Below are 56,764 nucleotides of genomic sequence, written 5' to 3'. Positions count from 1 at the left end.
TGGGACATCTCGGGGGCCGCTTCGCTGAGCCGGTCGATCAACCGCTCGCGATCGCTGAGCTGCACGTAGGAACGCACGAACCCGACCACGACCCCCGCGAGCCACAGCACCCGGGCGAGCTGCACCGGACGCGGCGCAGCGGGCCGTTCCTCCTGCTTCTGCGAGGAGTTTCCGAACGGGTCCCTTCGCTGATCGTTCACAGCGCCTCACCCGAACGGATCCAGCGCGCGGCATCGGCGGCCCAATAGGTCAGCACGATGTCCGCACCGGCACGCCGGATGGAGGTCAACGATTCGAGCACCGTCCGCTCGCGGTCCAGCCACCCGTTGGCGACCGCCGCCTCGACCATCGAATACTCGCCGGAAACCTGGTAGGCAGCGACCGGGACATCGGCCACCCCGGCCACCTCGTGCAGCACGTCGAGGTAGGACATGGCCGGTTTGACCATCACCATGTCCGCGCTCTCGGCCAGATCGAGATCCACTTCCCGCAGGGCTTCACGACCGTTGGCCGGATCCTGCTGGTAGGTCTTGCGGTCACCCTTCAACTGCGAGTCCACGGCCTCGCGGAAGGGGCCGTAGAACGCCGAGGAGTACTTCGCCGAGTAGGCAAGAATCGCGGTGTCGCCGTATCCCGTGGCATCCAGCGAGTCCCGGATGGTGCCGACCTGGCCGTCCATCATCCCGCTCGGAGCCACCACGTGGGCGCCCGCCTCGGCTTGCACGACGGCCATCTCGCCGTAGACCTGCAGGGTGCGGTCATTGTCCACCGCACCGTTCTCGTCGAGGACGCCGCAGTGCCCGTGGTCGGTGAACTCGTCGAGGCACGTGTCGGCCATGATCACCGTTGCGTCACCGACCTCGGCGGCCACGTCCCGAAGCCCCGCGTTGAGGATTCCCTCCGGATCGGTGCCGCCGGACCCGACCGCGTCGTGCTTCTCCGGCACGCCGAACAACATCAGTCCGCCGACACCGGCCTCGACCGCCTCGGTCGCGGCCCGGCGCAACGAATCCCGCGTGTGGTGCAGCACGCCCGGCATCGACGGAATCTCGACCGGTTCCGCCAACCCCTCCCGGACGAACATCGGCAGCACCAGGTGCCGGGGCTCCACGCTCGTCTCGGACACCAAGCGGCGAACGGCCGCGTTGCGCCGCAACCGGCGAGGACGATGGGACGGAAACATTCAGCGAACTCCTAGCGATGCCAACCAATTCTCCGCGCGGCGCGCCGCCACGCACCGAGCCGAGCCGGGTCCCGCCACCACGGGCGGGACCCGACTCGACACGTTCGATCAGCTGCGGCGCGCGCGCTTGGCCTTCTTCGGCGGCGGCAACGCACCTTCGGCACGCAGCCGGGCCGCGTGCTCGGCGAGCGCGTCCACCAGTGCGGGAACCTGCGCGACCTCGGGCTGCACGTCCACGCGGAGGCCGAACTCCTTGGCCGTCTCCGCCGTGTGCGGGCCGATGCACGCCACCAGGGTGCGGGCATGCGGCTTACCGGCGATGCCGACCAGGTTCCGAACAGTCGACGACGAGGTGAAGCACACCGCGTCGAAGCCACCGGTTTTGATCATCTCGCGGGTCTCGGCAGGCGGCGGTGCGGCCCGGACGGTGCGGTAGGCCGTGACGTCGTCGATCTCCCAGCCACGTTCCTGCAGCCCGGCGGACAACGTCTCGGTCGCGATGTCCGCGCGCGGCAGCAGGACCCGGTCCACCGGGTCGAGCACGTCGTCGTACGGCTGGAAGTCCTCCAGCAGGCCCTCGCTGGTCTGGTCCCCGGAAGGCAGCAGCTCGGGCGTGATGCCGAACGACCGCACCTTGTCCGCCGTCGCCTCGCCGACGCAGGCGATCTTCACACCGGAGAAGGCGCGCGCGTCCAGACCGAACTCGCGGAACTTCTCCCACACCGCACGCACGGCGTTGGTCGAGGTGAACACCACCCACTGGTAGCGACCGTCCACCAGGCCCTTGACCGCCCGCTCCATCTGGGCGGGGCTGCGCGGTGGTTCCACCGAGATGGTCGGAACCTCGTGGGCGACCGCACCGTGCGACCACAGGCGCTCGCTCATCGATCCGGCCTGCTCCTTGGTCCGCGGCACCAGGATCTTCCAGCCGTACAGAGCGCGCGATTCCCACCAGGACAGCTTGCTGCGCTCGGAGACGACCGATCCGATCGTCACCGACAGCGTGCCCTGCAGCTCGCCCGCGTCGGCCGCGAGCGAAGCCAGCGTCGTGTCGATCGTGCGCTGCTGGACCGTGGTACCGGACGCGGTCACGGCAACCGGTGTCTGCGGCGCCACGCCGTGCTCCGAGAGCGCGGATGCGGCCTCGGCCAAGTGGCTTCCGGCGGTGTGCAGCACCAGCGGTCCCGGTGCCGCGGCCAACGCGGCCCAGTCGACCTCGCCGCGAACATCGACCTCGGTGTGCACGGAACCGAGTGCCACACCCGCGTAGGCGGGCACGGAGGTGCCGGCGTCCACACCGGGCACCACGTCGAACGCGGCGCCCGACTTGGCCACCGCCTGCACCTCACGGACCACCGCGTCGGCCGTCAGCGGATCACCCGCCACCAGCCGGACCACCGGTCGGCCGGTCTTGGCCTCGTTCGTCAGGTCCTTGGCCACATCCGACGGCTCGCCCACGGCGGGCCGAACCTCGGCGCCCTCAGAGGCCATTCCGACGACATCGGCGGGAACATCCGGATCGGTCACCACGAGCGAAGCGTTGGTGAGCAAATACTGGGCCCGGACGGTGAGCAGTCCCGCGTCTCCGGGACCGGAGCCCACGAAAGCAACCCGTCCGGGGGTCTTACGTGCTCGGGTCATCAGGGCACTCCCCATCAACTACTGCCCGGACCGCTGAGCAAAGCGGCCCTGGCATCGAGCAACTGGGCGGCCAGATCACGGCCCAGTTGATCGGCGGCGGTCGTCTCACCAGTAATGGAGGCGCGCAACATCACGTTGTCGTCAGTTGCCACCACCCCGCGAACGGACAGCCGCTGCGTAGCGCTGCCGTCCTCGTCGAGGTCCTCCACCACTTCGGCCAGCGCGCCGACCGGCGCACTACAACCGGCCTCCAGCGCGGCCAGAATGGCGCGCTCGGCGGTTACCGCGGCGCGGCTGACCTCATCGTCCAATACGGACTGCAGCAAGTGCTCGGTGTCCACGTCGTCGACGCGGCATTCCACTGCCAGCGCCCCCTGCGCGGGCGCGGGCAACATCTGGAGCGGATCGAGCGATTCCGTGATCACCTCAAGCCGGCCCACTCGGGCCAGCCCGGCGCGAGCGAGTACGACGGCATCCATCTCACCGTCGCTCACCTTCCGCATCCGGGTGTCCACATTGCCGCGAATGCCGCGCACGACCAGGCCCAGGCCGAGGGCCTCGAGCTGGCTGGCGCGTCGCGGCGAACCGGTGCCCACAACGGAGCCCGGGGGAAGTTCGCCGAGAGTCAGGCCATCCCGTGCCACCAGCGCGTCCCGGGGGTCTTCCCGACCCGGGACAGCCGCGAGCGACAACCGGCGGTCCGGCTCTGTCGGCAAGTCTTTGAAGGAGTGCACCGCGACGTCGACCTCGCCGTTGGCGAGCGCCTCCCGCAGTGCGGAGGTAAACACCCCCACACCGATCTCGCTGATCGGCGCCATGGAGCGATCACCAGGTGTCGAGACGGTGACCAGCTCGGTGGCGTACCCGGCCTGTTCGAGTGCTTCGGCCACCATCGAGCTCTGCGCCATGGCCAGTGCGCTCGACCGGGTGCCCACTCGAAGCGTCTTGTTCAACGGTCCTCACCGTCCTGTTCAGGTCGATCCCGCGAACCTCCGCGGCCGGTCGCGGTCGGCCGCTGCGCCTCCGAAACCGACGCGCTCGCGCCGTCCGGATCGGTCTTCTGCGGCGCCGCGACGGCGGCGGCGGTCTGGGGATCGAGTTCGAAGAGCTCACGAAGCGCTTCGGCGTACCCGGAACCTCCCGGTACCGAAGCGAGCTGCTTGACCCGCACCGTGGGGGAATGCAGCAACTTGTCCACCACTCGACGAACAGTGCGCGAGAACTCGTCGCGCACCTGCCCGTCGAGTTCGGGCAACCGGGAGTCCAGCCGCAGCAGCTCGGAATCGACCACCTCGGCGGCGCGCTTGCGCAGCGCCGTCACGGTCGGGGTGACCTCGGCCGTGCGCTGCGAGGCCAAGTAGCCGCGCAGCTCCTCGGCCACGATGCGCCCGGCCCGCTCGGACTCGCTACCGCCCTGCTGGTCGGCCAGCCTGCGCTGCAGGGTCTCCAGGTCGACGACGCTCACGCCGGGCAGCTCGGCCACGTCCGGTGCGGTGTCCCGGGGCAGCCCCAGGTCGCAGAGCAGCAGCGGAGCGTCGCCGGAGCGCAGCTCCAACGCCTGCTCGACCGCACCGGCGGTGACCACGGCCCCGACCGCACCGGTGCAGGTGACCACCACGTCCGCGCCCGCCAGGGCGGAGCGCAGATCGGTGAGAGCGGTGGTGCGCGCGGCCACGTCCTCGGAGCGCAACGAAGCTGCCAACCGCTCACCGTTGGCGGCGGTCCGGTTGGCGACCACGATCTCGCCGATTCCGGCCCGCTTGAGCTGTGCGGCGGCCAGCGCACCCATCGATCCGGCACCGATCAGCAGCGCGCTTCGCCCGGCCAGCCCGTCGAGCGCGACTTCCGCATCCGACAGCGCCTCGGAAACCACCGAGGCCCCTGCGGCATCGATCTCGGTCTCGGCGTGCACCCGCTTGCCGACGCGCAACGCTTGCTGGGCCAGTTCGTGCAGCGTCTTGCCGACCGTTCCGGCCTCGTCGGCGACGCCGTAGGACTGCCGCAGCTGTCCGAGGATCTGCGCCTCGCCGACGACCATCGAGTCCAGGCCGGCGCTCACGGAGAACAGGTGCTCGACGGCGGCACCGGCGTAGTAGACGTACAGGTGGTCGGCCAGGTCCGCGACCTCGGTCCCGGACTGCCGGGCGAGCACGGAGGTCACGTCGTCGAGGCCGCCGTGGAACGTCTCGGCGACCACGTAGACCTCGACGCGGTTGCAGGTGGAGACCAGGAACGCCTCGCTGATGTGGTCACAGCGCAGCAGCTCGTCGAGGATCTTGGGGACCTCGTCGGCGCCGATGGCGACCTGTTCGAGAACTCGAACGGGAGCACTGTGGTGGGAGAGTCCGACGGTCAGCAGGTTCACGGCCGCACCACCATCCCGTCGACCGGGTCGGCCGGTTGAGAAGTATCGGGTCGGGTTTCGTCCGCACCGCTGCCGGGAGCGCCGTCCTCGCCGAGGGCGACCGCGTCCTGATTGCGACGCGCCACGTGAAACGACAAAATCTGCATCTCCACCGCCAAGTCGACCTTGCGCACCTCGACCTCTTCGGGAACCTGCAGGACGACGGGCGCGAAGTTCAGGATGCACGTGACGCCGCCCGCGACCAAACGATCACAGACGTCCTGAGCACCCTGCGTCGGCGTCGCGATGACGCCGATGGTGATCTCCCGCTCGGTGCACACCTCGACGATGTCGTCCACGTGGCTGACCGGGATGCCTCCGACCGGCACGTCCACGAGATCCGGATCCAGGTCGAACAACGCGCCGACCGGAAACCCGCGGCCGGGGAAGCCACCGTAGTTGGCCAGCGCGTGACCGAGATTACCGATTCCGACCACCGCGACGCTGTGCTTGCGGGTCAGTCCGAGCGTGCGCTCGATCTGGCCGATCAGCACCGCGACCTCGTAACCGACACCGCGCGTGCCGTAGGAGCCGATGTAGGACAGGTCCTTGCGCAGCTTCGCCGAGTTGACTCCGGCGAACGCTGCGAGTTCTTCGCTGGAAACCGTGCTCACGTCCTGGTCGGCCAAACCCGACAGGACACGCAGATAAACCGCCAGCCGCGCCACGGCTGCTTCGGGGATGGCTCGGGCTCGTTCTCTTGCCGCGGGGACCTCGATCGCCTCCGGCGACCGTTCGGACGCTGACGAGGCGTCGGCCGGAGCCTGCCCGTCACCGTCTCGTACGCCCTCTCCGTGGGCCGTCACGCTGGCTCTCCCTTGCCCTGCTACTTCGCTGGTCCGTCGTGGTCGCTTTCCCTGCGCGGGCACGGCTACGGTTCCACCCAGACCGTCCCAGATGACCTGGTGATTCGGTCCGGTTGTTCGGTTCGGCGTTCGATACCGGTGCGCCAGCGGCACGACCACTACACCGTAGCCACTTGTGAATACATGCACAAAGTCGCCCCAGGCAGGCCGTAACCAGACGCACAACGTCCTGCCGCCATCATTGCCGATAGCCCCCGTCAGAACCAAAACGAGTGGTCGTGGCCATATTCACGTCGGAGGCCGAGCAACCATCAAGATCGCTCGAATCCGCTCGGCGGGTTGCTCCGACACCGACGGCCGCGAGCGAACCATGCTCACCCGCCGAGAGCGGTCCGCAACCGGTCCGGCTCGACCTTCCAGTACCCGTGCTCGGCTCCGTCGACCAGGAACACCGGAACCCGGTCGCCGTACTCCGCCCGCAGTTCCGGATCGGTGTCCACGTCCTCGGCCACCCAGCTCGACCCGGTCTCCGCGCAGATTCGGCGGACCTCGTCGAGGGCGTCGTCGCAGGCGTGACAGTCTTCCCGAACCATCACAGTCACCGTGTGCATGCCGGCCTCCACATCATCCAACTCGTCGCGGACGGCGGTTGTTCCGAATTTCCCTGTGCGTTGCCACACCGGTCGCCCGTGCGTTGCCGCCCCCGTCGCTTCAGGACCTGCCGTCGCTTCAGGACCTGCCGTCGTTTCAGGACCGGAGCACGCGCCGGACCAGTTTGCCGGTGGGCGAGTAGGCCAGCTCCGAGGTGAACTCGACCGTCATGGGCACCTTGAACTCGGCCAACCGGGCACGACAATGCTCGCGTACTTCCGACCGGGTGAGCTCGGCGCCCACCACGAGCACGATCAGCACCTTGACCGCTCCGCCACCGACCTCGTCCCGCGACGCGATCGCCGCGGCGTCGGCGACGCCGGGAAGCTCCCGGAGCACGTCCTCCACCTCGTGCGGATACACCTCAACGGCGCCGATCCGGATCACGTCCGCGGTGCGGTCCACCACGTGCAGATCGCCGTCGCCGTCGAAGAAGCCGAGGTCACCGGTGTGCATCCAGCCTTCCGCGTCCGGACCGTCCCGCCCGTCCGGCCAGTACCCGCTGAAGAGGTTCGCACCCCTCACCTGGATCCGGCCGGCGGTTCCGCGCCACCCCGGGGCTTCCGAGCGCCCCGGCAGGGGGTTGCCGCTGTCGTCGACCAAGCGGAGCTCCACCCCGGGCAGCGCTCGGCCCACCGAGCCCGGTTTCGCCTCCCCGCTGGCCAGCGATGTCGCCAGCACCGGACCCGTCTCGATCAGGCCGTAGCCCTCGAAGACGTCCAGGCCCGTGGCCGCGCGGACCGACTGCGCGACCTCGGCGCCCAGGGGTGCCGCTCCCGAATGCAGCAGCCGCACCGTGGCCATGCCCTCCCGCAGCTGCTCGTCGCTCAACCGCAGCCACGCCTCGTACATCGGCGGCACGCCGATCACGGTGGTCACGCGGTACCGGTCGATCGCTTCGAGCGCCTGCTCCGGGGCGAATCGGGGTAGTAGCACGGCGGTCGCACCGACCATGGCGACCTGCAGCAATCCCGGTCCGAGCCCGTAGAGGTGGAACATCGGCAGCGCCAGCAGCGCCCGATCCGCGGCGTTGACCGGCATCGGCCGCAACCGACCGGACTGACGGGCATTGGCCAGCAGGGCCCGGTGCGAGAGCATCGCGCCGCGCGGCGGGCCGGAGGTCCCGGAGGTGAAGGAGATGAGCGCGGTGTCCTCGCCTCCGGTCGGGGCTTCGAAACGCTGACCGGGCTCGGACAGGCACGCGGCATCGGGCGACCGGAGCAGGTCCACGCCCGCCGGGAGCGGATCACCGACCAGCTCGTCGTCGGCGATGAGCGCTCGTGCGCCGCAGTCGGCCAGGATTCGGTACGACTCGCCCGCAGGCACCTTCGGCGAGAACGGCACCGCGATACCGCCCGCCCGCAGCACGCCGAAGAGGCCGATGCAGAAGGCCGCCGAGTTGCCCATCCGCAACGCCACCCGGTCACCGGCGCGGATCCCCATGGCGCGCAGGCGGGCCACTTCGCGGTTCACCGCGGAATCCAGTTGCCGCCACGTCAGCGCCAAACCGGATGCCGCTTCGATCAGGGCGGGGTGGCCAGGGCCGCGGCTGGTGGCCGAGGTGACCAGGTCGGCGAGGTTGTTCGCGTTGCGATTGGTGGTGGGCATGCTCCGCTCACCTCCCAATCGCCCGCTCTTCGACCATGTACCCCGGTCAACGGTGTACCCCGATCGACGTGGTCGCCGCGCATCATCCCGAGAGCGAGGGGCTCGAGCCTCGATGGCGAGCCACCGCGCCGCCCGAGCGAGGCCGGACCGCAGTGTCGCACGTGTCGGAAATCACTCGGCGAATCCGTGCCCGAACCCGGCCACGGGCGCCGTCCGCGACAAATCCGCAACCTCCGCACACTACCTACTTATGAGTAACAACACGTATGCTGCTGCCTCAACGACCAGCAGTCCCCCGAAACCCGACGTGCCAGACCCATTTCGCCCGCACCTTGGCGACCGGCCACCGCCCCGCACGGGACCGGACGTCACGACGGCAGGAGGTCGGTCGAGACATGAGCAGTACCAACACGCTCGGAACCCCGGTTCCGCACGCTCCCGTACAACCCGACGCCGGCTCGGTGCGGGAAACCGACACCGCGGCGGCCCCCGACCCGACCTCGGCCGTCACCAGACACCACACCGAGCCGCCCCCGGCGAGCTGGTCCCACGTGCGCGCAGCCCAGAACGGCGACAGCGACGCGTTCGGACGCCTCTACGACCAGAACGCCCAGATCGTCTACCGCTACGTGTTGTTCCGCGTCAGCGACCACAGCCTGGCCGAGGACATCACCAGCGAGACGTTCCTGCGCGCCCTCCGCCGGATCACCTCCATCAGCTACCAGGGCCGCGACGTGGCCGCCTGGTTCATCACCATCGCCAAGAACCTCATCCTCGACCACATCAAGTCCAGCCGGAACAGGCTGGAGATCCCCACCGCCGAACTGATCGACTCCACTCAGGCAGCCCGTCCGCAGCAGGCAGGACCGGAGCAGCAGGTCCTGACCGACGTCACGCACCGCGAACTGCTGCAGTGCGTCCGGCAGCTCAACCCGGACCAGCGCGAATGCATCCGACTCCGCTTCCTCCAAGGCATGTCCGTCACCGAAACGGCAGCGCACATGCAACGCAACGAGGGCGCGATCAAGGCACTGCAGCATCGTGCGATCCGCAGGCTCGCCCAGCTGATGCCCGACGAACTGAGATGAGCGACCATCGCACCCGGTCCGCTGTGGCGGATCTCCGGAAACCGACGCCGACCGTCCCGGCGCGGAAGCGCGGGAAGCCGGACACGGGGTGCTCGCGGGACTCGCAAGACCCCGTGAACCGGACCGAACCAAGATCGTAATCGGCTCGCCGCACGGACCGGGACAATCCGGTCACGTGCAGCCTCTAAGCTAGGAGTCTGCTGATCCGGGGGTCGGTGGGCGCATCGTCCAGCGACGACCATCCCCAGCCACCGGCAGGGACGAACAGAGACACCGGAGGAAAACCGGGAGGCGCGGCGGTGCCGACACGTCAAGGCTCAGCCGAAGAGGCGAACCACGACGGCGAGGGGCACGAACGCGTGCACACGCCGGAAGACAACGACGAGACCCTCGACAGCGCGAAGCTGGCGGGCCGAGCTTCGGCCGAGGCCGCGGTGGCCTCCGCCGTCGGCCTCGACGGCTCGCTGAGCGCACCTCCCGACCTGACGGCGGCAGCGTTCTTCGACGTGGACAACACGATGATGATGGGCGCCTCGCTGTTCCACTTCGCCCGCGGGATGGCCGCGCGCAAGTTCCTCACCGCCTCCGACCTGGCCGGTTTCGCCTGGCAGCAGCTGAAGTTCCGAGTGGGCGGCCGGGAGAACCCCCAGGACGTCCAGGCCAGCCGCGAACAAGCGCTCTCGTTCGTCGCCGGGCGCCACGTGCACGAGATCGTCGAACTCAGCGAGGAGATCTACGACGAACTCATGGCCGACCGCATCTGGGCGGGAACCCGGGACCTGGCCCAGATGCACCTGGACGCCGGGCAACGCGTGTGGCTGGTCACGGCGACACCGGTCGAGCTGGCACAGATCATCGCCCGCCGACTCGGTCTGACCGGGGCGCTCGGCACGGTCGCCGAGAACTCCCGCGGCGTCTACACCGGCCGACTGGTCGGCGAGATGCTGCACGGGCGGGCCAAGGCGCACGCCGTGCGCGCGCTGGCCGCCAGCGAAGGCTTGGACCTACGCCGCTGCACCGCCTACTCGGATTCGTCGAACGACGTGCCCATGCTCTCCTCCGTGGGCACGGCGGTGGCGGTCAACCCGGACACACGGCTGCGCGACGTGGCCCGTTCCCGCGGCTGGGAGATCCGCGACTTCCGGACCGCCCGCAAGGCGGCCCGCCTGGGATTGCAGTCGATGCTCGGGGCGGGCGCGGTGGCCGGAACCGTCGCGGCGGGCCTGGCCTACCGCCGCCGCGACCGGTCCTGAAGCACCGGCGGCGAGCACGCCCGGAATCCGCCCGCCCGACCGGCCGCGACCGAGGAACCGACCGAACTCAGCCGAAGAACACGCTGCGGCGCTGCCCCAGCCGCCGGTACAGGGTCTGCTGGATGTTCTCGCGAACCTGGTCGCTCAGGCTGAACACCACCATGGGGTCGTCCGCGGCGCCCTCCGGGTAGGACGAGGTCTCTATCGGCTCCCCGAACTCGATGTACCACTTCGACGGCAGCGGAACCACACCCAGCGGACCGAAGTGCGGGAAGAACGGCGTGACGGGAAAGTAAGGCAGGCCGAAGAGCCGGGCCAACGGCTTGATGTCGGCGAGTTTCGGGTAGATCTCCTCGGAACCCACGATCGAGCAAGGCACGATCGGCGCGCCGGTACGCATGGCCGCCGAGACGAACCCGCCGCGGCCGAAGCGCTGCAGCTTGTAGCGATCCCGGAACGGCTTGCCGATCCCCTTGAAGCCCTCCGGCCACACCCCGACCAGCTCACCGCCGGAGAGCAGCCGCTCGGCGTCCGGGTTGCACGCCAGCGTGTGCCCGGCCTTGCGGGCCACCGCCCCCATCATCGGCAGCTTGAAGACCAGGTCGGCGGCCAACAACCGCAGGTGCCTGCCCGCCGGGTGATGATCGCGCAACGCGACCGTGGTCATCAGCGCATCCAGCGGAAGGGTACCCGCGTGGTTGGCGACGACCAGCGCGCCGCTGTCGCCCGGCACGTTGTGCAGTCCGCTCGTCTCCACCCGGAACCAGTCCTCGTAGAGCGGTCGCAGCGGGGGTAGGAAGACGTTGTCGGTGAGCTCGGAGTCGAATCCGTACTCGTCCACCCGGTAGTCACCGAGCAGCCGCCTGCGGGCGAACGCCATCGCATCGACGACGGTGTCCTGCCAGGAACTCCCCGTCGCGGGCTCGGCGCCATCGACGGGCGGATCGGCTGCCTGCGCCACTCGTGACGTCCTGGTCCTGCCCTCGGGCGTCCCCGGGGAACCGTCCTCCGACGGGTGCAGCGGAATCACTCGTGCGTCCGCCATGCGCACTCCTTCACCGCAGTCGAGCAAGCAGATCACCCACACCCCGTTCAAGCGCCTCGACCCGTTCCGGATCGACGACCGGGTGCAGGCCCCGCCCGCTCACGAAGTCGTCGAACGCCTGCCGCGTCGTCCATCTCGGCGCGAAACCGAACTCCTCGGAGAGCCGGGTGGTCTCCAGCACCCGCCCGAAGTTGAGGAACCGCAGCTGCTCCGGCGAGAAATCCACCAACCGCGCGCTGCGGAAGAATTTGCTCAGCGGCGAGATCGCGGAGCGCGGCACGGGCGCGGCCACCCGACCGGCCCGCCGAATGGCCTGGGACAGCGTCAGAACGCCGTCACCGCCGACGTTGTAGACCCCGGGCAGGTCACGCGTGGTGGCACGTTCCAATACCGCCAGCGCGTCCTCGGAGTGCAACAGCTGCAGTCGCGCGTCGTAGCCGCAGATCGTGGGCACCACCGGCAGCGCGAAGTACCGGGTGAGGACCGCGTCGATCCGAGGGCCGATCAGGTTCGCGAACCGGAGGGTCGTGATGTCCACGTCCGGGCGCCTGCGGCCGAACCCCCGAACGTAGCCCTCGATCTCGACGGCGTCCTTGGCGTATCCCGAGGACGGCAGGTCCTTCGGTTCGGTCGATTCGGTGAACACCGCCGGGTCACGGGGGCTGGTGCCGTACACCGCGCTGGTGGACTTGACCACCAGCTTGCGCACCAGCGGTGCCTTCTGGCACGCGGCCAGCAGCTGCATCGAACCGATGACGTTCATTTCCTTCATCGCCGCGCGGTCGCCCGACCCCGGATTCGAGTTCGAATTGGTCGAGGCGTGCACGACGGTGTCCACCCGGGCGTTCGCGATCACCTTCGCGATCAGCGGGTTCCGGATGTCCGCGCGGACGAACTCCGCCCGGCCCATCCGACGGCGGAGATCCCGCCCGGGCTCAACGGTGTCGACTCCGAGCACTCGCTCGACGCGGGGATCGGCGGCCAGCCTGGCCGCGAGGTGCCCGCCGAGGAACCGGCTCACACCGGTCACCAGCACGACTTTTGGCACCATGTTTCTCCCCTGGTGAATACGTCCTTCACGAAACCGAGTGACTTTGGCTCAGGCGAACTCGAACTCGATGCTACCGGCGGTGATCGACGGCGTCATGACGATGAGGTTGCGACCGTGATCCGGCGGGAGTCCGCCCGGGATCACCCGCAGGCTCGATCCCGCCTTCGCGGCGTTCGTGCTCGAGGTACTTACCCCACCAGCTCGGGCGCCGAGCGGCAACCGGAAACGCGTCACCTGGGCGGGACGAAATGGGCCGACCACTCGAACGTGTCGGTCGGTCCCGCGGGAGGGCCGTGGAAAAAACAACCGCCGCCGACCAAGAGGGTCGACGGCGGCACGGCAAGTTACTTACTTGCCCAACTTGCGGCGCTGGACGCGGGTCCTACGGAGAAGCTTCCGGTGCTTCTTCTTGGACATGCGCTTGCGGCGCTTCTTGATGACCGAGCCCATGCGGAATCCTTCGCTGTCGTCGGCAGTTCGAAATGTCCAACGTGCCGGTGCGGCCACAACCCAGGCACCAGGCACGACCGACACCGCAGCTTACCCGGCCGCCGGTAGGAACCCGACGACGCGGTAGGTGAAACCGTCTCCGAGCTGGGACCGCACCGATTTCACCCGGCGCTGTGGTAGGCGTTCTCCAGGTACGCGTGCACGTCGCTCTCGGCGACGCGGAACGAACGCCCGACCCGGGCAGCGGGCAACTCACCTGCGTGGACGAGCCGGTAGACGGTCATCTTCGAGACCCTCATCAGCCTGGCCACCTCGGCCACGGTGAGAAACCGGACCTGCCCGAACCCCGACTGTGACTGCTGGTCCGACTCCGGCTGTGACTGTTGGCTTGATTCTGAGTTGGAGGACATGCTGCACCGCACTTCCCGCACGTGTCGCGCCGCCGGCTTCCCCTCCGACGGAACTTCACTCACGTGCCCCATCGAGAGTAACGGGACAGGAGGGGAGGCTGCGATGGCCGCGCGACGCCCGGACCTGCGCGATTCCCACGAGTTTCCCGGCCGCTGCCCACGCCGCCGCCCACGGCGCAGGCCCTCCCCGTGCTGCCGGCCCTGCCAACCGCACCCGCGCGAGCGTCACCCGTCCGGGGAGGTGCCGGTGGCCCGGTGCGTCAGTCGGAGCCGAGCTCGACCGAGCGGTCGTGCGCGGCCTCGATCGCGTCGATCAGCGCGGCCCGGACGCCGTGCTTCTCCAGCTCGCGAATACCGGCCGCCGTGGTCCCCGCGGGCGAGCTGACGGCCTCGCGCAGCATCGTCGGGTGAGATTCCTCGCCCTGCAGCATCGACGCCGAACCGAGCGCCGTCTGCTTGACGAGCTCGGCGGCCACCACGCGCGGAACGCCGAGGAGCACACCCGCGTCGATCATCGCCTCCACGACGTAGAAGAAGTACGCCGGTCCCGAACCGGACAGCGCCGTGACGGCGTCCAGCTGGTGTTCCGGAATCCGCACGACCCTGCCGACGCTGCCCAGCAGCTCCTCGACGAGCTCCAGGTGGGACGCATCGGCGTGGGTACCACCCGCGATGGCGCTCATCGCCTTACCGACCAGCATCGGCGTGTTGGCCATGACGCGCACCACCGGGGTGCCCGCGGGCAGACCCGCTTCGAACTGAGCGATCGGCAGGCCCGCACACATCGAGACCACCAGGGTCCCGGCGGTCAGCGACACCACCACGTCGGCGAGCAGCGGGTCGATGTCCTGCGGTTTGACCGACACGACGACGACATCGGCACGGCGCACGGCGGCGTCGAGACCGACGTGCTCGACGCCGTATCGCGCGGCGATCTCGGCGGCCCGTTCCGGGTAGCGCTCGGTGAACAGCAGATCAGTGGGGGCGCGCCCGGCGTTCAGGAGCCCGGAGAGCAGCGACTCCCCGATCTTGCCCGCTCCTAGTACGGCGATCGTCGTCATGCTGACGAGGGTGCCAGAACACGCCGTGTCATCCCTGTTCACCCTCCTGTCTCCGACCAGCCCGCCATCGTGGACCCGCCGTCGTCAGCCCGCTGTCGCCCGCCGTCATCAGCCCGCTGTCGTCAGCCCGCCGCGCGGCGGAACTCGGATCCGGCCGCTCGGGTCAGCTCGCGGTCGCGCTCAAGGCGAGCTGCCGAGCCTGGCAGACGATCCGATCGGTCGAATCGACCACGAGGGCGTCCGCGTCGAACCACGGTCCGTTGACCGACTTGGCCTCCACCGCCAGGCGCAGCCACCCGTTGGCCGGCGCGGCTCGCAACAGGCTGGTCATCTGCACCGTGGGCGACCAGCCGAGCCGGCCGAGGTTGAACGTGACCGGCATCGAGATGTCACCCGCGACCAAGCTGAACAGCACGTCCGGCTGAGCGCTGCGCGGCTTGGCCCACAACCGCAGGCGCGGTGGGTGGTCCGTGCTGCCCGTGAGGAAACCCGCACTGGCGGGATCGAGCCGCAGGTCGCAGGTGCGCGCCAGGCCGAAAAACTTGTTCGTGTCCGAGGCCGCGACGTCGACCGCTTCGGCCGGCGGATTCGCCGGCATGTCCGGCAAGTCGGACCAGGCGGCTTCTTCCGCCGGCAACTCGCCGAGCGTGATCATGGCGTCCACACAGTGGTGACCGCGCTGTTCCAGCACGGCCCGCACCACGGTGACCGTGCGCCCGGACTTGAGCTCCTCCAAGTGCACGAGCACCGGGCCGACCTTGGGGGCCCGCAGGAACTGGGCGCTCACGGCCAGTGGCGCGAGGCCGGAGTCTCCGATGCTGGCTCTGGCGAGCAGCGCGAGCAGGTAACCACCGTGCGGGTGGTCGCCGACCGCCCAGTCCTGGTGGAGTTCGGCGGTGAAACTGCCGTTTCCGAGCGGCCGCGCGAGGGTGGCGACGGCGAAGGCGTCCGCGATGTCGTTCACGCGTTTCCGACCTCGATGCCGGAATCGTGAAGAGCACACCGATCCACAATGGACAGCCATACCCGTGATGTGTTCATGTTTGGAATTCTACGGCCCCGATTCGCACAAGATCACCTAGGACCTGCTTCACAAGCGACGTCAGCCGCCTTCCGTGTGGGCCCCAGGGTGGCCGGTGACGGGTTCTCCGATGTTCTTGCGCGAGGACAAGGCTCCGACGACTGCTGAGACACTACCCAGCCAGTGCGGCGAGTATTACAGGTGCAGCCGCGTGAACAGCAGAGCTTCCGCCAACTGCGCCGCGCGCTCCTTCTGGTTCCGGGCCTTGCGGGTGTTGACCTCCAGCACGACCGCACCCCCGTAACCATCGGCCACCAACTTCTCGCAGACCTCCGCGCACGGCTGCGTACCGCGCCCCGGCACGAGGTGCTCGTCGCGCGGGGCACCCGTGCCGTCCGCCAGGTGCACGTGCGCCAGCCCGGTCCGCATCCGCGTCATCAGTTCGAGAGCGTCCTGATGGGCAGCGGCCGCATGGGACAGATCGAGGGTGTAATTGCGGAAACCGACCTCGGTCGGGTCCGGCGAAGGTTTGAACGCCGACAGGCCGGTGGTCTTGCCGCCCCGGAACCGGTTCACCTTGTTCGGCGGCCGCACCGGGAACATGTTCTCCACTGCCACGTCGATACCGCTGGCCTCCTCCAACTCGGCGACCAACTCGCCGAATCGATCGGCGTACCGGCGCTGCCAGCGAAACGGCGGGTGCACCACCACCGTCGAAGCACCGAGGTCGCTGGCCGCCACCACCGCCCGGCGCAGGCGTTCCTCGGGGTCCGACGACCACACCCGCTGGGTGATCAGCAGGCACGGCGCGTGCACGGCGAGCACCGGAACGTCGTAGCGATCCGACAACCGCTGCAGCGCCGAGATGTCCTGGCTGACCGCATCGGCCCAGACCATCACCTCGACACCGTCGAACCCCAGGTCACTGGCCATCTCGAAAGCCGCGCTCGCCGGCTGGGGCCACACGGAAGCGCTCGACAACCCGACCGGGATGCGCGTCCCGGGCGGTTGCTCACCGTGTGCTGCGAATGTTTCGGACGTCATTTCCGGACAAGGATGCCCGAAAGTACGACATACGCCTCAGGCCACCCCGCCGACATCATTGCCCGACCAACAGCAACGCGGCGGGTGAAACCGTACAAATCAGCCCCACCAGCACCGCGAGCAGGATCGTCTGCAGATCGTCGGTGCGCAGGTACCGGCGTGCGATGAACACCAGGCAGCCCGTGATCACCAGCGCCGCCACGAGCGCGGCCAGCGGGATGACGATCCACAACCAGCGGAACGCGAACCAGACGGCACCACCGGCGACCAGTCCGGTACCCACCTGCAGGGCGAGCACCAACCATTCCTTGGTCGGCGAGGAACGCTCCTGCTCGACGTCCTCGTCGTCGACGGACCGGTAGTCGTCGGCAGCCAGCCCGGCCGGGAGCTCCGGGTCGTAGCCGTCGTCGTCGAACTCGTCGTAGTCGCCGTACCCGTAGGCACCGTCGGAGTCCCCGTACGGATCAGCGGAGTCATAGGTCCCGGCGTCGGCGTCGTCATACGGGTCCGCATCGTCGTACGGATCGGCATCCGCGTACGGGTCTGCCTCCGCGCCGTACGGATCGTCCGTTCCGTACGGATCACCCGGGTAGTCGCCCGGCGGATATGCCTGCAGCGCGGTGGCGTCGTTCCCGGCGCCCGAGTTCCGCGCCTCCGCCTCGACCTGCGGGAGTTGCTCGGTACGTTCCTCGGGTGGCTGCGAACCACTCGGCGCCGTCCTCGGGAACGGCTGCGGACGCAGCGGCGGTTGCTGGATCGTCGCCTCGGAGTCGCCGCCACCGGAGCCCGAGCGCGGTGCGGCGAACCGCCGCGCCCAGAAACCGGAGGCTCCACTCGCCGGGGGTTCGTCCGGCCCACCCGCTCCCGCTGCCTGCTCGGCGGGCGCGGGGGCGGCCTGCTGTGCCGCCGGTCCTGCCTGCTCTCGCTGCGGTCCGGTACTGGGGGCGACAGGCGCTTGCCCCGACGGATTCGGTGCGGCAGGAGTTTGCCCACCGGTGTTCGGAACCCGCTGGGACCCGCTCGACTGCGCGCCCAGTGCCGGAAACTCGCCGGTTTGCGGACCGCCCAACGCCGGACCGCCAGACACCGGGCCGCCAGACACCGGGCCGCCAGACACCGGGCCTGCGGATTCCGGAGGTCGAGGCGGTGCAGCGGGCGGCGGCATCGCCCGGGACTCGGGAGCCGACGGCCGGTTCGCGTCCGGAGCCACTGCTTGCGGGCCGGCTGATTGCGGGCCGGATGCTTGCGGGCCCGATTCTTGCGGTGCGGGCGACTGCGGGCCTGGTGATTGAGCGCCCGGTGATTGAGCGCCGGGTGGTTGCGGCGCGGACGCCGAACCGGGCGCCGGTGCGGGGCCCGCCTGCGACTCTTCCTGGTCGTTAGAGGCCGGGGCAGCCGGTGGCTCGGCCGCCGGTGCGCCGCTCCCGGACTTGCTGTTCGACTCCCGCCGGGAGGTCGGTGGTTCCTCGTCGGGCCGCACGGCACGCATCTGGCCGCTGTCCGACATCACCCGCTCGATGATCGCCTGCGGAGCGGTCTCGGTCGGGTCCTCCGCGCGCCTGCGACGCCGGCGAGCGTTCCGCTGCGAGTTGCCGCCGTACTCGGCGAGCAACTCCGCGACGGTTCGCTGACTGGGATCCGACCCGTTGTCCCGACTCATTGGTTCCACCGTGCCCCGTGCCGGGCCTTCCGTCCAGTATCCGGCGCCCACCGCAACCGCCCCGGACCAGGTCCGAGCGCGGCAGGCACCTGCATCGCGGTCTCATCGTCTCCGTTCGAGTGATCCAGCCGTCGCAGGATCACCCCTTCCCGCAACGCCCAGGGGCAGATGTCGAGTTCCGAAAGTGACAGCGCTCGCATGGTGGCCTCCGCAACAAGCGCACCGCTGATCAGCTGGTGCGATCGGGCACTACTGACCCCGTCCAGTCCGGCCAGATCCGATGCCGACATTCGGGTGACGAACGACAACAGCTGCCGCAAGCCGGTGTCGGTGAGCGTTCTCGGCACCCGAGGCCCCGCCGAAGCGGGTGCGGCCCCGGTCAACCGAGCCAGCGTCCGGAAGGTCTTCGAGGTGGCGACCACCCGATCCGGTTTGCCGACCTTGCGGAATCGCTTGGCAGTATTGGCCAGCTGACTGTCCAGCCACTCCCGCATCTCCTTGACCTGCGCCTGCGACGGCGGGTCCTGCGGAAGCTTCGTCCGGGCGAGCCTTCCCGCCCCCAACTGCAACGAAGCGGCCATGTCCGGCTGCTCGTCGACGCCGATGGCCAACTCCAGCGAGCCACCACCGATGTCCAGCAACTGCAGTCTGCCCGCCGACCAGCCGTACCAGCGGCGTGCGGCCAGGAACGTCAACCTGGCCTCTTCCTCCCCCGAAAGCACCTCCAGCGGGATACCCGTCTCCCGGTGCACCCGGTCGAGCACCTCGGTGGCGTTGTCCGCCTCGCGTACGGCCGAGGTGGCGAAGGCCATCAGGTCCTCGCACCCGGCCTGCACAGAAGCCTCCTTGGCCTCGGACACGGTGTGCACGAGCGCATCGGCGTCGGTCTCGGTGAGAGACCCGTTCGCGGAAATGCGCTCGGCCAATCGCAGCACGGTCTTCTCCGACGTCATCGGCGTCGGATGGGCACCACGGTGCGCGTCCACCACGAGCAGGTGGACGGTATTTGATCCGACGTCGAGCACCCCTAGGCGCATGACCGACAACGTTACCGTCTGCTATGGATCAAGTGGGGCAGGCGGGGTCTTCCGGGAACGTCCGCGCCGTGCGTCGTTCTCCGGATCGTCCACCCCGGCACTCCACCCGGTGAGCTGTGCGGGACGCATCCGCTGGACGCGCCCCGCACCAGGCGCACTCACCGATGTGAAATGCACCTCAGCTCCACTCGCGGGCCGATGTCCGCCGTCGAGCGGCGCTGCCCGGTGAGCCACCTACGCGATGGGGCCGCGCACCGCCGGGAACCGAGCGTTCAGACTTCGAACTTGTAGCCGAGCCCACGCACGGTGACGAGATAGGTCGGCTCCGCCGGGTCGGGTTCGAGCTTCGAGCGCAGACGCTTGATGTGCACGTCGAGGGTCTTGGTGTCGCCGACGTAGTCGGCTCCCCACACCCGGTCGATCAGCTGCGCCCTGGTGAGCACCCGGCCGACGTTGCGCAGGAGGTACTCGAGCAGGTCGAACTCCTTCAGGGGCAGGCTGACCTCCTCCCCGGAGACGGTCACCACGTGCCGTTCGACGTCCATCCGGACGGGACCGGCCTCCAGCGCGGGTGATTCCGCCTCGTCCGCCTCCCCACCCCGGCGGAGCACCGCTCGCACCCGTGCGATCAGCTCGCGCGCCGAGTACGGCTTGGTGACGTAGTCGTCGGCACCGAGCTCGAGCCCCACGACCTTGTCGATCTCACTGTCCCGCGCGGTCACCATGATCACCGGCACGGCCGAGCGCTGGCGGAGCTGCTTGCACACGTCGGTCCCGCTCATGCCCGGCAGCATGAGGTCGAGCAGCACGATGTCCGCACCGTTGCGGTCGAACTCGTCCAACGCTTCCTGTCCGGTCGTCGCGACCGCTGCCGTGAAGCCTTCCTTGCGCAGCATGAAGGCAAGCGGGTCGGCGAAGGACTCCTCGTCCTCCACGATCAGCACCCTGGTCACCGGACTCCTCCCGTTTCGACGGCTGTGATCCCGTCCGCACTTTCACTTTCCGACCGCGTGACCTGCTCCGACGTCTCGGGCTCCTCTTCGCCCGCGACACCGTGCTTGGGCACCCGGAGGGTGAAGGTGGATCCGGTTCCGAGCCGACTCCAGAGCTTCACCTCACCGCCGTGGTTGGCGGCGACGTGTTTGACGATGGCCAGTCCCAGGCCGGTACCACCCGTCGCTCTCGACCGCGCCGGATCGACCCGGAAGAAGCGTTCGAAGACCCGTTCCTGCTGTTCCGGCTCGATGCCGATGCCCCGGTCGGTGACCGCGATCTCGACGAAGTCGCCGAACGACCGGCGGCTGATCGAGACCGGGCTGTTCGGGGGCGAGTAGGAGACGGCGTTGTCGATCAGGTTGCTCAGCGCGGTGACCAGGAGCGTTCGGTCACCATCGAGCAGCAGCCCGGTGTCGTCGTCGACGGTGATCTCGATGCCCGCCGACTCCGCGGCGACCCGCGAACGCCCGAGGGCTTCTTCGACGATCGCGTCGACCTCCACGGTGTTCAGCTCGGGCAGCCGTTCGGCCCCTTGCAGGCGCGACAGCGCGATCAGCTCGGAGACCAGGGTTCCCAGCCTGGTCGATTCGTGCAGGATCTTGGTGGAGAAGCGCCGGACTTCCTCCGCGTCGTCCGCGGCGTCGATGACGGCTTCGGCGAGCAGCGCCAGCGCACCGACGGGGGTCTTGAGCTCGTGGCTGACGTTGGCCACGAAGTCCCGCCGGGTGGCTTCCAGCCGCACCGACTCGGACTCGTCGCCCGCGTCGATCACGGCGAACCCGTCGCCGAGCGGCCGAGCTTCGCCGATCACCGCGGACGGAATGCGTCCGCGGATCGCGTTCCGGTTCAGCGGCGAGAGGTCCACGGTGACCGGAGAGTCCAGGTGAATGGCCTGCTCTGCGGCCTCACGAGCGCGAGGGTCGGCTCGGTTGTCCCGGATGAAGCCCAGCTCATCGGCGCGAGGGTTGTGCAACACCACGTCGCCGAGCTCGTTGAGCACGACCACCCCGTTGTTGGTGGTGTGCACCAGCCGTTGCAGCAGGTCTGCGACGGTGGGCCCCTTCGGCTTGCGGTATTCGCGGCGAGTCAGCCGGGCGAGCAGGAATCCGCCCGCCACTCCCGACACCAGGACACCGATGATCAGGGCGGTATAGCCCATTGCGGTCACAACTGCATCGTAAGCAAGAGACGGCGGTAGAAGACCAGCCCACGAGGGCGTTCAGTGATACCCGTGACACGAATCAGGGACTTCTTCATTCCTGGTTCACCCGGTAGTGGTGATCGATTCACATCCCGGACGCCACCGGCTTTCCGGCGAGTTTCGCGCACAGACACGCGACGCCGCCCCCAAATTCGATCGAGGGTCACTCATAAGTGATCGGCCCGGCACCCAGGGTGCCGGGCCGATCACCGCGAGCGTCGGACGAATCCGGCCCACCGATCGAATCGCCCTCATCGCACGAGCCGGTCGCGGCGAACCAGCGAGATCAACGCCCCTGGCCGGCCACCGCCGCGGCGGCCTGCGCGGCCGCATCCGGGTCGAGGTAGGTGCCGCCCGGGTTGGTCGGCGCCAGGCTCTCGTCGAGGTCGTAACGCAGCGGGATACCCGTCGGGATGTTCAACCCGGCGATGTCGGCGTCCGAGATTCCGTCCAAGTGCTTCACCAGCGCGCGCAGCGAGTTCCCGTGCGCGGCAACCAGCACGGTGCGCCCGGCGCGAAGATCCGGCACGATCGCCGACTCCCAGTAGGGCAGCAGGCGGCCGACGACGTCCTTGAGGCACTCCGTGCGCGGCACGCCGTCACCGAGGTCGGCGTACCTCGGGTCGGAGTCCTGGCTGAACTCGTCCCCCGGGTCGATCTCCGGCGGCGGCGTGTCGTACGAACGGCGCCACAGCATGAACTGCTCCTCGCCGTATGCCTCCAGGGTCTGCTTCTTGTCCTTGCCCTGCAAAGCGCCGTAGTGCCGCTCGTTCAGTCGCCAATCCCGCCGGACGGGGATCCAGTGCCGTTCGGCGACGTCGAGCGAGATGTTCGCGGTGGCGATGGCGCGGCGGAGCAGCGACGTGTGCAGCACGTCGGGCAGCACACCGCTCTCGTGCAGCAGTTGGCCGCCACGCTCGGCCTCGGACGTGCCCTTCTCCGAGAGGGGAACGTCGACCCACCCGGTGAACAGGTTCTCGGCGTTCCATGTGCTCTCACCGTGACGCAGCAGTACCAAAGTCCCGACAGTCATGTCGCCAGGCTATAGGTCGCGCCGAAGACACCCGAGCCCGTCACCTGCCAGGGCGCACCAGCCGAGGGCCGCGTCACTCCAGCGCCGCGTCGAGGGTGATCTTGGTGCCGGTCAGCGCCGCCGACACCGGACAGACCTCCTTGGCCTGCTGCGCGATCCGCTCGAAAGACTCGGCATCGACTTCGGGCACCCGCGCACGCACCGTGAGAGTGATCCCGGTGATCGCGAAACCTTCTCCCGAGGGGCCGAACCCCACCTCCGCGCTGGTGGCGATCGTCTCGGGTGGTGTCCCGGACGCCCCGAGCAGGCCCGAGAGCTGCATGGAGTAGCAGGACGAGTGGGCAGCGGCGATCAGTTCCTCCGGGCTGGTCTTGCCTTCGGGGGCTTCGGTCCGGGCCGCCCACGTCACCGAGTAGTCGCCGAGACGCGAGGATTCCAAGGAGACGTTTCCGGAGCCGGAGGCGAGGTCACCGCTCCAGCGGGTGGTGGCATTGCGTTCGGTCATCGGGCGCTCCCTGCTCTGGTCCAACTGCTCTGGTCCAACTGCTCTGGTCCAACTGCTCTGGTCCGACCGCTCTGGTTCGGCTTCCCTCGTTCGGCTTCCCTGATTCGGCTTCCTTGATTCCCCGTCGGCGACGTCCGGTGTGTGTGATGTGAAACACCGGCCGGATCCAGCGTGACTCAGCTCGCGGCGGACCGCAGTTTTGGTTGTGCTTGTCATTCGACGGTTACTGGATGACCACCTGGAACGTGACACAAAAGTGTCGCCGGTCACAACACTGCACCATTCGAGAAGATTTTGATTTCGCGGCGTTACATCAGTCAGTGAGCTTCACACGAATGGAGCAATAAAACACTCTTGTGGCTAAGCCGTGACTCTGCGAAGTTGACATCGCTCTCCTCGACCGGCTCCCACGCACTCCCCGGTCCATGGAGAGCAACCGAGCGTGGTTCGTCTTCCCCCGTCGGATCACGCCCCGCCGGGCCTAGGGTGCCCCCCGCCCATCAGGCCCGACAGGCGGGACCAACCACGTGGGGCGGCTCGAGCTCGCGACTCCCCCTCTCTCCCGAGCCGCCCCGCGCGGTCCCGGCCGAACCAGCCGGGACCCGCAAGAACGGGTGACGACTCCCCGAACGACCACGCACCGATCCAGGGGGCCACGGGTCACGGAGAGGGGCGAGGCGACTCCGACCCCACAAGCGGCGCCAGACGCTTTCACCACCCACACGGCCGGCCCCCGGAGCCGCAATCCCTCTAAGGCGCGTCGCGTGGGGGTAGCGCGCCTGCCCGCTCCACCAGCTCCCGAAAAGGCGTCAGGTTGGCCAGCGACTCGCCGCGCGATTCGCGCCAACCCCATTCGCGGCGGATCGCCGTGGCGAAGCCGATTTCGAGCAGCGTGTTGAAGTCGCCGTCCGCGGCCTCCAGCACCTGCCCGAGGATCCGGTCGAGTTCGTCCTCGCTCACCGCTTGCAGACCGATGCGACCGACGAGGTAGATGTCCCCGGTGCCGTCGATGGTGTAGTGCACGCCGTAGAGCCGGGCGTTGCGGCGCAGCAGGTACCGGTAGACGTCCTCGTGCGACTCGTCCGGCTGCCTGCAGACGAAGGCCTCGACGACCAGCGCGTGCTCGGCGACGATCAGCCAGCAGTTGGTCTGGAGCTTCTTGTTGCCGGGCAACGTGACAAAGAACTTGCCCGGTTGATCGTTCCGGTACTCCAGCCCACTGGAATCCAATGTGGACTTGATCGTCTGCTCGAGGTTCACGCTGGTACCTCCCTGATCCGCGTCCGCGTCCGGAACGCCATGTTCGCCTGCACGTACGTCTCCAGCAGTGCTTCGGTCGTCCGTTCCCACGAGAAGCGGGCGGCGTGGGCAGCGGTGTGGCGCGCCAACCGTGCCCGGAACTCGTCGTCCAGCGTGATCGAGGCGAGCGCATCCGCCCACTCGGCGGTGCCGTGCCCACACACCAGTCGCCCCGAAACACCGTCCGAAACCGCGACCGGCAACCCGCCGACCGCCGCCGCTACCACCGGCGTACCGCAGGCCTGCGCCTCCAACGCCACCAAGCCGAAGGACTCGCTGTAACTCGGCACCACGACCGCGTCGGCCGCCCGGTAGATCCGGGGAAGTTGCGCGCCGCCCTGCGGAGGCAGGAACCGCACCACATCCGTGACGCCGAGCTGAGCGGCCAACTCGTGCAACGAATCGGGACGTTCCAACCCGCTGCCGGAGGGACCACCGACGATCAGCACGGTCAACTTGCTGCGCAGTGCCGGGTACCTGCGGACGAGTTCGGCCGTGGCCCGTAACAGCACGTCCGGCGCCTTCAACGGCTGGATCCGCCCGACGAACGCCAGAACCAGCGAGTCCGGCGACAGTCCGAGAGCGGCCCGAGCCTGCTGCCCATCGCCCGGGGTGAACCTCCGCAGGTCCACGCCGGGCGGGATCGTCGCCACCGAAGCCGGATCGGCGTCGTAGAGGTCGACCAGGTCGGTGGCTTCCACGTCGGTGTTGGCCACGAGCCGATCAGCTCCGGCGACCACCTCTTCCTCACCGGCCACCCGCACGCGCGGTTCGGGAGTGTCGCCCTCGGCAAGAGACGCGTTCTTGACCTTGGCCAGCGTGTGCGCGGTGTGCACCAGAGGGACTCCCCAGCGTTGCCGCGCCAACCAGCCGATTTGCCCGGACAGCCAGTAGTGCGAGTGCGCGACGTCGTAATAGCCCGGTTCGTGCCGCGCCTCCACCCGCAGCGCGGCGGCCGCGAAGGCGCACAGCTGCGCGGGGAGGTCGTTCTTTTCGAGCCCTTCGAGCGGACCCGCCAGCACACTCCGAACCGTGACGCCGGGGGCGAGTTCGGCCACCGGCGGCACTTCCGAAGAGGTCGCACGGGTGAAGATCTCGACCTCGGTGCCCAGCTCGGCGAGTTTCGTCGCGGTCTGCGCGATGTAGACGTTCATGCCACCGGCGTCCCCGGTACCCGGCTGTTCCAGGGGCGAGGTGTGCAATGAGAAGACCGCAACGCGTCGCGGCGTGCGCACGGAGGTAGTCATGTACTGCCCATCGAAGCCTGTCATCATCGCGACCCGATCCCTTCGGGTGCGGTGAGTTCCGACGCCTCCGGGCTCCGAATCATTCCCGCTTCCCTCCACATCACGGGGAAACGCTACTCCCACGCCCGCTCCGAACCAGCCGGTCGGCACCCCCGGATGGTGCTGTTCACACCCTCCGACCTGCGGCTCATCGGAAACGCCCTGCAGCCGCGGAAGCCTGTCCGGACCACTTACCGTACGAGTGTCACCCGTCACAGCCGTCGCCCCGGACAGCCCCGGGGGCCGGTTTCTGCGAGAGGATCGAATCCGTGAGCACCGCAAAGGAAACTTCGACAGCAGACAGCTTGCGCCGGGCCGTGGTAACCGGGGCGAGCTCGGGCATCGGCGCGGCAACGGCACGGCGACTGGCCGCCGAAGGGTTCCACGTCGTGCTGGGCGCGCGCCGTGCGGACCGCCTGGAGGAGCTGGCGACCGAGATCAACGGCACCGCGGTGCCGCTCGACGTGACGGACCCGGATTCGGTAGCCGCGTTCGTCGAACGAGTGCCCGAATGCCACGTCCTGATCAACAACGCCGGTGGGGCCAAGGGAGTCGCCGCGGTCGCCGAAGCCGACGAGGACGACTGGCGCTGGATGTGGGAGACCAACGTGATGGGCACGTTGCGGATCACCAAGGCCCTGCTGCCGAAGCTGGTGGCGTCGGGCGACGGGCACGTGGTGACGGTGACCTCGGTCGCCGCCGACGAGGCCTACGACAAGGGATCCGGCTACACCTCGGCCAAGCACGCGCAGGCGGCGCTGCACCAGACCCTGCGCGGTGAGCACCTCGGCGAGCCGGTGCGCTTCACCGAAGTCGTTCCCGGCATGGTCGAGACCGAGTTCTCCGAGGTCCGCTTCGGCGGCGACAAGGAACGCGCGGCAACCGTCTACCGTGGACTCACGCCGCTGACCGCCGACGACGTGGCCGACGTGATCGGCTTCACCGTCACCCGGCCCTCCCACGTCAACCTCGATCGGATCGTGCTCAAGCCGCGCGACCAGCACTCCGCGACGCGCGCGCACCGCGAGTAGGGCGATCGCCGGTTTCGCACTCCCCGGCGTTCGAAACCGGCGGGCCTCGTCAGACGGACAGGCTCTGGGACGCCACGCAGAGCCGCACGTCCAGTTCGGCGAGGACGTCGGCGATGGGGCACGCGAAGCCGGTGCGGCCACCGCAGCTGTCCGCCACGAGCAGGCCCACCACCCGGCCATTCGCGTTCACCACGGCCGCACCGGCGTCGCCTCGCCCGCCGAACGGGGAGTTCGGCGAGGGCGCGTCGATGCGCAACTGTTCGCGCAGCACCCGCACCCCCAGGGCTTCCCCGTGATCGACGCGGACGGTCGTGTCGGTGGACGTGACCGTTCCTTCGGTGACCCGGGTACCGTAGCCGCTCTTGCGAACGAGCTCGCCCGGATAGGCCACTGCCTGCCCGGTGACGGGGCCGACACCGGCGATCCGGTACGCGTACTCCACACCGGGGACCAGGCTCACGGCCGCCGCGTCCACCCGACCGGACAGTGCGGCCCTGGCGAGGTCCGCGTACACCCGTCCCCCGTCCGGATCGACCATCCGGTCGCCCACCGACCAGCCGTCGTCGAGGCAGGCGACGTCGAAAGTGGTCAATCCCATCGTCACGACGGCGGGCTCGTTGCCGGCGACGAGTACTCCCAGCGTGCCGATCCGGCGATACCTGCCCGCGGTGGATCCGTCCACTCCGGCCATGTGGACCGGTCGGGACGGAACCACCCCGCTCCCCCCGGTCACCGTGCTGCCGAGTTCGAACCGCTCCTCCAGTGACGCCATCGGCTCGTCGACGCCGCGCTGGAGGTGTCGCAGTTCGGGGGTTTCCTCGACGACGTCGACCGGGATTCCGAGCACGTCGGCCGGTATTACGGCTCCGGACGGCAACTCGCCGACCGGGCGCTTCTCGCCGACCGAGACCACGATGACCTGCTGCCCGGTGGGCCGACCCGATGTCCACTGCTCACCGATGTCTACCGCCGTCACCCCGGGCAGGTCCAACAGCTGGTCCTCGACCGCCCGCTTGATCGGACGGATGACCGCTCGGTCCCGAAGTTCCCTGATGCTCAACATGGTGCCCCTCCACCACCATTAGCACACAGGGTTAAACATTAGTCACTAGGAGTCACTCTTACGGCCGTTCGACCCGCCCTCATTACAGCGAACAGTCCACCAAGACCGGTTCCGGTTCGAGGGACACACCGAACTTCGATCGGACCACCCGCTGGATCTCACCCGCGAGCGCCAACAGGTCCGTCGTCGCGGCCGACCCGCGGTTGGTGAGCGCCAGCGTGTGCTTGGTGGACACGCGCACCCGTTCGCCCGGTCCGGGGTACCCCTTGGGGAATCCCGCGTGCTCGATCAGCCACGCCGCCGAGAGCTTCGTGCGGTCCCCGGCCGGGAACTGCGGAATCCGCACCTCGGAACCGAGCTGGGCGGTGATCCGAGCCAGCACGGGGGGCAGCTCCGGTCCGGCCACCACCGGGTTTGTGAAGAACGACCCGGCACTCCAGGTGTCGTGGTCGGCCGAGTCCAGCACCATGCCCTTGCCCTGCCGCAGTTCGAGAACCGCGTTCCGGACGCGCCGGACATCCGCCCGCTCGCCCGGCTGCACGCCCAGGATCCTGGCCAGTTCGGCGTAGCGGATCGGCACGGACATTCCGCCGTCGTGCAGCACGAAGCGGGCGCGGAGCACCACCGCTGCCTCGCTGTGCTTGAGCATGCTGTTGCGGTAGGTCAGACCGAGGTCCTCCGCTCGGACCGTCCGGATCACGCCGCTGCGGCGATCGAGCAGGTCCACCGAGGCCAGCAACTCGGAGACCTCCACGCCGTACGCCCCGACGTTCTGCACCGGTGTCGCCCCGGCGAGCCCGGGGATGCCCGACAGGCACTCCAGCCCGCCGAGTTCCTGGGCTACCGTGTCGGCGACGACGGCGTCCCAGTCCTCGCCTGCTTCGACGGTCAGTTGCACCAGCCCGTCGCCGATGCTGTCGAACCGGCGCCCCCGAGTGGCGATCCGCACCGCCCGGCCTTCGAACCCCTGGTCGGAGATGACCAGGTTCGATCCGCCACCGAGCAGCAACAGCCGCTGCTCCGAAGCGTCGGCCGAGCGCACCGCGTCGGCCAGCTGATCCGGCTCGTCGGCCACCACCAGGTCGGTGGCCGGACCACCGAGCCGCAGGGTGGTGCACCCGGCGAGCGGGGGCGAGTCGGCGAACGACGCGTCGGGGTCACCCGCTCCGGACGGTTCGGTGCCGGGACCATCAGCCCCGGAGGCGCGCGGGGAACCGGTGCCGGAGGTGCTGGTGCCGGAACGGGTGTCTTCGGCACCGGACGTCGAGGGGTTCACGACTGCCAAAGGTAACCTCCCGTACATGGCACGCCGCATCGAGCACCGCAGCACCTCCGAGTGGCCCGCTTCGCGGGTGCACGGTGCGTTGATCGACATCGACTACCTGCGGGACCGGCTGCGGGATCTCGGCGGCTCCAAAACCGAGCTGGTCGAGCACACGGCCGGTGAGGACAACGTGCACTACCAGCTCCGACAGGGAGTCAGCGCCGAGTCGCTCCCGTCGATCGCCCGCACCGTCGTCGGTGGCGACCTGATGATCGACCGCAGCGAGTCGTGGCGGCGCGAGGAGGACGGTCACTACACCGGGGAGATCGCCGCCGAGGTAGCCGGTGCGCCGTGCTCGATCACCGGCTCGATGTGGTTGCGCGACCTGCTCTCGCCCATCGGGAACGGGGAGACCCAGCAGGTCAGCGAATTCGTGGTGGAAGGCAGCATCCGGGTCAACGTGCCCTTCGTCGGGTCGAAGTTGGAGGACCTGGTCGCCGATCAGGTGCAGAAGCTGTTGGCCTCCGAAGAGCAGTACACCTCCGAGTGGCTGTTCCGGCACCACTGAGGTCGTTCATCCGATGAGTTCCACACCGCGCAAGCGGGCACCGCGGCTGGCCGCCGGCCGAGCTCGTGCCCTGGGCATGCCGACACGCGGAACGACGAACCAGAATCGGCTCCGGCGCGTCGACCGATGGATCGCAGGCACGCCGTGGGTGACCCGTGCGCTGCACCGGGCGGACGATCCTGTGGTGGTCGACCTCGGTTTCGGCGCCTCCCCGGTGACGACCGTGGAGATGGCGTCGCGGTTGCGGCCGGTCCGCGCCGACACGCGCACGTTCGGGCTGGAGATCGACCAGGACCGGGTGGCCGAAGGCAAGCTCGTTGCGGACCCACCCGCGCTGGAGTTCCGGAAGGGCGGCTTCGAACTCGCGGGCCTGGCTCGCGGTGTGAGCGGCGCGCGGGGCCCCACGCTGGTCCGAGCGCTCAACGTGCTCCGCCAGTACAGCGAACCCGAGGCGTGGGAGGCGTGGGGCGAGCTGCGTTCGCGGCTCGCGCCGGACGGCCTGCTGGTCGAGGGCACCTGCGACGAGATCGGCCGCCGCTGCGCCTGGGTGACGCTGGACCGGGAGGGCCCGCGCACGTTCACCCTGGCGTGCCTGCCCGCCGATCTGGAACGGCCCTCCGATTTGGCCGAACGGCTACCGAAGACGTTGATCCACCGGAACATCGAGGGTGAACCGGTGCACGCGATGCTCAGCCGGTTCGACGATTGTTGGGCGAAGGCCGCGCCGATGGCACCGTTCGGACCGCGCGCGCGATGGACGGAAGCCGTGTCCCGGCTGGCCGGAGCGGGTTGGCCGGTGCTGGACCGGCGGCGACGTTGGCGACTCGGCGAGGTGACCCTGGACTGGTCGGCCGTCGCACCTCGATGACGTCGCAGGAGATCGTGCACGAGTTCGATTGGGCGTGGCTCGGCTCTGGAACGAGCCCCCCAGCGGCTCGTAGACTGCGCCGCATGGCGAGCGACTTCCACCATCGGGCTTGGAACGAGCAGGCCGCGGCGTTCCGCGCGGCGGCGGTGCAGGCGGGCGAGAACGCGGAGGTTTCGACCTGCGCCGGCTGGAACGTCGGCAAGCTCGTGCGGCATCTGGGACGCGTGTACGCGATGGCCGACCTCGCGCTGCAGCTCGGCCCCGAGGACGCCGCACCGCGGCCGCCCAGCCCGCCGGAGGAATTCGACGAGGCGCTTTCCTGGTTCGACGCCCGCCACAAGGCACTGCGGGACCAGCTGTCCACCATGGACTCGGCCAAACCGGTCTGGTCGTTCTTCCCCGGGGGAACCCCCGGCTCGTGGCTCCGACGCATGACCCACGAAACCGCGATCCACCGCCTCGACGCCGAGCACGCCCGAACCGGGTTGGCCGCCGAAAGCGTCCACCAGCTGATCTTCGATCCGGAACTGGCCGCCGACGGGGTGGACGAGATGTTGTCGGTACTCGCCGGAGCCCGCGACTGGTCGGGTGATCAGTCGGCGGGGCGGGTCCTGTACCACGCGGCGGACGCGGGACGTACCTGGTTGGTCCAGCTCAGCCCCGGGCTGGCGCCCGAAATCGGCCCACCGCAGGACGCCGCGCTCGGACAGCCGGAGGTCGACGCGACCGTCGCAGGCACCGCCGACGCCGTGTACCGCCACGTGTGGGGTCGTCCGAGCCACGCCGTCGTCACCGGCGAGGCCTCCCTGGCGGGAGCGATCGCCGGTCGCTGAGCCCAAACGGCGACGAACTGCAACAATGACCAGCCGTGTCCCCTTCCGAACGCCGCTACGTGATCAGCTTGGGCTGCCCGGACCGCACCGGGATCGTCGCCCGCGTTGCTTCGTTCCTCGCCGAGTGGGGTGGTTGGATAGTCGAAGCGGCTCACCACACCGACCCGGAGACCGGCTGGTTCTTCACCCGGCAGGAAGTGCGTGCGGACTCCCTCCCCTTCGATGTGGCCGAACTGCGCACCCGGTTCGCGGCCGTGGCCGCCGAACTGGGCGGCCGGACCGAGTGGAAGGTCCGGGACACCGACAGCCGACGCAAAGTGGTGGTTCTCGTCTCCCACGAGGGGCACTGCCTGCACGACCTGCTGGGACGCATCGGCTCGGGTGAACTGGACGTGGACCTGTGCGCGGTGATCGGCAACCACACCCGGCTGCGATCGATCACCGAAGCGCACGGCATCCCGTTCCACTACGTGCCGTTCCCGACCGACGCCCCTGGCAAGAAAGCCGCGTTCGGCGAGGTCCGCGAGCTGGTGGACACCCACGACCCGGACGCCGTGGTGCTCGCCCGCTTCATGCAGGTGCTCCCGCCGGATCTCTGCGAGGCCTGGGCAGGGCGCGCGCTGAACATCCACCACAGCTTCCTGCCGTCGTTCGCCGGGGCGCGCCCCTACCACCAGGCGTACGAGCGCGGGGTCAAACTCGTCGGTGCCACCTGCCACTACGTCACTCCGGACCTCGACGCGGGACCGATCATCGAGCAGGACGTCACGCGCGTCGACCACACCGACACCGTGGCCGACATCGTGCGCCAGGGCAGGGACATCGAGAAGGTCGTGCTCGCCCGCGGACTCCGCGCGCACCTCGAGGATCGGGTCCTCGTCCACGGCAAGCGCACCGTGGTGTTCTGACTCGCGGGGTGTAAAGACCCGCGGGGTTTTCTGCCGGGCGGGGTTTTCTGCCGGGCGGGCACACGCCACCCACCGGCGACGGAAGCTTCCACCGCCACGTTGGGGGTCCCCCACATGCACGGAACCGCATGGGGCGGACGATGATCGTCGGGCAAGCGATCCCCACCCGGAGGAAGTGCCATGACAGCCCAGAAGGTCGCGAAGCGCCGCCCTCCTCAGGAGGTGGAAAGCTCGATCTCGTTGTGGCTGACGGCCGTCGGAGCGGGGATCGCCGAGACGTTGCTGCGCGTCGCGCAGGCGTTCAGCACCCAAGCCGCACCGGGGTCGACCGTGTGGGATGCCGCCGTCCGGATGATGATCTACACGGTCCTCTGGTCGCTGGCACTGCGACTGCGACGCGGAGAACACTGGGTGCGAGTCGCGTTGGCGGTGACGCTGGGTGCGATCGGCACCCTGTGCACGCTCGTTCCGGTGCTGACGTCGATGGCCACCGGCTACTCCACCCTCGACTTCCTCGCCGACTCCGACGGCTGGGAGCTGCTCTTCGCGGTGCTGCGAGCCGGTCAGGTCGTTGCCGCGCTGTTCGCGGTGGCCACGGTCTTCCAGGCCGCGTCCAACCGCTTCTTCCTGCGGGCCCGGGTCAGCGGCCGAGCCCGGAAACGACCTCCGTCCCGGAAAGCCGAGTCAGCAGGTCGCCGGCGGTGAGGATCTTGCTCCGGCGCAAGCCGCTGCCGATCACGAGCGCGGGAGCTTCGGCCACCACCTCGTCGAGCAGGATCGGCCACTCTCCGGGAAGGCCGAACGGGGTGATCCCGCCGTATTCCATGCCCGTGAGGTTCACCGCCTCGTCTACCGGGGCGAAGGACGCCTTCCGGACGTCGAGGCGCCGTTTGACCACTCCGTTCACGTCGATGCGCGTGGTCGCGGGCACCAAGCAGGCCGCGTGGCGGACCTCGCCGGCGCGCTTGCCCGAAACGACGACGCAGTTCGCCGACAACTCCAGCGGCGACCCGTATCGCTCGCAGAACGCGATGGTGTCCGCCACTTCGGGGTCGATCTCGGCGACCCCCACGCGCGCCACCTCCGTCGCGTCCAGCTCGCGCACCGATGTCAGCACCGGTGGAGCGAGCAGCTCGGGGCGTTCCGTCGCGGGTACGACTCGGAGGGTTCCGGCGGCGAGCGACCAGTCGACAGGCATGTCCGAACCATACGAGGCATCGCCCGTTCCCCGCTGTGGGACCCGGCTCCCATCCGACGAGAACACCACCCCGATTCCGGGGCGGTTCCGGCCGTCCGGCGCGGCTCAGCGCAGGAAGCGGGTGAGCTGCCCGCGCAGCTCGTGGCGGTGGGTCAGCATCGGCGCCGAGGAGGGGAAAAGTTCCAGCTCGGCCCATGGAAACGCGGCCGCCACGTCCTCGGCGACCTGGGCGGGGTGCAGCGGATCCTTCGTCGCTCCGAGCACGAGCACTTCCGAGGTGACCGGGGCGAGCGCTCCCGCGTCCGGCACGGCGGCTCGTTCGGGCAGTGTGCGCAGTGCCGTTCCGAGCCGCAGGAGCGCTTCGGCGCGCTGCGCGACGTAATCGCCCACTTCGACACCGGCGGGCACGTCATCGGCGACCAGCTCGCGCAGCAACGCGCCGCCGTCCTCGGCGGCGGCGTCCACCCCGTCGGCGAGTCGTTCCAAGGTCCGCCGCGCGGTGTCGTCCCTGGGCCGATCCAGTGCGGCGGGCAACAGCAGCGCCAACCGTTCGAAGCGGTCGGGATGCTCGGCGGCCAACCGCACGAGCGCACCGGTCCCGAGTGACACGCCGACCGCCCGGCTGGCGCCGACCTCGTCGGCGACCGCCAACACGTCTTCGGCGATCCGCTGGTAGTCCCAGTAGCCAGGTTCGGCATCCGGAGCCCGCCCGTGCCCGGGCAGGGTGACGACCACGCGGGTACCGCGCAATCCGGAAGCGGGAATGCGTGCTTCGGCTTCCGTAGCCCCCAGTCCGTGCACGACGAGCGTGACCGGATCACCGCGACCGTGCGCCGTCCACAGCGGGGCTGTCACCAAGAACTGCCCTTCTGCACCTCGGTGACCTTCGGTCGGACGTCGACGATGTAGACCAGCACCGCAACCAGGCCCGCGATCCAGATGATCGTGTAGGGCCCGCTCCGGAAGAGGATGAGTACCAGTGCACCCGCACCGGTGATCCCCAGCCACGCGGGCTTGGTCAACTTGTCCACGGCGGTGAAGGCGTCGGCACGCTGCAACAGAGCGTGCACGAACGCGTAAATACCCACGGGGATGCCCGCGATCCAGAGGATCATCAGGATCCAAGAAGCCAACAGCACGGATCCACCCTACGTGGCCGATGGGCCCCGGGGCATCAACCCGAGGCCCAGACCTCATCAGTTCTTGGTGTTGTTGTTCGCACCGGACTTCGACTGCTTGCCGTTGCTCCGTGCGGCACCGCTCTGACCGGCCTTGGCATCGGAGGACTTGGCGGTGTCGGCAGACTTGGCGGTGTCGGCAGACTTGGCGGTGTCGGCAGACTTGGCGGTGTCGGCAGACTTGGCGGTGTCGGCAGACTTGGCCGTGCCCTCGGACTCGGTGGTGTCCTCGGACTTGTCGGTTTCCTCGGACTTGTCGGTCGACTTCGCTTCGGAAGCCCGGTTCGCGGCCTTGCGGGTGGCACCGCGGGTCGCGCCAGCCGTCTTCGAGCCGATGTCGACGACCGTCTCGGCCGCGTCTTCGGCGGCTCGCTCCGTCGTCTCGGCTGCATTCTCGCCGAACGTACGGGTGGAGCGGCCTACCTTGCCGAGCACGTCGTCGGCGAGGTCGCGAACCTCCTCGACGGCTTCCTCGACCCGGCCCTGGGCGGAGACGACCTGGTCACGTGCCCGCTGCACACCAGGTTGCGACTGCAGACGCCCGAGCGTGTCCTCACCCCGATCAGCGAGGTACCCGTAGAATTCCCTGGCCTGGCGGGTGTAGGCATCGACCTGCTTGCGCAGCTCCGCCGGGTCCAGCCGGTCGCGCCACTCACCGGGCAACTCACCGGCTCCCGCACGAGCGGAAGACGTCTGTTCGGCCAGCTGGTCGCGCAGCTTGTTCAACCGGTCCAGCACGGTGTTGGCCGCGATGTCACCCGCTCCCAGCGCGGCCAGCAGCGGCGTGCGCGCGACCTCGTTCGCCTGTTGGCGCATTTTGTGCAGTTCGTCGTTGTTCGGCAGCGTTGGCATGGCGATCACTCCTCGGATTGCGATTGGGACGCCTCGCCGTCGGCCGGCCCTGACTCGGGTGTTTCCGCAGAGCCGTCGTGCTCCCGCCGGAAGGAGGCGTAGATGTCCAGCAGCACTTGCTTCTGCCGCTCGCTGAGGTCGGCGTCGGCGGTGACCGCATCGACCACCGGCCCGCCTTCGCGGCGTTCCAGGATCCCCGCCTGCACGTAAAGCGCCTCGGCCGAGATCCGCAGAGCCTGGGCGATCTGCTGCAGGATCTCCGCGCTCGGCTTGCGTAACCCGCGCTCCACCTGACTCAGGTACGGGTTGGACACGCCCGCGCTCTTGGCCAGCTGCCGAACGGAGATCTGGGCGTTGCTGCGTTGCGCCCGGATGTAGCCGCCCAGGTCGCTGACCGCCTGGTTCACGGCCTTGTTGACGGTTTTGTCCACCCGTTCCACGACGACCACCTCCCGGGACAACATCCACGGTAGCCACGCGTGCTAACTATTGCAAGCACTCTGCTTGCACGAAGCGTCCGCCTCACCCGGCCCAGGCACATCAAGAACCCGAGAATCACCGCAATGGCTGATAGCGTCGAACATCTCGACACAGGGGAGGACGGATGGGTCAGCACGAAGCACCCGGCGAGGACCTCCCCCCGGACGTGGACCGCGTGCTGATGCCGAAATCGGTTCGCGATGGACTGATGGCCTCGCTCCGGCGCGTCGACAACGTGATCGCGGCGTCCTTGGCGCCCGCCGACGAGCCCCCGACCGACGTCGAGGTCGAGCTCATGGCCAGGATCAACGACTGGACCGAACACAGCGAGCGGGTGCAGCGGATCCTCCGGCACGTCACGACCGACGAGGACCGCATCGCACACCTGGACTTCCCGGTCGACCTCGATCGGGATGACGGCTGACACCGTTCCGGAAACACCCGCGACCACGCGGCGGACGCCCGGGAACCGGCCACCAGCGGAATCCGCGATGGCCGGCTCCGCACCGGTCACCGTCCACACGTCACGAAGCCGACCGGCCACCGTCCGCACCGGTCACGTTTCGCTTCAGTTGCCTGCGCACATCTTCAGTTGCCTGCGCACATGCAGAACGGGTGGCCTTCCGGATCGGCGTAAACCCGGAAGTCGCTGTCGACCTGGTCGGCGGGCTGCGGCAGCTGCACTGCTCCGGCGGACACCGCACGCTCGTGCCCCTCGTCCAAGGTCGACACCCGCACGTCGACGTGCATCCGCTGCGGACGGTCCTTCTCCGGCCAGGTAGGCGCAATCTGGTCGGGGTCGTGCTGGAACGCAAGCGAGGTGCCGCCGGACGGATCGGCCAGCACCACCCAGTCGTCCTCCGTAGCGGACTCGTCGATCGCCCAACCCAGCAGCCGGCCGTAGAACTCCGCGAGCTCTCGCGGGTTTCGGCTGTCGATCGCGAACGCGGCGAGCCGCAGGGTCCGCGTCTCGGATGTAGTCATCACACGCCCTCTCGTCGGTGGCAGTAGGGCTCGCCGAACACCAGCACCACCGGACGAGACCGCGCCGACCGGCCCCGCCGTGTCGACGCGGTCCGCCCGGACTCGCCGGATCGAGACTTCCGCTGCCGATGCTCCCTCGCCCCAGATTAACCATCAAAACCGTTTAAGCGGTTATCGCTGGTGTTGAAAGTATGCGGACCAGCCAGACCGCACGCAACCCCCTATGCACATACGATGGTGTTGTGAGCAGTAAAGGCGCCGCACCAGCAACGGAACGGCCCGCCGCGAAAGCGGATCTCGACCTCGGTCGCGACATCGACCGCGTGCTGGCCTTCCTCAACACCAGGGACATCGAATACGGCACCGACGTTCTCGACGACCCGGCCGAATGGCGCCGATGGTGCGTCGAGCACGGACTGGCCGAACCACCTGAGGCGAACGCGGTCCGCGAGCTGCGCGATGCCATGCGCGAAGCAGCCAGATGCGACACGTTCCCGGACACGCTCGTCACCCCCGACTGGCCGGTTCACGTCACGCTCGACAACGGTATTCCCGCATTGACCGGGACCGACGCGCTCGGCTCGATCCTGACCTCGGCCGTGCGCGTAGTGCACACCGGTCACTGGGAGCGCATCAAGATCTGTCCGGCCGAGGACTGCCTGATGGCGTTCTACGACCGATCACGCAACCGGTCCCGGACCTGGTGTTCGATGCGCGTGTGCGGGAACCGGGAGAAGGCCCGCGGCTGGCGGGAACGCCACATCGCCAAATAGGCCCCGCACCACCACCCCGGGCTGCGCCGACCCGCCGGCAGACGGCGGGTCAGGTTCTCAGAGCAGCAGCTCGGCGAACGTGTGAATCGCCAGGCCGGCCAGCGCGCCGACCACCGTGCCGTTGATCCGGATGAACTGCAGGTCCCGCCCGACCTGCAGTTCTATCTTGTGCGAGGTCTCCTCGGCGTCCCAGCGCTCGACCGTGTCGGTGATCAGCGTGGTGATCTCCGGGCGGTAGTTCGACACCACGTACACGGCGGTGTCCTCGATCCAACCGTCGAACTTGCCCTGGAGCTCGGTCTCTTCCGCGAGTCGGCGCCCGAGCGAGCGCAACCCGTCACGGACCCGCACGCGCAGCTCGCTCGACGGATCCTCGGCCGCGTCGAGCAGCATCTTCTTCGCGGTCTCCCACGCCGAAGAGACGAGGTTCTGCACCTCGGGGTGTTCCAGGACCTGCTGCTTGATCTGTTCGGTTTTGACGATCGTTTTCGGGTCGTGCTGCAGGTCGTGGGCGAACTCGACGAGGAATCGGTCGACCGCCTTGCGCATCTGGTGTTCCGGGTCGGTCTTGACCGCCCAGGCGAAGGACAGCACCTCGGTGTAGACCTTGTCGGCGACCATCCCGTCGAAGAATTTCGGCGACCACGACGGGGAGCGTTGGCTCACCACTCGCATCACGGTCTCGTGGTTGTCCCGCACCCAGTCGTAGGCGCGGTCGCAGACCAGGTCGACGAGCTTGTGGTGCGACCCGTCCGCGAAGACCTGCCCGAGGATCCGCCCCAGCGGTGGACCCCACTGCTGGTCGAGGACCTTTCGCACCACGGACTGCTCCAGCACCGCCTGGACGTCTTCGTCCCGCAGTACCCGCACCGCCCCGCGCGCCGCGGTCGCGAGTTCCGCCGTGACCCGCTCGGCGTGGCCCTCGTCGTCGAGCCACGTACCGACGCGCTTGCTGACTTCGGCACGGTGCAGCTTGTCCCGCACGACCTGCTCCGACAGGAAGTTCGTGCCCACGAAGTCGCCCAGACTCCTGCCGAGCGTGTTCTTCCGGTTGGGGATGATCGCGGTGTGCGGGATCGGCAGCCCGAGCGGCCGCCGGAACAACGCGGTCACGGCGAACCAATCGGCGAGCGCACCGATCATGCCTGCTTCGGCAGCTGCCCGCACGTACCCGACCCAGGCCGGGGCACCCGCGTTCTCCTGCCACTTTGCGACCACGAAGATCACGACGGCCACCAGCAGCAGTCCGCCTGCCACAGCCTTCATCCGCCGTAGTCCGCGCCGCTTCTCCTCGTCCGCTACCGCTGTCTGCACACGTCGATTGTGTCAGTGTCACCACCCACGAAGTCAGCAGTGTGACCGAAGGTGCAGGTCACCCCGATGCTCGGAAGCCAGAAGGCACGCCGACCAGGCGGGCGGACAGACGGGTGACCAGGAGGCGGTGCCGATACGCGGCCCCGCACGACCGGACCTTCGCGAGGCCGCAGGAGCCGATGAGGTTTGCCGGCCACCCAGGGCGGTCGACTACGCTGCCGTGCCGTGCGAACTCCTGCCCTCACCTCCCGGTTGCGCCCGTTCACTTCGACGATCTTCGCGGAGATCACCGAACTCGCGAGGCGGACCGGCGCCGTCAACCTGGGGCAAGGGTTCCCGGACACCGACGGCCCCGAGGGCATGCTCCGCGTGGCCCAGCAGTCGATCGCCGACGGCCTCAACCAGTACCCGCCGGGGGCAGGCGAACCCGACCTCCGCGCCGCGATCTCCGAGCACCGCCGCGACCGCTACGGCAGCGAGTACGACCCGGACGGGCAGGTGCTCGTCACGGTCGGCGCCACCGAGGCCATGAGCGCGTCGATGCTCGCTCTGGTCGAGCCCGGGGACGAGGTCGTGCTCATCGAGCCGTACTACGACGCCTACCCGGTGGCCGTGTCGATGGCGGGCGGAGTGCGCCGGACGGTCGGGCTCACCCAAGGGGCGGATCAGCGCTTCGAGCTGGATGTGGACGGTCTGCGCGCCGCTGTTGGCCCGCAGACCAGAGCTCTCGTGCTGAACTCCCCGCACAATCCGACCGGTGCCGTGTTCACCGACGACGAGCTCGCGACGATCGCGGAGGTCTGCCGCGAGAACGACGTGATCGCGATCACCGACGAGGTTTACGAACACCTGCTCTTCGACGGTCGGGCGCACACTCCGCTGGCCACGCTTCCCGGCATGGCCGAACGCACGCTGTCGATCTCCAGCGCGGGCAAGAGCTTCAGCGCCACCGGCTGGAAGGTCGGCTGGGTGTGCGGCCCGAGCGAGCTGATCGCGGCCGTGCGCGCGGCCAAGCAGTTCCTCACCTTCGTCGGTGGAGCTCCGTTCCAACCGGCCGTGGCGCACGCGCTGCGACACGAGCAGGAATGGTCCGAGCAGCTCCGCAAGAGCCTGCAACGCAAGCGGGACAAGCTCAGTGACGGGCTGGCCACCGCCGGGTTCGACGTGCTTGCCGGTGAAGGGACGTACTTCGTCTGCGTCGACGTGCGCCCGCTCGGTTTCGAAGACGGCGCCGAGCTGTGCCGTGCACTGCCCGAACGCGCCGGTGTCGCGGCGATCCCGGTTCAGGTCTTCTGCGACAACCCCGAGAAGGCCAGGCACCTGGTGCGCTTCGCGTTCTGCAAGCAGGACGACGTGCTCGACGAGGCGCTCAACCGGCTCAGCAAGCTGCGCTGAGGCCGCGTCGAACACCGCCGGTGCACATCGAGCGAACCTCCCGGCGGCCCTGGAACGTTTGCTCGATCCTGCAGGGCTGTCCGCCCGGGCAGGGCGTCCTGATCCGGCGGGACGGCCCGCCGAGGTGATCGCCCCGGCCGAGCCGTTGCCGGTGAGCCGCGTTGGCGTCAGCGCCCTCCGTAGCCGAGGCACAGAAACCCCCATTCCCCGTGCTCGTCCTGGGCTGACGCCAACGCCTCCGCTGGCGCCAGACCGCAGCGCAGCGCAGCGTGCAACGAGAGCATCACCCGCGCGGTGCGCTTGTCCGGTACCGGCACGACGCTCGCGATCACGGTGGCGGTTCCCCGCCCCAGCAGCACCGAGGTCAGTCCCGTCAACTGATCGCCTCGGCTGATCCTCGATCGGCCCACTTCGCACGCCGAGAGCACCACGAGCGCGGGGCCACGCTTCAGCCCTTCCAGGTCGTACCCGTACGCGGGACCGTTGGCCAGGTCCAAACAGGACAGCAACGGCTGGTCGTCCCGAAACCAGCCATGCGCCGCGATATGCGCGCTCGTAGCACCGTCCACAGTGCGCAGCACCCGCTCGATAGTGGCATCTCCACCGGAAAGCAGACGTCCGCCGTACTCGTCGTGCAGGGTTTCCACCTCCCGTTCGGCGTGCTCCAATCCCGGCCCCGCGACCCAGACGTGTTCGTTGTTCCCGCCCTCCCGCGCATCCGCTCTTCCTCGCAGCCAACAGCGCAACGACGGCGTGACCGTCACACTGCGCCCCCTGCACGACGGCAACGCGGCCCAGGGCAGTGCGTGCAACTGCCCGGTGGGAACCACCACGAGCGGCCGGCCCCGCCGAAGAGCAGCCGACACCGGCGACAACAGTTGCCGCTCGAGAGCGGTGGCAGCGTTCCCGACCTCCTTTTCCAGTGCGGCAACGAACCTCGGAGATCCGCCCTGCGCCTGCCGGGTCATGAAGTGCCGGAGCGCGTCGGCCGAAGCCACCGCATCGGATTCCCTGCCCAATTCGGACACGCTCACCTGTCCATCCACAGCGGACACCGCGTAGAGGAATTCGTCGTGGGTGAAAAGGCTCAGTAGTACCGATTGGCCGAGTTGGTCGATCGTTTCCGCGATGCCCGATCTGGTACGCAGACCACCGGTGGCACCATCGACCAGCATCGCCCGGTGCCGCACCCTCGATTCCAGGGCCGTGATCCGCGATTCCGCGTCTTGTTCCGGAGACCGTTGGTCCGCTCGGCTGCGCAGCACCTCGCCTCGCAGCTCCACCAGCGCCTCCCGCAGTTCCGGATCCGCGGGCGGGTGCAGTGAACGCCGATGCAGCGCGTTGGCCCTTGATCTTTCGGTCCAGCGCAACACCAGCCTGGGATCGCCGGTTTCCAGTGCGGCGCCGACCGCGATCTCCCCCAGTTGGTCCGCCCAGCCGAAGGCCCGCACCCGAAGTTCGTAAGCCGTGATCGACGCCGCGTGTGCTTCGATGGTTCGCAACCCGCCCCGGCACGCCTCGAACACCTTGTCCCGATCGCCCGCGTACCGCGAGAGCAGAGCTTCTGCCAGCCACCCGACGGCCCGCACCGGCGCGGTCGCCGCGTCGGCCTTCCTGGACTCGGACGCCGACCTGAGCAGTTTCTCCGCGAGCCCGCGCATGCCCGCGTGGTGCGCCGCCTGGCCCGCGGTCAACCGCAGTTCCGCCGCAGCAGCAGCCCAGCCGTGCACCGCGCACGTCGCTGCCGCTCGCCGGGACATCATCAGCGCATAGCGGGAGTGTTGCCCTGAGCTGAGCTTGGCCTGCCACATCGTGGCGGAGGCCAACGCCGCCCACGCCGGACGGCGTTGGCTCCGGAACAGCCCGCGCGCCTGCCGAGCCTGGTCGGCCGCCGCGAGTGCGTCACCGTCCCGCAGGACGATTCCCGCCAGGGACAACCGCGTCTCGGCCAATCGGGCCGTTCGACCACTGGCCTGCAGTCGCGAGGCCGCCACCCGCAACGCCTCCCGTGCCTCACCGTCCAGTCCGGCAGCGGCGAGTGCTTCCGCCCGGTCCGCCAGCGTCTCGGGGCAGGCGTCGGTGTCCAGTCCGGCGGCTACCGCCGCGTCGAAGAGCCGCAACGCCCTCGGTAGATCACCGGCACGAAAAGCCACGCACCCCTGGTTGTGCAGGCATGCCGCCGCCCGGTGCTCATAACCGTCCGCGGCGAACGCGCGTTCGGCCGCGCGAAGATCCGCGTCGGCCTCATCCAGCCGGTTGCTGTAGAGATGCGCCAACCCCCGGCCGAGCAGCGCGTTCGCCCGCCAGCGCCGGTCATCGTGTCCGGCCAGTAGGTGCAACGCCTCGGTCAGTTCCGGAACCGCTTCGGCATGATCGTCGGTGCGGACGTGGGCCAATCCGAACAGGCATGCCGCGCGCGCTGCCTCGATACCACTCAGCTGCGACGTGGCCGCGGCCAGCTGCGCACGGCACTCGCTCGCCGACCCGCGCTCGAGTTCGATCCACGCGAGCGTCAACCGCAGCTGCGCTTCCCGTTCAGGTAGCTCGGCACGCCGGGCAGCGGCCAGCCCGAGTCGCACGTGCCGCAACGCCTCGCGGGTCCGACCGAGCTCGACAGCGGCCAGGCAGGCCACGTGCCTGGCCAACGCCAGGAAGTGTGGCTCCTGCCGATCATTCGCCAACCAATCCGCGGCTGCCGCTGCCGCCTCCTCTGGTGCGGAGCTCGCGTGCTCCCGCCACCACAACGCCGACTCGACCACTCGATCCGGCTCCGCGGTCGCGATGGGACCGGCAGCAAGTTCCGGGCGGGTGCCGTGTGACGTCGCCCCGCACTGGTTTTCCGGAGCGGCCGGGTCTTCCGGAGCGGCCGGGACCTCTGTGACGCCGGGGCTCAACAGACGAACCAATCCGCAACCGCCGGCTGCGCACCGGTGGGCTGGAAAACCATGCTCAACGGACCGCTGGGCACGTCGTCCACGGTGAACGCCCCGTGCCTGTCCAACCGCTCGGACTGTTGCCCTCCCGGGGTGCGCAGCACTACTTCACCCGACGGGGCGCCCTGACCGGCACGACTGATCACCATGCCCGCAGCCCGGAACACTCCCGGCACGGTCGGGACCAAGTCGACCTCGAGAATCCGGCCGGGCATCGTGAAGGTGAGCACCCGGGACTCAGTCGTTGCTCGCGCCCTGGTCGCGACCGACGTGTCGGTCGAATCTCCGACCAGCGCCAACGGGACGGCCCCGCTCCAGCCACGGGCGTGCGCGGCGTAAGCCGCTCCCAGCAGGTGGTCCGGTGTCGGGTCGCAGACCTGAAACAGATCACGCAGGACGCGAAGTTCGGATGGCGTGCGAGCGGTCATCCGGCGACCTCCTCGGGAATTCCGACCGTGGCGAGACGTTGCCGCAGCGCGGACAAGCAGCGTCCCTTCTTCGGGCCGATGCTTCCGCGTGGCAGGCCGAGCGCTTCACTCACCTGCGCGTAGCTGGCATCCGGCGCCATCGCCACGACTCGGAGCAGTTGCTGACATCGCAGCGAGAGCTGGGCGAACGCCTGCCAAATCCGCGAGTTCGTCGCCGAACGCAGCGCCGCGTTCTCCGGCCCCTCCACGTGCCCGTTCGAGCCCAGGATCGCCGCGTCCACCCCGACCGGGGCTTCTCGCCGGCGGGCTCGCGCCAGACGCAACGACTCCCTGCGGGCGGTCGTGGCGAGCCAGCCGGGCAGCGCGGCGGGTTCTCGCAGGTTCGCCAGGTTCTCCGCCAACAACAGCCAGGTGGCTTGGTAGACGTCCTCGGCATCGGCCCGGTGCGACGAGTACACCCGCGCCGCTGCCCACACGACTCCGCTGTTGCGGTCCACCAGTTCGCGCCAGGCCATCTCGTCGCCCTGCTGCACCCGTTGCCACAGGAGCGGCGATACACCGACCTCACCGATCTCGTGCACGACCGCACCTCCCCTCTCCCCGCGAAGCTGATCAATCCGTTCGCGTTTAAGAGGGCTCGACGGCCCGTACAGATTCATTCCAAGCCGATTAACCCTCGAACGGGTATTTCTGACACGCGATCGAAGTAGCGTCGGCTGTCTCGTGACCCGCGTGGAGAGCGGACGCCACCTCCGCCGCCAACCGAGGGGCCGCGAACGACGTCCCGCTCCAACTCGCGAACCCGTAAGTACGACCGCGACCGCGCTGCGCCAGCCGGACGTAACTGCTGACCACGTCGACGCCCGGAGCCGCGGCGTCCACCCACGGACCGTGGTTCGAGAAGTCCGCGCGCCGACCGTCCGCACCGGTCGCCGCCACCGCCAGCACGTCGGGCAGTGCGGCAGGCCAGAACGGCCGGTCGGTGGCGTGGTTCCCGGCCGCGGCGACCACCTTCACATCGGGATCACGCGCTATTTCGTCCCGCAGCACGGGCGGGCACGCATCGTCCGCGGTGTGGCATCCGGCGGTCAGCAGCACTGTTCCCACGCGCTCACCGCGTCGCCCGGCCGCACGCCGCAGTGACCGCAATCCGGAGGCCACAGTGAGGTCATCGGTGAATCCCAGCGACGACAACGCCCGGTGCGCCCTGATGGTGGCTCCCGGCGCATTGCCCAGGACGACTCCCGCGACGAACGTTCCGTGCCCCGCCTGCCGGTCCTGATCACGGTCGTCATCGGCGTCGAGAACCTCGGGAACCCGCTCGTACCAGGCACGATCGCGAAACCAAGGATGCGGGTCCAGCCCGGTGTCGAGAATCCCCACCGCGACGGCCGGTTCCCATCGCCGTTCGGGCGGCTCCGTGGACAGCGGTGCGGGCTCGGCGCCGGAACCGGTCCCGAACATCACCGGCGTCCCGAACATCACGGTCGAACCGAGATGCACGTGGTTGACCACGGCATCCGCCGTATCGGCCGCGATCTCGACGCAACGGTCCTGCTCCTCGTTTCGCAAGCGCACCCGCGCCAGCTCCAGGTCGTCGTCGTACCGGACCCGGTCCACCCAGCGTCGCAACCTCCCCAGCACCGGATCCAACCGGGACCTGGCCGTGACTATCTCGCCCTTCCGGACCAGGCATTCGGCCGGACCACCCGGATCGTGCAGCAGTAGATCATCCGCGTAGCGCGACCAACTGTCCCGCAGATCACTCAGGGTCCATCCGTTCTCGACGCTGCGTTCCACAAGGGACACCTTGCGCCCGACTTCGCGCGTCCACAGGGGACTCGCCGCGCGGTGTCCGGATCTCACCCGTCCGGCGAACCCAAAGACCTTTCGCGGTCGCCTGATTGCATGGAGAATCTCTGCAAGGTGGCCGCACAGCGGCATTTGGCGGCATGACACCCCCTGTCCGGGTGGTTGAAAACCGCATGGGGTGCCGACCATCCTGACTCACGAGAAGATGATGTCGCGCGTTCGCGTGGAGAATCCAGACAGGCGGTGATGGGCGTGACCAGTACCTGCGCACAGCGCAGTCGCTGGGCACGCATGCGTGCGCTGGCCGCGAGAGCCTCGCTCGTCGGCGGAATCGCCCTGGGCACGTGGCTGGGTGCGACGGCGGTCGGCGCGGCGGAACCCGCCACCGAAGTCGGACAGAGCACGAATGCCACCGCGTCCACCCAACAGCCGGGGCCTACTCCGGAAAGCGGAACCCCTTCGTCCGCCGAGTCGAGGACGGGTGCACCCGAACCGAGGCCGACGGACGGCCCGGCTGCCGCGAACACGGCGCACACCGGCACCGCGGAGAAATCGGGCACCGCCGCCGAATCCACGGGTTCCCCGAGTCAGAACGGATCGGGCATCTCGATCCGGCGAGTCGAGCCCGCCGCACCGGCGGAAATCCCACGCGCCCAGCCGACCGAACCCGCATCCGTCCAACCGGCCCAACCGGCGGCGCCCGCCGAACCCGCGCCGGTCCAACGGACACAACCGGCAGCTCCTGCCGAACCGGCAGTTGTGGACCCCGGAAAGCCCGCGTCTCCGGGGAAACCCGCCGAACCGCAGGTCGGCAAACCCGCCCCGGTCACGATCTCCCCACCCAACCTGCCCTCCTTCACGCCTCCGGGACTGGTTGACACACCGGCAGCCACGCCGCACGCGTCTTCCCCACCTCCCGGCCCGACCGCCGTGGAGCTGCCGCCCGGCCCGGACCATCCCGAACCGGTCCGGATGAGTTCCGAAGACGACATACGCGTCCGCAATACGAACGAGCGGCCCACGACCGCATCGGTGCCCCCGGTATCCGCGAATCACCCCGAACCGCTAGCCGATCAACCGGCCGGCGGCCCCGCTCCGGCACAGCTTCCGCCAGCACCGACCATGTCCGCCGCCGGATCGGCGAGCGGCATGAGCAGCGGACACCGGCATCTCGCGATCCTGACGGCAACCACCTTCGATCCGATGCCTGCCGCCTCGACCCACAGCTCCTCCGAAGGCGTTCTGCTCACCGGCATCGTGTCGGTCGAGCCCTCGACGTCACCGGATTGAATCTGCGGCGATTCGCCTGACCGGCGAGCGTCGAGTCTCGCCCGCTTCTTCCCATCCCCAGACCCGGGTGGCGTGTCGAATCCGCCACCGCAGAATCCGATCCGTGCCGCCTGCGCCCGGGCGGATCGGAATCGGGGCACCCAGGTGAGGCAGCTGCCAGCAGGATCCGTGACCTGCTGGAGGTCTCTGTCCGGCGCCCCGGCCTCGGTGCCGCACTGCCCCTGCAGCACCGAGGCGACACCGTGGGGAGCCACCTGCCGGCACGACGAGGGGCCGTGCCGGCGGGTGGCTCCCTCTTTCACTTCTCACGTGACCTGCGTTTCGCTCGGTCCGCCTGCCGGCAGGCCGCCGAGCCCCGCGGATGCGAGCGCGAGTCGGCGCACGGCTTCCTCGAGGTGCTCGGGTTCCAGCGTGTAAGGCAACCGCACGTGCCGTTCCAGCGCACCGTGCACGGCGAAGCGGGAACCGGCCGCCAACCGCACGCCCTGCCGCTCGGCCGCGACCGCGAGCCTGCTGCCTACCTGTTCTCCGAGATCGCACCACAGCGCCAGGCCACCGTCCGGCACTCGGAACGACCACTCCGGGAGGTGCTCGGCCAGCGCCGACACCAGCCGGTCCCGGCGAACGATCGATTCGGCTCGCCTGCGTCGAAGTACCGCTTCCGACTCGTCGAACAGCTCGGTCAGCACCAGTTGTTCGAGTACCGGGCTGCCGAGATCGAGTGCGGCACGGCCGGTCACCACTCGCTGCAGCAGTTCTTCGGGTGCCCGCAGCCACCCCAGGCGAATACCGCCCCAGAACGATTTGCTCGCCGAGCCGGTCACGATCACGCGTTCCGGGCCGAACGCCGCCATCGGCAGGGGTGGCGGTTGGTCACCGAGGTCGACGTCGACGAGGGTTTCGTCGACGACCGCCGTGGTCCGATTGCTCCGCAACGCTGCCGCCAACCGTTCGCGTCCCGGCTCGTCCAGCCGGAATCCGGTCGGGTTCTGGAAGTCCGGGATCAAGTAGGCCAGCCGAGGGGAGGTCTGGCGGATACCGGCTTCGACGAGATCGAGGTCCCATCCGTGTTCGGTCATGGGTGCCGCTACGGGGGTCGCGTTGATCCCGCGGATCGCCTCCAGCGCGTTGGGGTAGGTCGGATGCTCGACCAACACGCGGTCACCGGGCGCTACCAGGGTTCGCAGCACCAGCGCGAACGCGTGTTGCGCACCGTTGGTCACGAGGATCTGCCGCGGGTCGGTCGGCAGCCCCCTGGCGGTGAACCGCTCGGCGATTCGCTGCCGCAACGGAAGCAGGCCGTGGGGCTGGTAACCGTGCCCCGCGAACTCCTCGGGCAACCGCACGCGGGCGCGGTCGGTGGCCGCACCCAGTTCGGGCGGGGCGCCGGGTGCTGCCTGCGCCAGGTTGAAGATGTCGGGATCACCGGACGGGAACCAACCGCCGTTGGTGGTTTCCCGGTCCCCGTCGGGTAACTTCACCCACGAGCCGGCTCCTCTCCTGCTCGCGATGAAGCCCTCGTCGCGAAGCCGCTCGAGCGCGCGAGCCACGAGGGTCCTGCTCACTCCCAGCGATTCGGCAATGTCCCGTTCGGCGGGCAACCTGGTTCCCGGTGGCAGCCGACCGTCCAGGACGAGCTGGCGCACCCCGCTGTGCACGCCACGCGACGAGGTCTTCGTCGCTCCGTTTCCGAGCAGTTCTGCCAGCTTGCGGCCGGGTATCCGGCTCAACCACGGCGAAGACATGTGTCCAATAATGCCAGATTGGTTCTTGTTTTAGTATCCAATCGTGACTAGACACGACGCCGTGTCCACCAACGCTCCGAATTTGGACCTTTCCAATATCTCGATCCGCGACCGCCCCGCTCCACGTCTGCTCCAACTGGTGGTGGGACTGAGCCTGTTCGGCACCAGCATGGCGCTCATGGTCCGCTCCGGCCTCGGCCTCAACCCGTGGGACGTCCTGCACCAAGGGCTGGCCCCGCGCCTGGGGTGGAGCTTCGGGGCCGTCACCGCCCTGACCGGTGTACTGGTCCTGCTCGCCTGGTTCCCCCTCCGGCAACGTCCCGGGGTCGGCACGATCGCCAACGTCGCGATCATCGCGATCTCGGTAGACCTGGCACTGGCGATGATCCCGGCCGGAAGCACGCCCGCGCTGCGGCTGGCGCTGCTGATCGGCGGCATCCTGCTCAACGGTGTCGCCACGGCTCTCTACGTGGGCGCACGCCTCGGTCCCGGCCCGCGGGACGGCCTGACCACCGGTCTGAACGCGCGCACCGGCTGGTCGATTCGCGGGATCCGCACCGGTGTCGAGCTCGCCGTGCTGACCACGGGCTGGTTCCTCGGCGGCACGGTGGGGGTGGGGACGGTGCTGTTCGCGCTCCTGATCGGACCGATCACGCAGCTCTTCCTCCCGCTCGTGACGGTCGGCGACCATCGAGGCGGATAACCTCCCGGCATGCCGATCGTGCAGGTGGCCGAGCAAGCGGGCAGCGGGACCAGCGAAGACGTCGTGCGGGTGCTGCCCCGCGCCGTATCCGTACTGGACGGGGCGACCTCGCTGCGACCGACGGATCGGACCGGCGGCTGGTACGCCGAACGGCTCAGCGAGGCCCTCGGACCCAGGCTGGCGGAGGATGCCGATCTGACTCGGCTGCTCGCCGATTCGATCAGCGAGGTCGCCGCAACCCACGACCTCCAGCCCGGGAGCGCACCGTCGAGCACGGTGGCACTGCTCCGGTGGGACGACGCGCACGTCGAAGCGCTCGTGCTGGCGGACAGTCCGATCGTGGTGTTCACCGGCACGGGCGCGCACCCCGTGACCGATGATCGACTCGCGAACCTGCGCGCTCCCGGTGGTGACGGTTACCGCGACAGGTTGCGCTCCGGTGGCGGATTCGACGACGAGCACTGGAACGCGCTGCGGGACTCGGGCGATGCGACCGGGCGATGGCGCAACGTCGACGGAGGGTTCTGGGTCGCCGAGGCCGATCCCGCTGCCGCGTTCCGGGCCGCCCGAGCCCGGTGGCCCCGCGAGGCGGTGCGTTCGGTGCTGATCGCCACCGACGGCGTTTCCTGCGGCGTCGACGACTACGGTCTCTACCCGAGCTGGGCGGCGATGCTGGACCAGGCCGTCTCGGACGGTCCGCAACGCGTGCTGGACACCGTGCGCGCAGCGGAGGAGTCCGATGCGGACGGCACCCGCTGGCCACGCCCGAAACGCCACGACGATCAGGCTCTCGCACTCGTGCGGTTCGCGAACCCTCGTTGAACCGCAGCCACCACCCCGGAAGGACCGCTCGCCATGGTGCTGATCGACAGCGCGATCTACGACGAGGGGCAACGCCAACACGTACCCGAGAACTTGGACCAGACCTTTACCCAGCTGCGCGCGGAAACGGCCCGCAAGGGCAGGTTCGCTTGGATCGGCCTGTACCGCCCGAACCCCGCCGAGTTGGAGTCGGTCGCCGAGAAGTTCGACCTGCACCACCTCGCCGTCGAGGACGCGGTCCTCGCCCACCAGCGCCCGAAGTTGGAACGCTACGGGGAGACGCTATTCGTGGTGCTGCGCCCGGCCCGTTACGTGGACACGACCGAGAGCATCGAGATCGGTGAGGTGCACGTGTTCGTCGGCCCCGATTTCCTGATCACGGTCCGGCATGCCGAGGAACCCGACCTCGCCCAGGTCCGCACGCGCTTGGAGGACGAGCGGGAACTCCTACGGCACGGCCCCGAAACGGTCCTCTACGCGTTGCTGGACCGGGTGGTCGACGACTACCTCCCCGTCGTGGAGGGTCTGCAGAAGGACCTCGACGAGATCGAGACCGAGGTCTTCGGCGGTGAGCCGACGGTGTCCCGCCGGATTTACCAGCTCTCCCGCGAGGTGATCGAGTTCCAACGGGCCAGCCGTCCGCTGCTCGGCGTGCTCGAAGCTCTGGAGGACGGGTTCGACACCTACGACGTCGACGTCGAGCTGCGGCACAATCTGCGGGATGTCCGCGATCACGCGGCGCACGTGGCCGACCGGGTGGATTCCTTCCGTCAGCTGCTGCCGAACATCCTGACCGTGCATTCCTCGCTCGTCGCCCAACGACAGACCGAGGAGACGACCAGGCTCAGCGAAACCAGCCTCGCGCAGAACGAGGACGTCAAGCGGATCTCCTCATGGGCGGCGATCCTGTTCACTCCCACCTTGGTGGGAACCGTCTACGGAATGAACTTCACCACAATGCCCGAGTTGGACTGGAAGTTCGGATATCCGCTCTCCCTGGTTCTGATGGGCCTCGTAGCCGCACTCCTGTACACAGTGTTCAAGTGGCGCGACTGGCTGTGACCCTTTCTCCCGAATTCCGCCGAAAAAAGATCTCTGCAGCTAGAGACATCTGAGGTACTACGAAGTAACATTGGCTCCGTCCACCTGACCCCCAGGGGTGGACTTCGCGCCCCCGCACTCCCGGTGACCCCCAGGCCGGTCGAGCGCGGGGGCGCTCTACGTTTCCGGCCCGGCTCGGGACGGGAACCGGAGCGGCGATGCGAGGTAGCTGCCCGAGGTCACATCCCGGGGTGGCGACCCCGCCGACTCCGCTCACCAGCGCTCCATCGAGCCGGCGGCTTCCGAGTGATGCCGGCCATTCCCACCTCTCCCATCAACCACGAGCATTGATCACTCCCAGGAGAAAGAGAACTCCGGTGAGTAACTCCCCTATCGATGGTTACCCGATCGGGTGTCATTCGGAACCAACCAGAGTTGACACAAGTCCATTACGTGAAGGAGCGTCATGATTGGACTGAGAGGGGTTAGCTCCGTGAATCTTCACGCGCGCATAGAACTGTTCGGAGGCCCCGAGGACGGCCGCGAGTTCGTCCTCCCGACCGGAACGGACGGCTCGCCGGTAACGCCACTCCCCATCTCCTCGGCCCCCGACGAAAACCAGGACCCGAACGTCGCCATGTACGACAGGTCGCACCAGCGGCCGTGCGGTCAATGGATCTACCGCTACGCGGTCAACCTGCCGGTCAGCCACCCGGCCTGACCGGCAGGTGCCGGCGGCTTGGTCGGTCCATGATCCGAAGACGCTGCCGCGACGTCCGCCGGCGGCGATGGTCGCCTTGAGCGTGATCGTCGCCATGGTGTGCGGGACGGCTTGGTGGGCGCACAGCGAATACACCCGAGCCAGGGATCAGAGACACTTCTACGCACTCACGAAGCACTCGCCATGGCCCTGGCGTGACCTGCTCATCCCGGACGGCCTGCCGACCGACGACGGAACAAGGTCGTATCCGCGTCCGTCGATGACCTCGGACTGAGGGTGAGCTTTCCGATCACGACACCGGACGGTCACGGGCTCAGGGGGACGTACCGGATCCACAACCCGCTCCCCGGCGGGGACTACACGCACGGACCGAATTGCGGTGCCACGCGGATCCGAACCTGCGTTCCGCTCGGGGACGGGATCACGAAGGTGATCACGCACGACACCTTCAACAGCGATCCCTCGCTCGCGTTGTTTCAGACCGCGGTGGCCGTCTCTTCAGCGTCACCGGCTTCGACGGCCCCGCCAACGTGGACCAGCTGAATCGCCTACTCACCCAATCGCACCGCCCGAGCCGCGACGAGTTGCTCCAATTACTTCGTCCCCGAAATTTCGAGGTCGACTGGTGGCTCCCCTGAGAAATGAAGCGGGCACGTCCGCAACAGCGGGGTGGAGTCGTCGAGCGTCCACGAAGAACGCTATGTCACAGGAGAGACCCGGCGCGACGGAGCGGCAGATCAACGCCTCCCCGCAGGCGGCATGCGACCTCAAAAACAAGACAGGCCCCGCCGGAAACCGGTGGGGCCTTCTTACTGGTCTGAGCGGTGGCCAGGGGCGGGGTCGAACCGCCGACCTTCCGCTTTTCAGGTCCCGGAAAGATCGTTCACTGCTTCGTTTCTGCTGTTCACGTGGTGGTTAACGAAACGGCTGCAACAGTTGGGGCAGGGCCGAACGAGGGTGAACTGAGACGAGAACTGAGACGAAGCCGATTGCTCGGCATGGGCTACCCTCGGCCAACGTCGACCAGGATGGGCCATGCTCCTCTGCCCGGAGCCCTTCCGGAAGCTGTCTCTCAGCGCTTCCACGGCGATCTCAAAGCGCGATGAACGGCACCCTGTCGACCGAGCTCCGGCCACTATGAACGAGCCCGCAAGTTAACGACTATAGGTCCATAACCGGTAGGGCCATAAGCGCAGGTAGAGGATGGTCGCAGGTTCGAAATCCTGCCCGGGGCGCATTTTTGTTGATCACTCAACCGCGCCGATGGGTGGATCCACCCATCGGCATGGGTGAGCGGTTGAGTGTGCTGACCGATGTGGGGTGCGGCACGCCATACCTAGCGTCAACGGCATGACCACACAGCACATCGAGACCCTGATCATCGGCGCCGGCCAAGCCGGCCTGTCCACCGCCTACCACCTGAAGCAGCGCGACCGCGATTGCCTGATCGTCGACGGACTCGACCGGATCGGCGACAACTGGCGGCGGCACTACGACAGCCTCACACTGTTCACCCCAGCGCGGGCCAACAGCCTGGACGGCATGCCGTTCCCGGGCGACCCGTGGGCGTTTCCGAACAAGGACGAGTTCGCCGCGTACCTGGAGCTGTACGCCGTCGAGAACGACCTCCCGGTGCGGATGCGGACCCGGGTCGACCGGCTGACCGCGCACGAGGGCGGCGGGTTCACCGCCACCCTGGGGGTAGAGGAGGTCACCTGCGAAAACGTCGTCGTGGCCACCGGAACCTTCGGCCGTACGCCGCAGGTCCCGGCTTTCGCCGGCGAGATCGATCCCCGGATCCGGCAGATCCACTCCAGTGAGTACCGCCGGCCCACCCAGCTGCCCGACGGGCCGGCGCTGGTCGTCGGCGCTTCACACAGCGGGCTGGACATCGCCTACGAACTGGCCAAGACGCGTTCCACCACCCTGGTCGGACCCGCCCGCGGGAACGTTCCGCTCGAGTGGGGCTCGCGGCGATTCCGCATGATGTTCCCGGCCATCGAGTTCGCCTTCCGCCACGTACTCACCCGGCGTACGCCGATGGGACGCAAGACAATGCGGCAGGTCCGCCACCACGGTGTCCCGCAGCTACGCGTCAAGCGCCACCACCTCGCCGCACGGAGCGCGGAGTGGATCACCGAGCACGTCGCGGGCGTTACCGAGGGACTGCCGTGCCTCGATGACGGGCGCACATTCGACGTCGCGAGCATCGTCTGGGCCACCGGATTCCGGCAGGCCTACGACTGGATCGACCTCCCTCTGCCGATCGAGGACGGCTGGCCGGTGGAATACCGCGGCGTCGTCGACTCGGTACCGGGCTTCTACTTCTGCGGCCTGGCCTTCCAGTACTGCTTCGCCTCGGGCGAGATCAACGGAGTGGGCCGCGACGCGGCGTACCTCGCCGACCGGATCGTGGCCCGGACGGGCGCCAGTGCCTCAGTTGCCGCCTGACCACGCCTGCTAGGTACGAAGGAGCTGACGATAACTGCCACACTCACCAACCGACCCGCAACCACGAACGAGAACCCTTGGGCCAAAGGCAGAGCGCTGGTCGTCGCCGCCGGCCCGGTGCTGCTGACGCCGCCCTGCTCTGGCACCCGCCGCTGCCGGCCGGCTGCCCGACAGCGCCGGCGTGGCCGCTGCCGCGTCGGCGGACATCACGCGGTGGGGCCTGTCCCACCTCGCCCTCGCGCTCGCCTCCGGCGCGGGCGGGCTCGGGCTGGTGCTGATCGGGAGCGTCATGTTGGCCGTGCTCCCCGGCATGGAATTCGCCGTGGTCGCGGCGCATGAGACAGGAGCCGACCTCGCGGCGACCCTGACCGCTCTGGAGTCGTGGTTCGTGCCGATTCTCGTCGCCGGTGCGGTGCCGTTCGCGCTCGGCACCGTCCTGTTCGCGGTCGCCGTCGCTCGCACGACGACTTTCGCCCGCATTCCCACGGCCGTCATCGCCGGCGCCCTGGTGGTCTTCGGACTCCCGGGCGGTCCCGGTCGGGGTCGTGCAGTTCCACGTGCAGTCGGCGGCGGCATTGCTGGCTCTGCTGCCATTGGCCGTGGCCATCGGCACCACGCGGCTGCGCACCTTACGCACGCACGACTAACCTCGAGTCGAGGTGGTGTGCGATGGGCTTGGTCGACGATCTGCACCGGGCGCGGGAAGCCTACGAGCGCCGCGAGTGGGTGGCTGCGTACCGCGCGCTGTCGGACCTGGGCGACACGCACTTGCGGGCGGATGACTTCGCTGCCCTGGCGGTCACCGCGTTTCTGCTGGGCCGCCGCAACGACTGCGTCCAGGCGTGGCAGCGCGCCTACCAGGCCGAGCTCGAGGACGGCAACACCCTGGGAGCCGTCCGAGCGGCGTACTGGCTGGCGCTGACCTTGTGGCAGGGCGGGGAGGCCGCCATCGGCAGCGGCTGGCTGGCCCGGGGCGAGCGACTGCTCGAGAGCGTCGAGGGGGATGTGGTGGAGCGCGGCTACCTACTCGAACGGGCCACGTTCGGGCACATCGCCAAAGGCGAGTTCGCACAAGCAATTGCCACCGCGCCGAGGGTGACCGAGTACGGCCGACGCTTCAGCGACCCCGACCTGACCGCCATGGGCCTGCACACCGAGGGCAGGCTGACCATCTTCTCGGGACAGGTCGCCGCCGGGCTGCGCCTCCTCGACGAGGCGATGGTGTCGGTTCTGGCCGGGGAGGTCTCCCCCATCCTCTCCGGGGTTATCTACTGCTCGTCGGTCGAAGCCTGCCAGCAGATCTCCGACTTCGGCCGGATGAGCGAGTGGACCCACGCGCTGACCGTCTGGTGCGAGAGCCAGCCCGGCCTGGTGGCGTTCACCGGCCAGTGTGCGGTCCACCGCGGCCAGTTGATGCGGCTGCAAGGCGCCTACCGGGACGCGATCAGCGAGCTCGAGCATGCGGCTGGACGGTACGCCGCGGCCGGGGGCAGCCCCGCGGTCGGACAGGCCCATTACGAGTGTGGCGAAGCGCTGCGCATCAGCGGCAAGCACGACGCGGCCGAGGCCGCCTACGCGGAAGCGGCCGGGTACGGGCACCCGGCCCAGCCCGGCCGGGCGCTGCTGTGGCTGGCTCGCGGCCGGCCCGATGCGGCGTCGGCCGCGATCCACCGCGTGCTGGCCGAGGCGCGGGATCCGGTGCACCGCTCACAAATGCTGCCGGCCGCCGTCGACGTGCTGGCAGACGTGGGTGAGATCGAAGACGCCGCGTCCTTGGCCGACGAGCTCCGCGGGTTCGGATCGGCCTTCGGTTGCACCGCGCTCCGAGCGGCCGGCGAGTACGCGACCGCATCGGTCGCCGTCGCTGCCGGTGACGCCGAGGACGCGCTCGCGGCCGCCCGGAGCGCTGCCGACGGCTGGTCCCGGTTGTCCGCACCGTACGAGGTGGCCCGGTGTCGCGTGCTGATCGGACGAGCACTGCGCCTCCTCGGTGACGCGGAGTCGGCGGCGGCCGATCTCGACGAGGCTCGGCGGGCGTTCGCGCGCCTCGGTGCCGCACCGGCCGAGCACGACGTCGCCAAGCTCCTGGGGGATGCGCGGGCACCCGGCGGCTTGAGTCCACGCGAGATCGAGGTGTTGCGGCTCGTCGCCGCGGGCAACAGCAATCCCGAGATCGCGGCGACGCTGGTGCTGTCGGAGAAGACGGTCGCCCGGCATCTGTCGAACATCTTCGCCAAGCTCGACGTCGGGTCCCGGACCGCGGCCGCGGCGTTCGCGTTCGAGAACCACCTGGTCTGAGGATGATCTAGGCCCAATACCGCTTACTTAGGTGGTTTTGGTCGGGTCTTGGTGGGTTTGGTGGCGGGGACGATGGTG

General features: G+C 68.9%; 57 protein-coding genes (1 of these 57 cut by a window edge). 20 read left to right on the top strand and 37 right to left on the bottom strand.

Annotated features, from left to right (window positions below; translation table 11 throughout):
- From ACYVAN_RS17170 to ACYVAN_RS17135, 8 genes are all read right to left on the bottom strand, one after another.
- A protein-coding gene (locus tag ACYVAN_RS17170) for a hypothetical protein (RefSeq protein WP_460960799.1) crosses the window boundary here: on the bottom strand, positions 1-200 show its 5' portion. It extends 373 nt beyond the left edge of the window; 200 of the gene's 573 nt are visible here — the first part of the coding sequence; the start codon lies at positions 198-200; its stop codon lies off the left edge, out of view.
- Positions 197-1,183, bottom strand: a complete 987-nt coding sequence (hemB, locus tag ACYVAN_RS17165; protein ID WP_460960797.1) for a porphobilinogen synthase — start codon at positions 1,181-1,183, stop codon at positions 197-199. The genes ACYVAN_RS17170 and hemB overlap by 4 nt, the downstream gene beginning before the upstream one ends.
- Positions 1,184-1,291: 108 nt before the next feature.
- Positions 1,292-2,824: a bifunctional uroporphyrinogen-III C-methyltransferase/uroporphyrinogen-III synthase gene (locus ACYVAN_RS17160; protein WP_460960796.1), complete on the bottom strand. Its 1,533-nt coding sequence runs from the start codon at positions 2,822-2,824 to the stop codon at positions 1,292-1,294.
- A gap of 14 nt (positions 2,825-2,838) precedes the next feature.
- Complete coding sequence (gene hemC / locus ACYVAN_RS17155) at positions 2,839-3,777, bottom strand: hydroxymethylbilane synthase (RefSeq protein WP_460960794.1); 939 nt, start codon at positions 3,775-3,777, stop codon at positions 2,839-2,841.
- Positions 3,774-5,189, bottom strand: a complete 1,416-nt coding sequence (locus ACYVAN_RS17150) for a glutamyl-tRNA reductase (protein WP_460960792.1) — start codon at positions 5,187-5,189, stop codon at positions 3,774-3,776. Before ACYVAN_RS17150 ends, hemC begins: the two co-directional genes overlap by 4 nt.
- On the bottom strand, positions 5,186-6,034 hold the full coding sequence (locus tag ACYVAN_RS17145) for a redox-sensing transcriptional repressor Rex (protein WP_460960790.1): 849 nt from the start codon (positions 6,032-6,034) through the stop codon (positions 5,186-5,188). Before ACYVAN_RS17145 ends, ACYVAN_RS17150 begins: the two co-directional genes overlap by 4 nt.
- A gap of 374 nt (positions 6,035-6,408) precedes the next feature.
- Positions 6,409-6,645, bottom strand: a complete 237-nt coding sequence (locus ACYVAN_RS17140) for a glutaredoxin family protein (RefSeq protein WP_460960788.1) — start codon at positions 6,643-6,645, stop codon at positions 6,409-6,411.
- 136 nt (positions 6,646-6,781) lie between these two features.
- A complete protein-coding gene (locus ACYVAN_RS17135) occupies positions 6,782-8,293 on the bottom strand; it encodes a class I adenylate-forming enzyme family protein (protein WP_460960786.1) in 1,512 nt (503 codons plus the stop codon).
- Between the two features lie 395 nt (positions 8,294-8,688).
- On the opposite strand from ACYVAN_RS17135, the gene ACYVAN_RS17130 reads away from it, so the two are divergent.
- Positions 8,689-9,381, top strand: coding sequence for a sigma-70 family RNA polymerase sigma factor (locus ACYVAN_RS17130; RefSeq protein WP_460960784.1), 693 nt, complete (start codon positions 8,689-8,691; stop codon positions 9,379-9,381).
- A 299-nt stretch (positions 9,382-9,680) separates the two neighbouring features.
- Positions 9,681-10,634: an HAD family hydrolase gene (locus tag ACYVAN_RS17125; RefSeq protein WP_460960782.1), complete on the top strand. Its 954-nt coding sequence runs from the start codon at positions 9,681-9,683 to the stop codon at positions 10,632-10,634.
- Positions 10,635-10,701: 67 nt separating this feature from the next.
- On the opposite strand, the gene ACYVAN_RS17120 is transcribed toward ACYVAN_RS17125, so the two are convergent.
- From ACYVAN_RS17120 to ACYVAN_RS17085, 8 genes are all read right to left on the bottom strand, one after another.
- Positions 10,702-11,679: a lysophospholipid acyltransferase family protein gene (locus tag ACYVAN_RS17120; protein ID WP_460960780.1), complete on the bottom strand. Its 978-nt coding sequence runs from the start codon at positions 11,677-11,679 to the stop codon at positions 10,702-10,704.
- 10 nt (positions 11,680-11,689) lie between these two features.
- Complete coding sequence (locus tag ACYVAN_RS17115) at positions 11,690-12,730, bottom strand: NAD-dependent epimerase/dehydratase family protein (RefSeq protein WP_460960778.1); 1,041 nt, start codon at positions 12,728-12,730, stop codon at positions 11,690-11,692.
- Positions 12,731-13,078: 348 nt separating this feature from the next.
- On the bottom strand, positions 13,079-13,180 hold the full coding sequence (locus ACYVAN_RS17110) for a 30S ribosomal protein bS22 (RefSeq protein ID WP_003402602.1): 102 nt from the start codon (positions 13,178-13,180) through the stop codon (positions 13,079-13,081).
- Positions 13,181-13,341: 161 nt separating this feature from the next.
- Complete coding sequence (locus ACYVAN_RS17105; RefSeq protein WP_460960776.1) at positions 13,342-13,590, bottom strand: helix-turn-helix domain-containing protein; 249 nt, start codon at positions 13,588-13,590, stop codon at positions 13,342-13,344.
- A gap of 260 nt (positions 13,591-13,850) precedes the next feature.
- Positions 13,851-14,651, bottom strand: a complete 801-nt coding sequence (gene proC / locus ACYVAN_RS17100) for a pyrroline-5-carboxylate reductase (RefSeq protein WP_460960774.1) — start codon at positions 14,649-14,651, stop codon at positions 13,851-13,853.
- Between the two features lie 163 nt (positions 14,652-14,814).
- Complete coding sequence (locus tag ACYVAN_RS17095; protein WP_460960772.1) at positions 14,815-15,615, bottom strand: thioesterase family protein; 801 nt, start codon at positions 15,613-15,615, stop codon at positions 14,815-14,817.
- A 252-nt stretch (positions 15,616-15,867) separates the two neighbouring features.
- Positions 15,868-16,716, bottom strand: coding sequence for a sugar phosphate isomerase/epimerase family protein (locus ACYVAN_RS17090; RefSeq protein WP_460960771.1), 849 nt, complete (start codon positions 16,714-16,716; stop codon positions 15,868-15,870).
- Positions 16,717-16,771: 55 nt separating this feature from the next.
- The gene (locus ACYVAN_RS17085) at positions 16,772-17,803 is read right to left on the bottom strand and encodes a hypothetical protein (protein ID WP_460960769.1); all 1,032 of its coding nucleotides are present in this window, start codon (positions 17,801-17,803) and stop codon (positions 16,772-16,774) included.
- A gap of 343 nt (positions 17,804-18,146) precedes the next feature.
- Here ACYVAN_RS17085 and ACYVAN_RS17080 point away from each other — a divergent pair, with 343 nt between their 5' ends.
- On the top strand, positions 18,147-18,347 hold the full coding sequence (locus ACYVAN_RS17080; protein WP_460960767.1) for a hypothetical protein: 201 nt from the start codon (positions 18,147-18,149) through the stop codon (positions 18,345-18,347).
- Positions 18,348-18,372: 25 nt separating this feature from the next.
- Here the strand turns inward: ACYVAN_RS17080 and ACYVAN_RS17075 are convergent, their stop codons facing one another.
- The 7 genes from ACYVAN_RS17075 to mshA form a co-directional block, all read right to left on the bottom strand.
- Complete coding sequence (locus tag ACYVAN_RS17075) at positions 18,373-19,413, bottom strand: Ppx/GppA family phosphatase (protein ID WP_460960765.1); 1,041 nt, start codon at positions 19,411-19,413, stop codon at positions 18,373-18,375.
- Between the two features lie 272 nt (positions 19,414-19,685).
- Entirely contained in the window at positions 19,686-20,366 is a 681-nt protein-coding gene (locus ACYVAN_RS17070; protein WP_460960763.1) for a response regulator transcription factor, read from the bottom strand.
- Positions 20,363-21,568 (bottom strand): sensor histidine kinase, encoded by a 1,206-nt coding sequence (locus ACYVAN_RS17065; protein WP_460961575.1) that lies wholly within the window; start codon positions 21,566-21,568, stop codon positions 20,363-20,365. The genes ACYVAN_RS17070 and ACYVAN_RS17065 overlap by 4 nt, the downstream gene beginning before the upstream one ends.
- Positions 21,569-21,896: 328 nt before the next feature.
- Positions 21,897-22,643: a phosphoglyceromutase gene (locus ACYVAN_RS17060; protein WP_460960761.1), complete on the bottom strand. Its 747-nt coding sequence runs from the start codon at positions 22,641-22,643 to the stop codon at positions 21,897-21,899.
- A gap of 73 nt (positions 22,644-22,716) precedes the next feature.
- Complete coding sequence (locus ACYVAN_RS17055) at positions 22,717-23,148, bottom strand: OsmC family peroxiredoxin (protein ID WP_460960759.1); 432 nt, start codon at positions 23,146-23,148, stop codon at positions 22,717-22,719.
- 750 nt (positions 23,149-23,898) lie between these two features.
- Positions 23,899-24,408, bottom strand: coding sequence for a type III secretion system chaperone family protein (locus ACYVAN_RS17050; RefSeq protein WP_460960757.1), 510 nt, complete (start codon positions 24,406-24,408; stop codon positions 23,899-23,901).
- Positions 24,405-25,694: a D-inositol-3-phosphate glycosyltransferase gene (gene mshA / locus ACYVAN_RS17045; RefSeq protein WP_460960755.1), complete on the bottom strand. Its 1,290-nt coding sequence runs from the start codon at positions 25,692-25,694 to the stop codon at positions 24,405-24,407. Before mshA ends, ACYVAN_RS17050 begins: the two co-directional genes overlap by 4 nt.
- A gap of 308 nt (positions 25,695-26,002) precedes the next feature.
- Here mshA and ACYVAN_RS17040 point away from each other — a divergent pair, with 308 nt between their 5' ends.
- Positions 26,003-26,764, top strand: a complete 762-nt coding sequence (locus ACYVAN_RS17040) for an SDR family NAD(P)-dependent oxidoreductase (protein WP_460960754.1) — start codon at positions 26,003-26,005, stop codon at positions 26,762-26,764.
- A 49-nt stretch (positions 26,765-26,813) separates the two neighbouring features.
- On the opposite strand, the gene ACYVAN_RS17035 is transcribed toward ACYVAN_RS17040, so the two are convergent.
- Positions 26,814-27,827, bottom strand: coding sequence for a chymotrypsin family serine protease (locus tag ACYVAN_RS17035; protein WP_460960752.1), 1,014 nt, complete (start codon positions 27,825-27,827; stop codon positions 26,814-26,816).
- 82 nt (positions 27,828-27,909) lie between these two features.
- On the bottom strand, positions 27,910-29,103 hold the full coding sequence (locus ACYVAN_RS17030; protein ID WP_460960750.1) for a UDP-N-acetylmuramate dehydrogenase: 1,194 nt from the start codon (positions 29,101-29,103) through the stop codon (positions 27,910-27,912).
- Positions 29,104-29,128: 25 nt separating this feature from the next.
- On the opposite strand from ACYVAN_RS17030, the gene ACYVAN_RS17025 reads away from it, so the two are divergent.
- From ACYVAN_RS17025 to ACYVAN_RS17005, 5 genes are all read left to right on the top strand, one after another.
- Positions 29,129-29,659, top strand: coding sequence for a DUF2505 domain-containing protein (locus ACYVAN_RS17025; RefSeq protein WP_460960748.1), 531 nt, complete (start codon positions 29,129-29,131; stop codon positions 29,657-29,659).
- A 13-nt stretch (positions 29,660-29,672) separates the two neighbouring features.
- On the top strand, positions 29,673-30,527 hold the full coding sequence (locus tag ACYVAN_RS17020; RefSeq protein ID WP_460960746.1) for a hypothetical protein: 855 nt from the start codon (positions 29,673-29,675) through the stop codon (positions 30,525-30,527).
- Positions 30,528-30,610: 83 nt separating this feature from the next.
- Positions 30,611-31,360, top strand: coding sequence for a maleylpyruvate isomerase family mycothiol-dependent enzyme (locus tag ACYVAN_RS17015; protein WP_460960744.1), 750 nt, complete (start codon positions 30,611-30,613; stop codon positions 31,358-31,360).
- Between the two features lie 35 nt (positions 31,361-31,395).
- Positions 31,396-32,268 (top strand): formyltetrahydrofolate deformylase, encoded by an 873-nt coding sequence (gene purU / locus ACYVAN_RS17010; protein ID WP_460960742.1) that lies wholly within the window; start codon positions 31,396-31,398, stop codon positions 32,266-32,268.
- 180 nt (positions 32,269-32,448) lie between these two features.
- On the top strand, positions 32,449-32,973 hold the full coding sequence (locus ACYVAN_RS17005) for a hypothetical protein (RefSeq protein ID WP_460960740.1): 525 nt from the start codon (positions 32,449-32,451) through the stop codon (positions 32,971-32,973).
- Here the strand turns inward: ACYVAN_RS17005 and ACYVAN_RS17000 are convergent.
- The 5 genes from ACYVAN_RS17000 to ACYVAN_RS16980 all read right to left on the bottom strand — a co-directional run bounded on the left by ACYVAN_RS17000 (position 32,909) and on the right by ACYVAN_RS16980 (position 35,936).
- The gene (locus tag ACYVAN_RS17000; protein ID WP_460960738.1) at positions 32,909-33,466 is read right to left on the bottom strand and encodes a YbaK/EbsC family protein; all 558 of its coding nucleotides are present in this window, start codon (positions 33,464-33,466) and stop codon (positions 32,909-32,911) included. The genes ACYVAN_RS17005 and ACYVAN_RS17000 overlap by 65 nt on opposite strands.
- Positions 33,467-33,571: 105 nt before the next feature.
- Entirely contained in the window at positions 33,572-34,321 is a 750-nt protein-coding gene (locus ACYVAN_RS16995) for an alpha/beta fold hydrolase (protein ID WP_460960736.1), read from the bottom strand.
- Entirely contained in the window at positions 34,318-34,605 is a 288-nt protein-coding gene (locus tag ACYVAN_RS16990; RefSeq protein WP_460960735.1) for a DUF2516 family protein, read from the bottom strand. Before ACYVAN_RS16990 ends, ACYVAN_RS16995 begins: the two co-directional genes overlap by 4 nt.
- Positions 34,606-34,662: 57 nt before the next feature.
- Positions 34,663-35,496, bottom strand: a complete 834-nt coding sequence (locus ACYVAN_RS16985) for a hypothetical protein (protein WP_460960733.1) — start codon at positions 35,494-35,496, stop codon at positions 34,663-34,665.
- 5 nt (positions 35,497-35,501) lie between these two features.
- On the bottom strand, positions 35,502-35,936 hold the full coding sequence (locus tag ACYVAN_RS16980; RefSeq protein WP_460960731.1) for a helix-turn-helix domain-containing protein: 435 nt from the start codon (positions 35,934-35,936) through the stop codon (positions 35,502-35,504).
- Positions 35,937-36,100: 164 nt separating this feature from the next.
- Here ACYVAN_RS16980 and ACYVAN_RS16975 point away from each other — a divergent pair, with 164 nt between their 5' ends.
- Positions 36,101-36,400 (top strand): hypothetical protein, encoded by a 300-nt coding sequence (locus ACYVAN_RS16975; RefSeq protein WP_460960729.1) that lies wholly within the window; start codon positions 36,101-36,103, stop codon positions 36,398-36,400.
- A 164-nt stretch (positions 36,401-36,564) separates the two neighbouring features.
- Here the strand turns inward: ACYVAN_RS16975 and ACYVAN_RS16970 are convergent, their stop codons facing one another.
- Entirely contained in the window at positions 36,565-36,960 is a 396-nt protein-coding gene (locus ACYVAN_RS16970; protein WP_460960727.1) for a VOC family protein, read from the bottom strand.
- A 242-nt stretch (positions 36,961-37,202) separates the two neighbouring features.
- Between ACYVAN_RS16970 and ACYVAN_RS16965 the strand changes: the two genes are divergently transcribed.
- Positions 37,203-37,733, top strand: coding sequence for a CGNR zinc finger domain-containing protein (locus ACYVAN_RS16965; RefSeq protein WP_460960725.1), 531 nt, complete (start codon positions 37,203-37,205; stop codon positions 37,731-37,733).
- Positions 37,734-37,790: 57 nt separating this feature from the next.
- Here ACYVAN_RS16965 and ACYVAN_RS16960 read toward each other — a convergent pair whose 3' ends face one another.
- Positions 37,791-39,047, bottom strand: a complete 1,257-nt coding sequence (locus ACYVAN_RS16960; protein ID WP_460960723.1) for a DUF445 domain-containing protein — start codon at positions 39,045-39,047, stop codon at positions 37,791-37,793.
- 225 nt (positions 39,048-39,272) lie between these two features.
- Here ACYVAN_RS16960 and ACYVAN_RS16955 point away from each other — a divergent pair, with 225 nt between their 5' ends.
- Positions 39,273-40,442: a pyridoxal phosphate-dependent aminotransferase gene (locus tag ACYVAN_RS16955; protein WP_460960721.1), complete on the top strand. Its 1,170-nt coding sequence runs from the start codon at positions 39,273-39,275 to the stop codon at positions 40,440-40,442.
- A 167-nt stretch (positions 40,443-40,609) separates the two neighbouring features.
- Here ACYVAN_RS16955 and ACYVAN_RS16950 read toward each other — a convergent pair whose 3' ends face one another.
- The 4 genes from ACYVAN_RS16950 to ACYVAN_RS16935 form a co-directional block, all read right to left on the bottom strand.
- A complete protein-coding gene (locus ACYVAN_RS16950; RefSeq protein ID WP_460960720.1) occupies positions 40,610-43,336 on the bottom strand; it encodes a CHAT domain-containing protein in 2,727 nt (908 codons plus the stop codon).
- Positions 43,333-43,803, bottom strand: coding sequence for a hypothetical protein (locus ACYVAN_RS16945; protein WP_460960718.1), 471 nt, complete (start codon positions 43,801-43,803; stop codon positions 43,333-43,335). The genes ACYVAN_RS16950 and ACYVAN_RS16945 overlap by 4 nt, the downstream gene beginning before the upstream one ends.
- Positions 43,800-44,384: an RNA polymerase sigma factor gene (locus ACYVAN_RS16940; protein ID WP_460960716.1), complete on the bottom strand. Its 585-nt coding sequence runs from the start codon at positions 44,382-44,384 to the stop codon at positions 43,800-43,802. Before ACYVAN_RS16940 ends, ACYVAN_RS16945 begins: the two co-directional genes overlap by 4 nt.
- Before the next feature lie 88 nt (positions 44,385-44,472).
- Positions 44,473-45,603, bottom strand: coding sequence for a S8 family peptidase (locus ACYVAN_RS16935; RefSeq protein WP_460960714.1), 1,131 nt, complete (start codon positions 45,601-45,603; stop codon positions 44,473-44,475).
- Between the two features lie 264 nt (positions 45,604-45,867).
- Here ACYVAN_RS16935 and ACYVAN_RS16930 point away from each other — a divergent pair, with 264 nt between their 5' ends.
- Complete coding sequence (locus ACYVAN_RS16930) at positions 45,868-46,905, top strand: hypothetical protein (RefSeq protein WP_460960713.1); 1,038 nt, start codon at positions 45,868-45,870, stop codon at positions 46,903-46,905.
- A gap of 305 nt (positions 46,906-47,210) precedes the next feature.
- On the opposite strand, the gene yczR is transcribed toward ACYVAN_RS16930, so the two are convergent.
- Complete coding sequence (gene yczR / locus ACYVAN_RS16925) at positions 47,211-48,650, bottom strand: MocR-like transcription factor YczR (RefSeq protein WP_460960711.1); 1,440 nt, start codon at positions 48,648-48,650, stop codon at positions 47,211-47,213.
- A 43-nt stretch (positions 48,651-48,693) separates the two neighbouring features.
- On the opposite strand from yczR, the gene yczE reads away from it, so the two are divergent.
- The 7 genes from yczE to ACYVAN_RS16890 all read left to right on the top strand — a co-directional run bounded on the left by yczE (position 48,694) and on the right by ACYVAN_RS16890 (position 56,686).
- A complete protein-coding gene (gene yczE / locus ACYVAN_RS16920) occupies positions 48,694-49,353 on the top strand; it encodes a membrane protein YczE (protein WP_460960709.1) in 660 nt (219 codons plus the stop codon).
- Positions 49,354-49,362: 9 nt separating this feature from the next.
- Positions 49,363-50,175, top strand: coding sequence for a hypothetical protein (locus tag ACYVAN_RS16915; RefSeq protein WP_460960707.1), 813 nt, complete (start codon positions 49,363-49,365; stop codon positions 50,173-50,175).
- A gap of 33 nt (positions 50,176-50,208) precedes the next feature.
- A complete protein-coding gene (locus ACYVAN_RS16910) occupies positions 50,209-51,237 on the top strand; it encodes a magnesium and cobalt transport protein CorA (protein WP_460960705.1) in 1,029 nt (342 codons plus the stop codon).
- Positions 51,238-51,709: 472 nt separating this feature from the next.
- Positions 51,710-51,937: a hypothetical protein gene (locus ACYVAN_RS16905; RefSeq protein WP_460960703.1), complete on the top strand. Its 228-nt coding sequence runs from the start codon at positions 51,710-51,712 to the stop codon at positions 51,935-51,937.
- 67 nt (positions 51,938-52,004) lie between these two features.
- Positions 52,005-52,211, top strand: coding sequence for a hypothetical protein (locus ACYVAN_RS16900; protein WP_460960701.1), 207 nt, complete (start codon positions 52,005-52,007; stop codon positions 52,209-52,211).
- Between the two features lie 1,076 nt (positions 52,212-53,287).
- On the top strand, positions 53,288-54,388 hold the full coding sequence (locus ACYVAN_RS16895; RefSeq protein WP_460960699.1) for a flavin-containing monooxygenase: 1,101 nt from the start codon (positions 53,288-53,290) through the stop codon (positions 54,386-54,388).
- Between the two features lie 669 nt (positions 54,389-55,057).
- On the top strand, positions 55,058-56,686 hold the full coding sequence (locus tag ACYVAN_RS16890) for a response regulator transcription factor (RefSeq protein WP_460960697.1): 1,629 nt from the start codon (positions 55,058-55,060) through the stop codon (positions 56,684-56,686).
- The last annotated feature ends 78 nt before the right edge of the window (positions 56,687-56,764 follow it).

The organism is Parasphingorhabdus pacifica, from assembly GCF_054779195.1.
This window is presented reverse-complemented; position numbering and strand designations above follow the sequence as displayed.

What these genes read in the sequence shown, in the direction of transcription:
- ACYVAN_RS16915 (WP_460960707.1), top strand. Translation starts at nt 49,363, where the DNA reads ATGCCGATCGTGCAGGTGGCCGAGCAAGCGGGCAGCGGGACCAGCGAA.
- ACYVAN_RS16945 (WP_460960718.1), bottom strand. Translation starts at nt 43,803, where the DNA reads ATGACCGCTCGCACGCCATCCGAACTTCGCGTCCTGCGTGATCTGTTT.
- ACYVAN_RS17035 (WP_460960752.1), bottom strand. Translation starts at nt 27,827, where the DNA reads ATGTTGAGCATCAGGGAACTTCGGGACCGAGCGGTCATCCGTCCGATC.
- ACYVAN_RS16890 (WP_460960697.1), top strand. Translation starts at nt 55,058, where the DNA reads ATGGGCTTGGTCGACGATCTGCACCGGGCGCGGGAAGCCTACGAGCGC.
- ACYVAN_RS17105 (WP_460960776.1), bottom strand. Translation starts at nt 13,590, where the DNA reads ATGTCCTCCAACTCAGAATCAAGCCAACAGTCACAGCCGGAGTCGGAC.
- yczR (WP_460960711.1), bottom strand. Translation starts at nt 48,650, where the DNA reads ATGTCTTCGCCGTGGTTGAGCCGGATACCCGGCCGCAAGCTGGCAGAA.
- ACYVAN_RS17015 (WP_460960744.1), top strand. Translation starts at nt 30,611, where the DNA reads ATGGCGAGCGACTTCCACCATCGGGCTTGGAACGAGCAGGCCGCGGCG.
- ACYVAN_RS17130 (WP_460960784.1), top strand. Translation starts at nt 8,689, where the DNA reads ATGAGCAGTACCAACACGCTCGGAACCCCGGTTCCGCACGCTCCCGTA.
- ACYVAN_RS17110 (WP_003402602.1), bottom strand. Translation starts at nt 13,180, where the DNA reads ATGGGCTCGGTCATCAAGAAGCGCCGCAAGCGCATGTCCAAGAAGAAG.
- proC (WP_460960774.1), bottom strand. Translation starts at nt 14,651, where the DNA reads ATGACGACGATCGCCGTACTAGGAGCGGGCAAGATCGGGGAGTCGCTG.
- ACYVAN_RS17025 (WP_460960748.1), top strand. Translation starts at nt 29,129, where the DNA reads ATGGCACGCCGCATCGAGCACCGCAGCACCTCCGAGTGGCCCGCTTCG.
- mshA (WP_460960755.1), bottom strand. Translation starts at nt 25,694, where the DNA reads ATGACTACCTCCGTGCGCACGCCGCGACGCGTTGCGGTCTTCTCATTG.
- ACYVAN_RS16985 (WP_460960733.1), bottom strand. Translation starts at nt 35,496, where the DNA reads ATGCCAACGCTGCCGAACAACGACGAACTGCACAAAATGCGCCAACAG.
- ACYVAN_RS17065 (WP_460961575.1), bottom strand. Translation starts at nt 21,568, where the DNA reads ATGGGCTATACCGCCCTGATCATCGGTGTCCTGGTGTCGGGAGTGGCG.
- ACYVAN_RS17115 (WP_460960778.1), bottom strand. Translation starts at nt 12,730, where the DNA reads ATGGTGCCAAAAGTCGTGCTGGTGACCGGTGTGAGCCGGTTCCTCGGC.
- hemB (WP_460960797.1), bottom strand. Translation starts at nt 1,183, where the DNA reads ATGTTTCCGTCCCATCGTCCTCGCCGGTTGCGGCGCAACGCGGCCGTT.
- ACYVAN_RS17135 (WP_460960786.1), bottom strand. Translation starts at nt 8,293, where the DNA reads ATGCCCACCACCAATCGCAACGCGAACAACCTCGCCGACCTGGTCACC.
- ACYVAN_RS17075 (WP_460960765.1), bottom strand. Translation starts at nt 19,413, where the DNA reads ATGCGCCTAGGGGTGCTCGACGTCGGATCAAATACCGTCCACCTGCTC.
- ACYVAN_RS16900 (WP_460960701.1), top strand. Translation starts at nt 52,005, where the DNA reads ATGGTCGCCTTGAGCGTGATCGTCGCCATGGTGTGCGGGACGGCTTGG.
- ACYVAN_RS17055 (WP_460960759.1), bottom strand. Translation starts at nt 23,148, where the DNA reads ATGACCGAACGCAATGCCACCACCCGCTGGAGCGGTGACCTCGCCTCC.
- ACYVAN_RS16910 (WP_460960705.1), top strand. Translation starts at nt 50,209, where the DNA reads ATGGTGCTGATCGACAGCGCGATCTACGACGAGGGGCAACGCCAACAC.
- ACYVAN_RS17140 (WP_460960788.1), bottom strand. Translation starts at nt 6,645, where the DNA reads ATGCACACGGTGACTGTGATGGTTCGGGAAGACTGTCACGCCTGCGAC.
- ACYVAN_RS16970 (WP_460960727.1), bottom strand. Translation starts at nt 36,960, where the DNA reads ATGACTACATCCGAGACGCGGACCCTGCGGCTCGCCGCGTTCGCGATC.
- ACYVAN_RS17060 (WP_460960761.1), bottom strand. Translation starts at nt 22,643, where the DNA reads ATGACTGTCGGGACTTTGGTACTGCTGCGTCACGGTGAGAGCACATGG.
- ACYVAN_RS17090 (WP_460960771.1), bottom strand. Translation starts at nt 16,716, where the DNA reads ATGACGTCCGAAACATTCGCAGCACACGGTGAGCAACCGCCCGGGACG.
- ACYVAN_RS17000 (WP_460960738.1), bottom strand. Translation starts at nt 33,466, where the DNA reads ATGCCTGTCGACTGGTCGCTCGCCGCCGGAACCCTCCGAGTCGTACCC.
- ACYVAN_RS16975 (WP_460960729.1), top strand. Translation starts at nt 36,101, where the DNA reads ATGGGTCAGCACGAAGCACCCGGCGAGGACCTCCCCCCGGACGTGGAC.
- ACYVAN_RS17120 (WP_460960780.1), bottom strand. Translation starts at nt 11,679, where the DNA reads ATGGCGGACGCACGAGTGATTCCGCTGCACCCGTCGGAGGACGGTTCC.
- ACYVAN_RS17020 (WP_460960746.1), top strand. Translation starts at nt 29,673, where the DNA reads ATGAGTTCCACACCGCGCAAGCGGGCACCGCGGCTGGCCGCCGGCCGA.
- ACYVAN_RS17160 (WP_460960796.1), bottom strand. Translation starts at nt 2,824, where the DNA reads ATGACCCGAGCACGTAAGACCCCCGGACGGGTTGCTTTCGTGGGCTCC.
- ACYVAN_RS16895 (WP_460960699.1), top strand. Translation starts at nt 53,288, where the DNA reads ATGACCACACAGCACATCGAGACCCTGATCATCGGCGCCGGCCAAGCC.
- ACYVAN_RS17005 (WP_460960740.1), top strand. Translation starts at nt 32,449, where the DNA reads ATGACAGCCCAGAAGGTCGCGAAGCGCCGCCCTCCTCAGGAGGTGGAA.